Raw genomic sequence first — 57671 nt, 5'->3', positions numbered from 1 at the left:
TCTGCTCCAAGGTGCTCGGCGGAGCGCAGTTCTCCGTATCTACCGTATTGCCATGCGCTGAGACTGTCTCCATTCAGATCGAATCGGATTGGCCGCTGCCAGTGATCGTAATCCAGCGTCCACTCTCGCTCGCCGCGCCGAATCGAAGTCAGCTGCCCCTGGCTATCCCATTGCAGGTCGATACTGCCGTTTTCTGGATCCGAGAGCCTGTTTAGTTGGCCCCGTTCGTTGTATTGAAACAACCATTGGCCGCCGCAAGGGTCGATGATTTTCCCCGGCAGTCCCCGCTCGTCGTGGGTAAAGTGCCAGATACTAATACCCCGACATTGCGCGGCGACGAGGAATCCCCGTTTGTCATAGATAAACTGATCGCTGATACCGTTGCTGGTCTTGCGTAGCGGGCGGCCCAGTTCATCGTGACGGAAAAATGTGCACTGTCCATCCGCGGCAGTTTCCTGGCAGAGATTGCCGTAATAATCATATAAGTAGCTTACCGTGCGATCGTGCTGCTGTTCCCGGAGCAAGAGGCCGCGCGAATCAAATGTCCAGCATTGCGGATGCCGGCCACCGCCACTCTGAATACATTGTCTGTTTCCATTGCGCCAGCGCAGGGAAAGCTGCAGTTGATTGACCTGTACACCACTACAGCGCTGCTGATCGTCATGCGTGAAATGCAACGAGCCGACAACCACACCGTTAATGGAAGAGAGCCGTCCATCGCGGTATGTGTAGCGCTCCTGATGTAAACCTGCATGCGCGCTGGTCATCAAATCGCTTTGCTGGGCCTGTTCAAAACCATAATGGCAGAGGCTCTGCTGTTGATCTGGTGCCAGGCGATCACGTAGTTCCTGGATATTTCCGTCGCAATGGATGAACTCTACTACGCGTCCCCATGAACTCACAAATTTGGCCGGCAATCCGTCCCGGTAATCCACCGCGATCGCGTTGCCACAGTGGTCACGAATCTCCATCAACGGCACAGCACTGCCGGTACCGTCCGCGCGAAAAATGCGGTCGGCCTGGTCAAAGCCGCTGAGGCGATAGCTGTGCAGGCTCTGACGATGAAGTAGCAGGCGTTCAAAACGATTGAAGCAGCTGTGTCCAATGGCGGGCATGGCAAAGCGAATATGTCGACCATCGGCAGAGTGCAGCTCTACTTCGTCTTCAAGAATGTGCAGCTGTTCGCTCAGGCTGTGGCGCCAGCCGGCGCCCAGGCCGCAGTCCTCGCAATTGCCTTGACGATAGAAACGTTGCCATCGAAAAGGCAGGGGGCCGGGCAGGGTAAAGTCAGTGCGGCAAAAAGCGATCTCTCCGGTGTTGGCAATCACGTGGCCAGCGACACTCTGGCAGCGCTCAATTGCGGGAACCTGCTGACCCTGGACGTTGACTCCCGGCCGGTGTGCAAACTCTATCGGCCCGGAATCATGGCAGTTCAAGTGTGGAATTTTTGGTGCGCTAGCCAGAATATATTGATTGGCGTTTATGCTTGGCAAAGTCGGCCAGTGGGGACCCAGCGGCGTGTCGGGTTGAACAGAGCAACCGTAAGTTGTGTAGCGATTGATCCACTCACACAGCTTTACCGGATTGCCCGGCCGCGGATCAATCGCCGGAGGTTGCAGGGCCTGCAATGTAAATGGAATTAATTCGACCAGACGATCCGGTGTCATGGCAGAGATCTCAGTTATTTGGGGTTAGCGCTATTCCTTGCGCACGGTGATATCTTCGTTTTTCTTCGGCTGCAGGGTAATTGAATCAGCGGATATATAGACGTCCTGCTCGGGCTGAAAGGAAAATTCGAGAATGCCCGCGCTAATATTGTCGCGCCCGCCCAGACGGTTGGCGTCATCGATGAATTTATAGACACATTCCAGGGCCGGACGGTGTGTCGCCAGTACACGCTCGATCATGTGGTCATCGAGATATTCGGTCAGTCCATCGCTACACAATAGCAGCAAGGCATCTTCGGTGAGCGTCCAGCTATTGATAACTGGGTCCACATGCTCGGTGACACCCAGTGCCCGGGTGATGTGATTGCGAATATTCGATTCTTTAGCCTGCTCCGGCGTCAGCTGGCCACCATCAATCATCTCCTGTACCACGCTGTGATCGCGTGTAAGCCGCTGTAATCCATAGTGATTCCATAGGTACGCCCTGGAATCGCCGATATGGGCGACCATCAAGAAATCGTTCCAGATTACTGCGGTTACCAGTGTTGTGCCCATCTGGGCAAACTGCGGATGGAAATCTTTGGTGGTGAGTATTTCACGATTGGCACTGGCGATGGAATCGATCAGTGCAGCACGTAGCATCAACTGTTGTTGCTCAGGAGAGCAGGATAGAAAAGTGCTATTAAGCAGGCCGTTCAGGTGACTTTGCAGTGTCTCGGCCGCAATATTGCTCGCGGTCGAGCCGCCGCTGTAACCGCCCATGCCATCGGCTACTACTACATACGCGAAAGGTTGATTGGTATCTGCGTACCAACGAATGCTATCTTCGTTTTCATCGCGAATGAGGCCAATGTCCGTGCGGCCATTTACTGCCAGACTGATTGCATCCATGTCAGTCGGGGCTCCCTTCTAATATTAATTTAAAGCGGATCCGGCTCGGTCCTGTCATATTATTCATTGCCGAGATCATTTAATGGTAACTTGCATGCACAGGTTGTTTGAAATTTTTTTCAATATCTTGCGATAATGCTGCACCAATTTAGGATGGAAGCGCCGGCGGTACGCCAGTGCTAGAAAAGGATTTTCAGGCAAGATGCCCCGTCTACCCAGGCTAAATTTGATTGATGTCCCACAGCATATTGTTCAAGTGGGCCATAACAATCTGCCTTGCTTCTTCGATGACGAAGATTATCAATTTTATTTGATTAGTCTCCGCAACGCGGCCGATCAGTATAAGGTCGAGATTCACGCCTATGTGCTGTTGCCAAATATGGCGCAGATTATTGCAACGCCGCGAGCACCCGACGCCGTTTCATCCATGATGCAATCGCTCGGTCGCCGCTATGTGCAGTACGTCAACCATCGGTACAAAAGGTCCGGGACCTTGTGGGCCGGGCGTTATAAGTCCAGCCTGATTGATTCTGACGCCTATCTACTTACCTGTTACCGCTACGTGGAATTGCGTCCGCTGTATCTCGGCCTGGCAGATTCCCTCGGTGACTATCGCTGGTCTAGCTTCAATCACCATGCCAGTGTCTGTGAGAGTGATGTCATTACCGATCATCGTCTGTATTTGGCTCTGGGGAATACCCCGCAAGCACGGGCGCAGGAATACCGGAAACTATTTCGTTACAGCTTTGACCGGCGCCTGCTGGAATATATCGCCGAAACCATCAAGCTCGGACATGTTCTCGGTGGGGATGCCTTCAAGGACAAGATTGAACAGATCGCGAACCAGCGGGTGCGGCCTCTTAAGCGCGGCCGCCCCCGCAAGATTAAAAAAGCGGCCATCGAAAAGCATGACGCCATTCCAGCAAAGAAAACCGGTAAGGTCGGCCCTGTCGAAAAGTGCCAGAGCGAATTCACCAATATCGCGGCGATGGAGAGCTGACTATGAGCCGAATTACACTGAACAGCGGCGCGTCATTCGGGCAGTCTTCTAATGATAGTGGAGGGAGTGCGGCCTTACCTGATGACCAGGTGCCAGTCGCAGCTACATCTGGCAATGAACTAAAGGTTGCAATACTCGGGGATTTCAGCGGCAGGGCGAGCAAGGGCCTGTGTGAACCGGAATCGTTGGGGCATTGTCGCGCCCACCGTTTGACCAAAGATAATTTTGAGGCGCTGTTTGAGCGGCTAGGTGTAAGCCTGCAATTGCCGGTTATGGAGGCGCCCCTATCGCTACTCGAGTTCGACGATCTGCACCCGGATTACCTCTACAGCCGAGTGCCACTATTTAGACAGTTTATCGAGCTGGAAAAAAAGCTTTTACGTCCTGAGCAGTTCTCTCAAGCCGCCGAAGAGATTCAGCAGTGGCGCCCGGAACTGCGAGAAGCAGGAGTGCGAGACGCAAAGGCAGCGGAAAATCTGGCAGGTATGTCTCTGCTCGACAGTATTCTGTCTTCCAGAGATGCCCCGGAGTTTAACGCGGCTGCTCCAGAGGGGCAGATTGACAAATTGATCAAGGACATCGTGGCACCCTATGTCCAGGGAAGACCAGACAGGCGCCAGGAAACCTACTTGCAGGCGGTGCGAGAAGCTGCGTCCGAAGCCATGCGAAAGATCATGCATAACAGCGATTTCCGTCAACTGGAAGCCAGTTGGCGCAGCCTCCATTTTCTTTTGCGGCGTGTGGAAGATCATCCCGGCCTGCAACTGCACCTGATCGATGTCAGTAAGGATGAATTGCTGGCGGACCTGGCTCTGGCAGACGGCGACCTGGAACAGTCACAGCTGTTCAAATGCCTGGTCCAGCGAGAAACCGTGGCCGGCAACCGGCCCTACAACGTTATTCTCGGAGACTTTTTTATTGCAGATGAAGCGCGCGATCTCCACCTTCTTGTCGATTTGGCCACGATTGCGGAAGCAGCAGGCAGCACCCTGCTGTTGGGGGGGGATTCGCGCCTGGCCGGCTGTCCGTCCCTGGCCGGATCTCTCGATCCGGAGGACTGGCATTATCCGCTGGCGGAAGAGTTTGTCGATGGCTGGCAGGCAGTGAGGGACTATCCCGCCAGTGAATTTGTAGCGCTCGCTGCTCCGCGGTTTATGTTGCGACTGCCGTATGGCGAGGAAGCTGCGACGACCGACTGTTTCGACTTTGAAGAGCTGACCGCGGAGCACGGTCACCAGTACTACCTGTGGGGCAACAGTGCCTATCTGCTGGCACTATCGATTATTTCCGAGTACACGCAATCGGGGACTCCATCTCCGGTGACGGTCGCCTGTTTTACGGATCTGCCGCTGCACTTGCGCAACCTTCCCCAGGGGCGCTGGATGACGCCCTGCGCAGAGGCGCTGCTCACCGACCGTGCGGCTGCGCATTTTACCGGCGCAGGTATCAGTACTCTGCGCTCCGTGCAAGGACGAGACGAAATTCTACTTCCCAGCCTGCAATCGCTCGCAGGTACTTCGCTCAGGGGGCCGTGGGGCTGATTTTTTAAGGCTGCAGGACGCAAGCGTGACTTTCCGACTAGTCGGAAACCAATAAATTTACAGCGCGAGTCAAACTGAAATGGACTTAGTTCTCTCCATCGTGGCGGACCCCGAGGGCGCCAACATGCTCAAGCACACCAAGTTGTTTACCGCGGCGGGCGGCAGCCTCGGGCGCGCTGACAGCAATGACTGGGTGCTGCCGGATCCGAACCGGGTCGTTTCGTCGAGACACGCCACGATTAGTTTTGGAGAAAACCAGTATTTTGTCGAAGACCAGAGTACCAACGGCACTTATTACAATGGTGCCGCTGATCCGCTGGGCAAGGGGAACCGGGTTGCGTTAAAAGATGGCGATATGATCGCCATCGGTGACTATCAGTTAAGGGTGAGCGTGCGTCGCCCGGCCGCAGATCCCGGACTCCCGAAGGGGCTCGGCAGTGCTGATTTCCTCGACGGCTCAGACCGAACCACATTCAGCTCTGCGACCGCAGAAAAAATGCAGCACCAGGCGGAAGCCCAGGAACTGGATAGCTGGCTCGAGCCGGGTTCGCTCGGGCAAGGCTCCGGCACCGGCGAATGGGGCTATGTCGGCAGCCAGCCCGCTGACACGGACGATAAATTGCTGTCCCCAGAAAGTGAGCCGCTCGATCCGCTCGCCGGCCTGGGCAGTGGAGGGAATCGAGTATCTACCGCTCAATGGCAGGACGACGATGACTGGTGGAAAGATGGCAGCTCCCAGGATCACGCTCCTGCCGATCGCCACGCGATGCAGTACAGTGCCCGGGAAGCTGTTGTCGCAGAAGCGCCCCGTCCACCTGCCGAGGCACCGCTAGCACCGGAACCGGTCTCTGCGTCGCAGCCCCCGGGTCCGGCGCCAATGGACAACCCTTTTGCGGACTCCCTGGCAGTCATGCAGAGCCAGCAGATTGCGGGTGCCCCCGGTTTTGATTTGCCCCCTACCGGCGCTGGCGCGGCAGGCCATGGGCATGCGCAACAGCAAACGCCACCGCCGCAGCCAGGTGCTGCGGTATCCCCGCCGCAACAGCCTCCAATTTCGCAGGCGCCACCGACAGCGCAGGTACCACCTCCTCGGCCAGCACCGGCAAGCGATGCCCGCCAAGTACCGGGATCGACGGCGGACGCTGGCAGACTCGCAGCCGCACTGGGTTTGAACCTGAGCCCGGCACAGCAGGCGGAGTTGGACCACGAGGCCGCGGGCATCGTGCAGGAAACAGTAAATCGCCTGATCGACCTGTTACGCGCGCGGACTTCCATCAAAAACGAATTGCGCGTGCAGCGTACGATGATCCAGACAGAAGCCAATAATCCGCTCAAATTCAGTGCGACTGCCAATGATGCGCTAGCGGCAATGTTTGCCGGCAATGGCGCCTTTATGGCGCCGCAGCAGGCAGTCAGGGATAGCTTTGACGATCTGTCCGATCACCAGGTGGCGGTCCTCGCCGGTATGCGGGCTGGCTACGATGCCATGCTCAAATTTTTCAGCCCGGAAAATATTGAGCGACGGGTTAACAGTCAGGGAGGCGTTTTTACCAATAAAAATGCCAAGAATTGGGAAGGCTTCGTGGCGCTTTACCGGGAACAGGTAGCAGATCCGGAAGCGGCCTATCGTCGCCTGTTTGGAGATGAATTCGCCTCCACTTATGAGCACCAGTTATCCGAGTTGAAGAATGCCCGCTCTCTCAGTGAATAAATAACGCCAACAGCGAATGCCAGGAGTCCATCGTGACCTTTCAATCACTGCTTAAATTGCTACTCGTCGGTGTGCTTGCACTATTGGTAAGCAGTTGCCAGACCACGCGCCGAACACTGAACCTTGATACCAGTGTTGCCCTTGCCGTGGATATAAAAAACGACGTAAACCCCGATAGTGATGGCCGGGCATCGCCAGTTGTCGTGCGGGTCTTTATGCTTGCCGACGATCGTCAGTTTGCCCGGGAAGATTTCCTGAATTTATATGAAAACGCCCAGTCAAGACTTGGCAAAGATCTGATCAACACCGTGGTACTGAAGGAATTCGCTCCCGGGGAACAACGTGTCGAGACTCTGGATCTGACCCCGGAGGTGAAGTACATCGGCCTGCTCGCAGAATTTGTGCGCTACCAGGAGGCTGACGCGCTGATGGTGTTGCCCATTACCGATCACAAAGAGAACGAGTATCAGGTGGCACTTTCCGGCACGCGGATCGGAACACCGAAAGAAATTGCCATGCACAGGAAATCCTCCGATACACAGCGCAGCGGGGATCGCAAAGAGGGACAAAAGACCGTAACAATTTCCAGTGCTGAGTATGAGCGCATGCGCGCCCAACTGGAGAACATGGAAGAAACCGGACAGTAACAGGCATTCCAGTAAGACTTCGGCGCTGCAATTTGAAAGGAGCGCTGCGTTCCAGGAAGGAAAAACTATGTCAGCGAATAACAAGGTGATCTGGAACGAGGGAATGTTCCTGCGTCCACAACATTTCCAGCAGCAGGACCGCTATCTTGAGCAGTTGCTGGAGGCACGTACAAATGCACTGGGCCCGTATACCTGGGGGCTGGTGGAGTTGGCCATCGACAGTGAGCCGCTGGCCATGGGTAAAATTTCCGTCTCCAGGGTCAATGTAATTTTCCCCGATGGGACACCGATGCTGGCGCCGGAGAACGAACACCTTCCGGACGTACTCGAAGTCCCGGTCAATACCCGCGATGAAGTAGTATTCCTGTGTATCCCGATGCGCCGCCCGGGTAATCAGGAATCGGTGCGAGATCAGGAAGATTTCCCTCAGGCGCGCTATCAGACCAGCAATTTTGATGCGCGGAATAGTGCGTCGTCATCCGGCGAGTCCGCACGTATCCAGATAGGAAAACTGCGTGCCTGCCTGAAGCTCGGTAGCGAAGATCTGAGCGGCTATGCGGCCATTGGCATCGCCAGGATTCGCGAACGTCAGCCGGAAAAGCCGGTTGAGCTCGATGCGGACTATATTCCGCCGCTGCTAAATGCTGAGGCTTCATCTGTCATAAAGGCATATGTCGAGGAGATCAAAGGCCTGTTGGATCATCGAGGCGCTGCACTGGGGCACCGGCTGAGCGACAGCGGGCGTAGCGGTTCGGCCGAAATTGCCGACTACCTATTACTGCAGGTGATTAATCGCTTCGAGCCACTGTTGAGGCAATTGACGGCCCAGCCGCGACTGCACCCGCACAGCTTCTATCTGGAATTGCTGCAATTGGCCGGTGAGCTCTCGACATTCACGGCGCAAAACAAGCGGCCACCGGAAATTCCCATCTATGCACATGAAAACCTGCAACAGAGTTACGCGGGACTATTTTCGGCTCTCCGTCAATCGCTGTCGACGGTACTGGAACAGACGGCCATAGCGATGGAGCTCGTCCAGCGCAAGTACGGCATCTTTGTCGCCCCGGTGACAGATCCATCGTTGATCAGCTCCGCGAGTTTCATTATGGCCGCGAAAGCGGACATGCCCGGAGACCTATTGCGAAGCCGTTTCCCGGGTCAGGCGAAAATCGCTCCGGTCGAGGCTATTCGCGAACTCATCTCGGCGCAATTACCCGGTCTGTCGCTGCGGGCATTGCCGGTGGCACCGCGGCAGATACCCTACCATGCAGGATTTACCTATTTCGAATTGGAGCGCAGTGGCGAATTGTGGCAGGCCATGAAGCGCTCCGGAGGTTTTGCCGTTCACCTGGGGGCTGAATTCCCCGGGTTGACCATGGAACTCTGGGCGATTAGGAACAACTGAAAATGAGCAATGATAGCTTCACTCCGCCCCGCGCACCGAGTGCGGGAGACCGCACGGTGCTGGTTCCTACCCCCGGGGCGGCGTCAGTAAATCGTGCGGGTGCCGCACAGCAAGCCAACGCATTGACCGGTATCGACAATTCTCACGAAATCAGCGTGCGCAATAGTCTCAATCCATTGGTTGCGTCAGCTTCCAAGTTGCTGGCCGCGGTCATCAAACTGCGCAATACGATGAAGCACGATAATGCACCGGATCTGCACAAGCGCCTGACGAGGGAAATTCAGAGTTTCGAGCAGGAAGCGAAGCAACTCTCGCTCGCACCGGAGACGGTGCTTACTGCGCGCTATCTCCTGTGTACGGTTGTAGACGAAGTGGTCCTGTCCACGCCCTGGGGTACCGCCAGTGGCTGGAGTCAGCACTCGCTGCTGAGCCTGTTTCACAAGGAGACATTTGGCGGCGAGAAATGCTTTGCGATTTTGCAGCGGCTACTGGAGACGCCCGGATCGCATCTCGAGTTGCTGGAGCTGTTCTATCTCTGTTTAAGCCTCGGCTTTCAAGGAAAATATCGCCTGGTTCAGCGGGGCCACGAGCAGCTGGAGCAGATCCGCGACAATCTCTATCAGACCATTGAGCGGCACCGCCCATCTATGGAGCGAGATCTGGCCCCGCACTGGCAGGGCTGTGTCGAGCGCAAATCGCGTCTGATTCATTACATCCCCCTGTGGGTCATCGCCAGTGTGGTTTTCGGTGTACTGGTCCTCACCTACACCGGATTTCGCTGGTGGCTTTACCAGGGCGCGACACCGGTCGCAGAGCGTATTGTGACGTTGGCCGGCGTAGATAAATCGGAACCGGTTGAGACTGCGCCGAACCGGTAATCAAGGACAAAGACCGCCAGTGCCTTCCCAGCCTGGTCAATGGAGCAATGCATGAAACGCCTGCGCGATTTTTTTACCAATAAATGGGTAGTGGGGTTGATCGGCCTTTTGGCTCTTTCGTTACTAATCTGGTATGGCGCGGATTACATCAAATTTGGCAGCGACAATGCGACCCTGTCGCACAAGACGCGGTTGACGATTATTGTTTTCCTGTTCGCGGTCTGGATCGTCTGGCACCTGAGTCAGTGGCTCGTCGAACGTCGGCAGAATCGCGCGCTGATTGATGAAATCGAAGAATCGCAGGACGAGGCTGTTGATCCGGACGAGGCGCGCAGTCGTGAAGAGCTGGGCGCGCTGTCAAACCGTTTTCGCGAGGCGATGGAAGTGCTGCGCAAAGCCCGGTTCAAGTCCGAGCGCGGCAATGTTTCCCTCTACCAGCTTCCCTGGTACATCATTATCGGTCCGCCCGGTTCCGGGAAGACGACCGCGCTGGTCAACTCGGGTCTGGAATTTCCACTGGCCAACTCTCACGGCAAGGAGGCGCTAGGTGGAGTCGGTGGAACGCGAAACTGCGACTGGTGGTTTACCAATGATGCGGTCCTCATCGATACCGCAGGACGGTATACGACGCAGGACAGCCACCGCGTGCACGATAACAGTGCCTGGCAGGCCTTTCTCGGATTGTTGAAACGCTATCGTCGTCGCCGTCCGATCAACGGTGCGCTCGTTGCCATCAGTCTGCAGGATCTCATGGTCCAGACAGCAGAGCAGCGATTGCACCAGGCCAAGACCATTCGCCAGCGCATCGACGAGCTCCAGCGCGAGTTGGGCATTCGATTTCCTATCTACCTGACATTTACCAAGTGTGACTTGGTCGCGGGGTTTAGTGAGTTCTTTGATAACCTGTCCCAGGCCGAACGTGAACAGGTCTGGGGAGTCAGCTTTCCCGCAGAGACCAGTACGACAACCGGTGCGCCCCTGGATACTTTTGCAGAAGAGTTCGCGCAGTTGATAGAACGACTCAACCAGCGCGTACTGTGGCGGGTACACCAGGAACGCAATATCGAGAAACGGGCGTTGTTGCAGGGATTTCCCGCGCGGATGGAAAACCTACAGGGAGTACTCGCTGATTTCATCAAGCAGACTTTCGGTGCCAATCGGTACGATACGGTTCCGATGGTCCGGGGTATCTATTTTACCAGTGGTACCCAGGAAGGCAGTCCTATCGACCGTATGATGGCTTCAATCAGTGCGGACTTTGGACTCGAACGCGATATGGGCCAGAAATTCCAGGGCAGCGGTAAAAGCTTTTTCCTGCATCGACTGCTTAAGGACGTGGTTTTCCCCGAAGCAGAGCTGGTTGGTGTCAATCGCAAGATTGAGGCGGCCACACAGTGGTTGCGCCGCGGCGTCTACGTCTCCCTCGCAGTAGTGTTTGCTGGCGCACTCTTTCTGTGGACGGGGAGTGTCGCACGAAACAAGGTCTATATGGGGGAAGTCGACCGCCATATTGCCGAGTATCAGAAAGCCCAAGCAAGTGTCGGCGATAAATTCACTCCCATTGCAAGTCTTAAAGTACTGGAGCCATTGCGGCATGCCGCGTCTGTATACGAACGCGAGGACCACCCGTGGCTCAGCAACCTTGGTTTATACGATGATCGAGTGGATCAGGCTGCCGATCGGCTGTATCGCCAGCAGCTGACGCAGACATTTCTACCCGCGCTCATGCGTGATATAGAGCGGGATCTCACGCAGCTGGGCAGCGATGACCCGGCACTCGCCGGAACGCTAAAAGATTATCTGATGTTCTTTAATCCGGATAAGTTCGATACTGCTGAGCTGGAAAATTACTATACGACTAATTGGGAGCGCCAGTTAAGTGGTAAAGCCGACCAGCTGGCGCAGTTTAATGACCATCTGCAAGCCCTGCTGGCCGAACCCTTGCCGGCGACCCTCCAGCCGAATGAGCGCGTAGTCGCTCGAGCGCGCCAGCAGCTTCGCCGTGTCCCGGTACCCCAGCGGCTCTATGCGCAATTACAGCGTAGTGATCTTGGAGTGACACCGGTCGATCTGTACGGGGAGATCGGAGGTGATACCGAGCAGCTATTCGGCGTGGCGGCATCGGATCCGAAGTTTTCCATCCCTTATCTCTATACCAAGGCCGGTTATAAAGAACTGGATTTCGGCGCGGATTCTCCGCTACTAACACAGCTCTCGGATGAGCGCTGGATATACGGTGGCGAAATCAGTGGTGAGGAGTTCACCGAAGCGGATCGCAAGCAGCTGGGCGAAGACGTAAAACGTATCTACCTCAGTGAGTACCAGCAGCGATGGGACCAGTTCCTGCGCGGCTTCGCGATACAGCGCTTTCGTTCGACCAGCCAGGCACTGGACACATTGGCAAAGCTGGCTGACCCGGTCTACTCGCCACTCCTGGCGGTGGCAGAAATCACCGCCGACAATACCCGGCTGACACCGCGGCCGGAGCTGCCCTCCGGCGCCTCGGGTGTCGCGATGCCGGTATCAAGCACTACCAGAAAGCTGGGATCGGCGGCCGTCAGCGGCGCAGCCGGTGCACTGCAAGGACGCTTTCAACCCACTAGTGTCGATTTACGTTTTGAAGAGCTCCAGCGGCTCACGCAGAGTGAAAAGGGACGTCCGGCGCGGATACAGGAATACCTCGCTGCGATTACCAAGGTTCAGGAATATCTGACCGAAATTGATAGTGCCGCAGATGCCAATGAAGCGGCATTTGCGAGTGCAAAGGCCCGGTTCAGTGGCGGAGGGGGAGATGCCATCAAGCAATTGCGGATTAAGGCCGCAAACGCACCGGTGCCGTTTGATGGCTGGCTGAACGCAATTGCCGACAGCACTTGGGCGTTGGTAATGGCAAAAGCCAAACTCCATGCGGATCGAATTTGGCGTGATCAGGTGTACAGTAATTATGCGCGCAGCCTTGCCAATCGCTATCCGTTGCGCAGTGATCGCGACCAGGAAGTACCGGTGATGGAATTCAACAAATTTTTCAAGCCCGGCGGTACTGAGCAGGCATTTGTCAGCGAATACCTGAAACCTTTTATCGACACGCGCAACTGGAAAGTGAAATCCCTTGAGGGGCAGGGCTTGGGACTCTCCCAGACGGCTCTATCACAACTGAGACGCGCAGAGCGCATTCGCGATACCTTCTTTAGCGCTGGCGAGCAGGCGAGCTATTCGTTCCGGATTGAACCCACCAAACTGGATTCCAGTGTGCGACTGTTTGAGTTGGAAATCGGCGGGCAGCGTGTCCCATACTCCCACGGTCCAAGGACGCCTAAAAAACTGACCTGGCGTGGTGGGGAAAGTAATCGAGTACGGATTATTTTTGAAGATCTCAACGAAACTGTACACCGTCAGCATTTCGAGGGAGATTGGGCCTGGTATCGGTTGCTCGGCAGTTCAGATTTGGAATCCGGCCGCAGCAGCACTGAATATTTCGTGACCTTTGAGGAAGAGGGGCGCAAGGCGCAATTTCGTTTACTGGCCTCCGCTGCCAGCAATCCGTTTGACAGTACTTTACTGGGCGGCTATCGCTGTCCGGAAACCTTGTGATACAGAAGTCCAAAGTGCAGATTACTGGCGGATTGTACGGAAAACTCCCCGGCCACGGTGACTTTATACAGCGTCAGTTGCCGGGGAGTTTCGTCACTCCCTGGGATGAATGGCTGCAACGCGCCGTCTATGGGTCCAGAGAATTAATCGGGGAAAACTGGCTGGACTACTACCTGACCAGTCCGATCTGGCGTTTTGCCTTCACTGCTGGGGTGTTGGATGAGCGTTCGTGGGCCGGTGTATTGGTGCCGAGCGTAGACAGTGTGGGCCGTTACTTTCCATTAACTATGGCATCCCCGATTGGTGATGGTGCGGATCCGTTTTCCATACAAGCCAGGCTCGCTGACTGGTTTGTGATCCTTGCCGGACTGGCGCTGGAAGCATTGCAGAACACGCTACAGGCGGACCAGTTGATCGAAAGGTTTCCTGTGCAGTGCGTTAGCGATTTTTCCGCGGCAGCTGTCGCAAATAACCGAGGGGCGATTTTAGCTTCTGGTGAAGATGGATCAGAGATCTCCTGCCTTTATCCGACACTCCTACATCGGCTTTACGGCAGAGAGAATTCCAGTTACAGCCTTTGGTGGTGCCCAGGCTCACCCCAGTTGGCGCCTACGACATTGTTGAGTCCATCCCTGCCAGATCCAGCTCTTTATTGCACTATGCTGGGCGCTCCGGCCATACAAATGTAGTGGTGGGAGGAGGTTGGAAAGCTAAGTAAGAATGCCAGAATATAGAAAGGACTTTTGCAGGTGTACTAAAAGCATGGCTGTTGAAGTTGTACGATTGTAATGCTTTGTAATGAGGTTTTCTCCGGGATTGCAGGAGAAATTAAATTAAATAATTTAAAATTGCATCGCGAATACCGTCTATATAGGTAGGCGTATTAGGTGGTCCGTAAAAATAACATGACTTATGTGGTACTACTGTTTTGAATCATTGGTGGCTAAAGGTTAGCTAAATAGTTTTGGCAGCTAAATTCATTTGTAGTGCATCGTTGTTATTTTGTATCCAGCGGCCATTAACATTTAGTAGAATCACTTCAGTTAAGACTCGTGTTGAGCTAATTAAAATATTTTTGTGTAAGTCGCGCCTTAGATGATTTGTGATCGGATCGGAAAATATTCCGGTGCGAACAGGTGCAACCATAGAGAGAGCCCAGATTTTGCGAGAGATTCCAGAAATGGGACAGGGGTGCTGAATTTGGTGTCATTGTATTAAATATAAAGTGCAATCCGGCTCTGGATGCTGCTGGATTTTTCCCGGGATTTTTCCCGGGATTTTTTGCCGTTCCCGGGTTATCAAGGAAAAATTTGAATAAAAAGGACTTTTCATGGCATTCCCGTACGTGATCAATATTGACGATCTGGCGGCAGAAATTTCTCCTGATCAGCCCTCTGGCTGTGATATCCGCGAGGACCGCTCGCCAACCTCCGACTATTACACCATCAAGGATGCACGCAATAGTGCCCGAGCCGCTGAGCGCTCGGCCATGTTCGATGAGAGCGATGCGGACTTGCTGGCCCCCTGGCGCGATGTTTCCAAAACAGCCGAAAAAATCCTCAAAGGACAGAGCAAAGACCTGGAAGTTGCCAGTTGGTATACCGAGGCCCTGATAAGGCTGCACGGCTTTACCGGGTTGCGCGATGGCTTCGCGCTGATCGACCGGCTGGTAGCGGAATATTGGGAGGGGCTCTATCCGGAACCGGATGAAGATGGACTGGAGACCAAAGTAGCACCACTGTCGGGGTTAAATGGTGATGGCGGTGACGGTACGTTGATGCTGCCAATTCGCAGTGCCGACATAACCCCTGAAGGCGACTATGGGGCCTATTCCTTCTTCCAGTACCAGCAGGCAAGAGACGCCGATCGTATCGCGGATGACGATGCGAAGGCCGCGCGACTGGAGACGCTGGGCTACAGCCTCTCTGATATAGAGCAATGCGTAATCACTGCTAGCAGTGATTGGGCCGCCAGCCTGGTGGCTACGATTGAAGAAGCTGCCACTCATTTCAAGAATATCAGCGATACCCTCAGGAAAAGCTGTGGTCACGACGCCCCGCCGACGAGCAATATCACCGCATTACTCGACGAAGTTTTGCGTACCGCTCGCTTTATCTATAAAGACCAGCTGGAAGCGATCGCCGACTCGATGGAGGTGGACGATTCAGTAAACAGTGGAGATCTGTCAATGACTAATGCCACTGCAACGGCCCCGGGAGCCTCCGCTAGTGCTGGTCCGGTTTCATCCCGCGAGACTGCACTGGGGTTACTTGAAGAGGTGGCACGCTATTTTCGCACTTATGAACCGCATACGCCGCTGGCGCCCGGCCTGGAGCGCCTGATTAGCTGGGGGCGGATGACGGTATCTGAACTGATGACGGAATTGTTGCCAGATGACCAGTCGCGCGCTGTTTACTCACAGTTGACCGGTGTCATGTTGGACGGTTCCGACACCAGGCGCTATGTGGCGCCGCCGGCGGCGTCGCACACGCCGGCATCGACCCCGGCAGTCTCCGGGGCCGCCAAGCCCGCAGAGTCGACACCCGCTCAGACAGACTGGTCTGAAGAGCCGCAAACTGAGACCGGCGTGAGCTGGTAGATATTTCAATAGTTCCCAATTGAGGAAAGGAGATCCGAGATGTCCGAGAGCATTCACAGCAAGTTGAAGCGCGTGCGTAAGCCGCGTGTCCATATTACTTACGATGTCGAAACGAACGGTGCTGAAGTCAAGAAAGAGTTGCCATTTGTCGTCGGTGTGATGGGTGACTATTCCGGTGACAATACTGAGAACCGCAAAGCGCTCAAAGAGCGAAAGTTCGTGCAAATTGATCGCGACAACTTTAACGATGTCATGGCAAAGGTAAACCCCAAGCTCGGCCTGCAGGTGGAGAATACCCTGGCCGGCGATGGCAGCAAAATGGCGGTGGACCTGGACTTCAACCACATGGACGACTTCTCCCCGGAACAGATCGTCGAGCAGGTCGAGCCGCTGAAGCAGTTACTGGAAGCGCGCAGCAAACTGCGTGATCTCCTGAGTAAAGCGGATCGTTCCGAAGAACTGGAAAAAGTCCTGGAGGACATCCTCAAGAGCACCGATAACGTCGGCGCCATCAAGGAGCAGCTGGGTCTCGGCGAAGAACAGGGAGAGGACGCAGAATGAGCACCGAAGTCGAAAATGTAGCGGAAAGTGAAGCGGAAGAGCAGTCGGTAAGTCTCCTGGAGCAGGCGATTTCCGCAACCAAGCAGACGGCACCGGAAGAGGCGCAGGACCTGCTGGCCAATCTCACCCAGCAGGTTCTGAAAGGTACGGTTACCTGGGACCGGAACCTGACCCAGACGATCAACAAGGCTGTTAAGGCTATTGATGAAGCCATGTCCAAACAGCTTTCGGCGATTCTGCACGATGAAAAACTGCAGAAGCTGGAGGGCTCCTGGCGCGGCCTCAACCACCTGGTCATGAACAGCGAAACCGGTGCAACACTCAAGATCCGCATGATGAACCTGAGCAAGCGTGAATTGTTCCGCGACCTCGACAAGGCGGTTGAGTTTGACCAGAGTCAGACTTTCAAAAAGATTTACGAAGAGGAATTCGGCACCGCCGGTGGTGAGCCCTACGGCTGCATGATTGGTGATTATGAATTCACCAGCCACCCGGAGGACATCGAACTGCTGAGTAAAATGTCCAACGTGGCCGCAGCAGGTTTCTGCCCATTCATCTCGGCGGCGGGAGCCGGAATGTTTGGATTCAGTGACTTCACCGAATTGTCGAAGCCCCGTGATCTGGGTGGCATTTTCGAATCCGGGGAGTACATCAAGTGGCGGAGCTTCCGCGACAGCGATGATTCACGTTTTGTCACCCTTGTGATGCCGAGAAGCCTGGCGCGTACACCATACGGTTCCAATACCAAACCCATCGAATCTTTTAATTTTGAAGAGTTTGAGGTGGATGAGTCCGGCGTCTCTCGTCCGGCGGAGCATAACCAATACTGCTGGATGAATGCAGCCTATGTTATGGGCACCACCATGACCAAAGCCTTCGCGGAGAATTCCTGGTGTACAGCAATCCGCGGTGCAGAGGGCGGTGGTAAAGTCGAGGGACTGCCGACGCATCTCTTCAAGAGTGACGACGGGGATCTCGACCAGAAATGCCCGACGGAGATCGGTATTACCGATCGTCGCGAAGCCGAACTCAGTGCCCAGGGTTTTCTCCCTCTTTGCCACTACAAAAACACTGATTACTCAGTATTTTTTGGTTCTCAAAGCGCGCAGAAGCCGAAAGTATTTGACGACCCCGATGCAACGTCCAACTCGGCAATTTCCGCCAGGCTGCCTTACCTGATGGCCACTTCACGTATCGCGCACTACCTCAAGGTCATGGCGCGCGACAAGGTGGGATCCTTTATGGAGGCTGGTGATTGTGAGCGCTGGCTGAACAAATGGATCATCCAGTACACCAACTCCAACCCCGATGCCAGTCCCGAGATGAAAGCCAAATACCCGCTCGCGGACGCGCGGGTAGAGGTGAAAGAAATCCCGGGTCAGCCGGGATGTTATAGCGCTGTGGCTTATCTCAAACCGTGGTTGCAGATGGAAGAATTGACAACTTCCATGCGTATGGTTGCGAATATTCCTACTGCCGGTTAAGCGCACAGGCGGTCCGCCCATCTGGCGGGCCGCTTCTCCTTATGATGACTCATATTAAGTGGCAGAGGGTACGAATTTGTCCTGTCTGTCTATTCTCTGGGGGCACCCGCCGTGACCGTTGCATACGCTGAAGCTGAAATGCGCGAATCCGAGCGTTTATTGCCGCCGCAATTCGTCGCTCAGCGGAGTGATGTGCTGCAGAAATTTCTGCGCGAGCCTGATGATTTGTTTGCGTTCGAATACTGGCTTATCGAAATCTGTCCCTGTGCCCATGGCGACCGGTTTTCAGTAACAGACTGGTTGAGCCGCCTGGTAGCCGAACTTGACGAGCTCATTTGCGACCAGGTCAATAGCATACTCCACCATCCGCAATTCCAGCGGCTCGAAGCCAGCTGGTGTGGACTATCCTTGCTGGTGTGCAACGCGCCGCACGCGGATTCCGTAAAGATAAAATTGCTGGACGCGAGCTGGAAGGACCTTTCCAAAGATATCGAAAGAGCACCGGATTTCGACCAGTCCGGGCTATTTCACTTGCTTTACAACGAAGAATTCGGAACCCCGGGCGGAGAGCCATTCGGTTTGATCCTGGGTGACTACTATGTTTCCCACCGTCCTTCTCTGGGTCACCCTTTCGATGATGTCTTTACCCTGCAAGGTATTGCCCACACCGCTGCAGCGGCTTTTGCTCCTTTTGTCTGTGCGGCCACACCGCAATTATTTGGTGTGGACCAATTCGATGACCTGGCCAAACCGGTCGACTTTGGTGAAATTTTTAGACAGAAGGAATATATTCGCTGGAATGGCCTGCGCGACCTGGAGGACAGTCGCTTTGTCGCGGTGACACTGCCACAGGTCCTTGTGCGTCAGCCTTACAATACAGAATTTTCCCGCTATCGCGGTCTGCGTTTTGCGGAGGACGTCGCTGCCTCGCACAGCCATAAATACCTCTGGGGTAATGCCTGTTTCGCGCTGGGTGTGGTTCTGATTCGCGAGTTCAGCGAAGTAGGCTGGTTTTCCCATATTCGCGGCGTTGCCCGCGACCACCTTGGTGGCGGGCTCGTCACCCAGTTGCCAGCGCTGCCCTACAAGCCCGACAGCACGGGGCAACGGGTGCGGATGTCTACCTCGATCCTCATCACCGACTTTGTTGAGCGAGAACTGAGTGACCTGGGTTTTACCTGCCTCAGTCACTGTTATGACACGCCGTACAGCGCATTCAACAGTGTCCCGTCTCTTCAGCGACCGCGTCAGTACACCACCAAAGCAGCCAGCGCCAACGCGCGGATCAGCGCCATGTTGCAGCAGATTCTATGTGCTTCGCGGTTTGCGCACTACATCAAAGTCATGATCCGGGACAAAGTAGGCGCTTATATGAATGCCAAAGACTGTGAACGTCAATTACAGCAATGGCTGGAACGCTATACCACTGGCCGCGAAGACCTGTCATGGGAGATGTTGGCCAGATATCCGCTGCGTGAAGCGCGTGTACAAGTGGTAGACGAACCGGGGAAGGTGGGCAGTTACCAGAGTGTCATTCACCTGAAGAGTCACTATACCGTCGATCATTTGGTATCTGAACTCAAACTGACCACGGCATTGGCCCAGGTCGGTATCGGCACGGTGCGCTAGACATGCAGAAAGAAAAGCGCCTTCTGGCGCCAGTGCTTGACCGCTTGCTGGAGTCGTCCCGGAATATGGACGTCCACCAGCCACATCAGGTTTTGAAGCAATTGCGCGAGGGCGTGCGACGTGATCTAGAGCACCTGTTCAATACCCGCTACTGCTGCATCTCTGCCCCAGAGAGTCACACCCACTTGCAATCATCCAATATGAATTTCGGTCTGCCGGACCTATCGACGGTAAATCTCTCATCACTGGATAGCCGCAAGCGATTCTGTCGGGATATCGAAAGATCGATTCTCAGTTTTGAGCCCCGTATCCGCACGGTCAAGGTCTCGACGCCAGATAATGTTGACGCGGAGGATCCCAGTATCCGCTTTCGTGTGGAAGCAGTGCTCCACGTCAATCCCGCGGCCGAAGTAATTGTATTTGACTCAACACTAAACCCGGTGACACAAACCGTGGATGTGTCGGAGATTATGTAATGAGTGAAAAGCTGATCGATCTCTACGAGCGGGAAATGGCCTTCGTCCAGCAGACCGCTGGCGAGTTCGCACGTATGCACCCGGCCGCAGCCTCCCGGCTGCAACTGGATGCCGATACTGTCGACGATCCACTGGTAGGACGGCTTTTATCCGGCTTTGCCTATATGAATGCCAGAGTTCAGCAGAAGCTGAGCGATGATTTCCCCGAGCTCACCGATGCCATGCTGGAGACCTTGTATCCCCACTATCTTCGGCCAATTCCATCCTGCGCAATTGTACAGTTTGAACCCGAGCCCGACCTGGATGCCATTACCCCGGTTGAAGTCGACACGCTTCTGGAAAGCGACAGTTTCCAGGGCCAGACCTGTCGTTTTACAACCCGCTATCCGGTAGATGTCTGCCCCTTTCAGGTGGAAAGTGCCAGCCTGATGCCGCGTCCGTTTATTGCGCCCGGTTGTAATGAAATTCAGGGTGCTAATGCGGTCCTGAAACTGTCACTGAAAACCCTCAGCCAGGATCTGAGCTTTGCCGAACTGAAACCGGAAGCGCTCCGGTTTTTTCTGCGGGGCCAGCCAAGTCATATCTATGTTCTCTATGATCTTTTGCTCAGCAAATGTGTGAAGCTGGTCGTTGCCAGTGGGGAAGCAGATCCGAGACCGAGCATTCTGGAGCCTGATACGATTCAGCAGGTCGGACTGGAGCCCGAACAGGGCCTGCTGCCATATCCGGATACCGCATTTCTGGGCTATCGACTACTGACAGAGTACTTCGCCTTTCCGGAGAAGTTCCACTTTATCGATATTTCCCATTTAGATCGCGCTTTGAATGACAGCTACGGCGATACGCTGAACCTGTATTTCTACCTGTCGGAGTCCAACGACGAACTCGAAAAGCAGATTGCCGCGAGTATGTTCGCATTGGGCTGTACGCCGGTGGTCAACCTATTTCCGCAAATTGCGGACCCAATTCCGCTGAGCCACACTCAATACAGCTATCACGTAGTCCCGGATGCCCGGCGCAGTGATGGTTTGGAGGTCTATTCTGTTGACCACGTCGGGGCCACCGATGGCAGTGGGCAGACCACGCCCTACCGCCCGTTTTATGGCATCGGCCACAGCCAGAGTGCCGCTTCTCAGTCAGCTTTCTGGTTTATCCGTCGTCGCGATATCGTGGAAGGCGAACACCGTAATGAGCAGGCTACAGAAGTCGATATTTCGCTTGTCGACCTGGATTTTACTCCTCACCGTATCAGCGACCAGACGCTCTCGGTCAAGCTCACCTGTTGTAATCGCAATCTCCCCAAAAAACTGCCAACTGGAAACGCTCAACCCTATCTGGAGGTGGTAGACGGGGATGCACCGGCCAGCCGGATTGGTTGTGTGGTTGCGCCCACGGGGACGTTGCGCCCGCCGCGCAGGGAACGCGGTTATTGGCGGCTGATATCCCACCTGAACCTCAATCACCTGTCACTATCTGGCACCGGTGGTTGCGAAGCGCTGAAAGAAATCCTGCGACTGTACGATTTCCGCGATTCAGCCAGTACCAGAAACCTGATCGAATCCCTGTTGAAACTTCAAACCAGGCCGATCACCGCGCCAATTCAGATCGATGACAGTGTGGTGCTGTGTCGCGGTACAGAGGTAGAGATAGAGCTGGACTCGATGATGTTGGCGGGCGCCAGCCCACTGTTGTTTGCCAGCATTCTTGAGCGCTTTCTCGGGCTCTATTGTTCTCTGAATTCCTTCACCCGCCTGATTGCCACGCTGAGTGGCAGAGATGGAGAGCTGAAAAGATGGCCACCTCGCGCCGGCGACAAAGCGTTACTGTAATAGAGCGACTGCGTCGCGAGCCCTACCGCTTTGAATTTTTTCAGGCGGTCAGGCTACTTGAGCGTGCGGCGAACTACGCTGGCGAAGGTAATGCGCTTGAGCCAGTGGCGAGTTCGGCACCGCCGTGGCGTGAGATGGTGAGGTTCAGTGCGCAATCCAGCCTGTCATTCGTTGGCTCAGATATTCTTCGTCTTGAACAGCGCACCAAAAAGGATGCCGAGAATTCCGATAAGGGATTGAACCAGTGGCATATGGAAGTGGGCTTTACAGGTCTAATGGGTAGCCAGGGCGTAATGCCTTACTATCTGACAGAGGTGATACAGCAGGAGTTACGCGAGAAGAGCACAGCGCTGCGTGATTTCCTGGATATCTTTAACCACCGCCATATTTCTTTGCTCTACCGGGCATGGCACAAGTACCAGCTGCCGGCCAATTACGAACGTCACCACCTGCGTCGAGAGAGGGAGCCGGATCTGTTCAGCCATGCACTGGCATCGATCGCTGGTCTCGGTACCACCGAAATGCGCTACCGGATGTCGGTACCTGATGAGGCATTACTGGGGATGGCTGGACATCTCGGCCGGCAACAATGCTCCGCCGCAGCACTGACCAGTATGATCCGCCATCACTTTGACCTGGATGTGAAAGTTGAACAATTCCGCGGGCAATGGGATGAGTTGCCCGAAGACGTCCTCTGCCGCCTGCCCGGTCCGGGTTATCCTCAGGGCATCAATAACTGCCTTGGAATCAATACCATACTTGGCACCCACTGCTTCCAGGCACAGAACAAATTCCGTGTTGTGGTAGAGCCGTTGGCGTACGAGCAATTCATGACGATTGCCCCCGGCAGCCAGAAACTGGAAGCGCTTAAATCATTTATCCAGTTTAGTGCCGGCATTGAAATGGACTTTGAGATATCCGTGACCTTGAACACCGCGCAGGTTATGCCGGTGCAGTTAACGGAAAAGCCTGAATGCGAACCGTTACTCGGGTGGAATACACACATGGTTGGCGAACAGCAGATGGACCAGTGCGTGGAGATTACCCTGAGCGCCGATCAGGTTTCTCCTGACGAAGCGTTGCCGGCGGCCTGAATCAAGATAGATCGAAAGACAAAAGGAAATTTGCACCATGATCAATATCGACCTCAAACGACTCGTGGATACCATGACGCCCCATATGCGCGATTCTCTCGAGGGCGCGGCGGGACTCTGCATGGCACAGAGTCAATACAATGTCGAACTGGAGCACTGGCTCCTGAAACTGCTCGACCAGTCCGATACGGACTTCTACCACTTGCTGGAGAAACACGACGTCAATCCATCCAGCCTTGCAAAGCAGTTGGCCGGTACTATCGCCGCCTTTAAGTCCGGTAGCAGTCGCCCGGCCGCATTGGCACCCAGTATCGTCGAGGGTGCAAAGAATGCCTGGATGCTCGCCTCTATCGATTACGGACATCGAGCGATCAGTTCGGGCCATCTGTTGGCAGCCCTCCTGCTGGAAGAGACCTCTCGCCGCCAGTTGCTGGAAAGTTGTCCTGAATTGAAAGCCATTGCGCCGGAATCCATTCGCGAAACTGCCCGTGCCATGTTTGGCCACAGTGGTGAATCTAGCCACATCAGCAGCGCTGCCGCGGGCGATGAAGGGACGGCGGCTGTGGCGGCGGCAGCCAGCAAGGCACCGGCGCTGGACAAATACACCGTAAACCTGACCGAGCGGGCGGCAAAAGGCGAGATTGACCCGGTACTGGGGCGCGATGAAGAAATCCGCCAGTGCATCGATATACTCACCCGCCGCAGACAGAACAATCCGATTCTGACCGGTGAAGCCGGCGTGGGTAAGACCGCTGTGGTCGAGGGTTTCGCACTGCGTATCGCCAGTGGGGACGTGCCAGAACCATTGCGTAATGTGGCCTTGCGGACATTGGATCTCGGTCTGCTACAGGCGGGCGCCAGCGTTAAAGGCGAGTTCGAAAGCCGACTGAAGTCCGTCATTGAGGAAGTCCGTGCCTCGGCCACCCCAATCATCCTGTTTATCGATGAAGCTCATACAATGATCGGCGCAGGTGGCAAGGAGGGCCAGGGAGATGCGGCCAATCTGCTGAAGCCGGCATTGGCCCGCGGTGAATTGCGTACTATTGCTGCAACCACCTGGGCGGAGTACAAGAAATATTTCGAGCGGGATCCGGCACTCACGCGACGTTTTCAGGTGGTCAAGGTCGAAGAGCCCGGCGAAGAGAAAGCTATCGATATGATGCGCGGCATCGCAACCTCGCTGGAAGAGCACCATCGGGTGCGGATCCTCGATGAGGCTATCATTGCATCAGTAACGCTGTCGCACCGTTATATCCCCGGACGCCAGCTTCCAGACAAATCCGTCAGCCTGCTGGACACCGCCTGCGCCCGTGTGGCTTTGGCTCAATCTGCCACGCCCGGCCCGATAGAGGATGCCCAACGCATCATTGCCCGTACCACCACAACAATAGAAAAATTACAGCGGGAAAACGCTGCAACTGGTGTCCACGAAGAGCAGTTGGCGTTATTGGCCGCACAAAAAGCGGAAGCTGAATTGCGCCTGGAGCGACTGGAAGGTCAGCGGCGGCAGGAAGTGGAGCTGGTTGAGCAGATTCATCTGCTCAGGGACCAGATAGACGAGCAATTCCAGAGCAAACTCTCCGGTGAAGAGTTTCAGGATGGGGCTGCTATGGCCGACCTCAAACAGCAGCTGGCGGCACTGCACAGCCAGCTGCAGGAAGTTCAGGGTGATACACCACTGATGCAGCCCGCGGTCGATGAGCAGGCCATCGCCGAGGTTATCGCCAATTGGACGGGTATCCCGGTGGGCAAGATGGTCTCGGATGAAATCGTCGCCGTGCAGACGCTAGCCGAGCGCCTCAATGCTCGCGTCATAGGCCAGCCTCACGCGACCGAAGCGGTCGCGCAGGCAATCCGCACCTCCCGTGCCGGACTTACTGATCCTCGTAAGCCGGTGGGCGTGTTTATGTTCTGCGGCACCAGTGGTGTCGGCAAGACCGAAACAGCACTCGCTCTGGCCGACGAACTATTTGGCGGCGAGCAGAATATAACGACCATCAATATGTCGGAGTTCAAGGAAGAGCACAAGGTATCCATGCTCTTGGGCTCACCCCCGGGATACGTTGGCTATGGAGAGGGTGGTGTCTTGACTGAGGCAGCGCGTCGCAAGCCCTATTCGGTCATTCTCCTCGATGAAATGGAAAAAGCGCATCCGGGCGTCCAGGATATTTTCTACAATCTCTTTGATAAAGGTTCGATTAAGGATGGTGAGGGCCGCGACATTGATTTCAAAAATACCGTGATTATCATGACCTCAAACGCCGGTGAAGATGCGATCCGTGCGATTTTCGAGCAAGTTGAACAGAAGCCGGAGCCAGATGTGCTGCTGGACAATATTCGCCCGGAACTGCTGAAGAAATTCAAACCGGCATTTCTGGGGCGGGCGAATGTCATCGCCTACTATCCGCTGGATGACGAAAACCTGGTGGAGATCTGCAAAATCAATATGCGCCGAATCGAGAAGCGGATCAGGGAGCATTACGGCGCTGAGTTTACCTACGATGATGATGTGTTGATCAATATTGTTGCACGCTGTCAGGAATCGGATACCGGCGCGCGAAACATAGAAGTGATATTAAACAGGACGTTACTGCCGGCCCTGGCTGGTGAATGTTTAAATCGCATGGCAAATTCTGAAGAAATAAAGGCGATCCGTGTGAAGGCGACAGAGACTGGAGAGTTCGGTTACAAAGTTGAATAGATACAAGTATCTATATTTGAGGCCCTCAATGATGAGGGCCTTTAGGCATTGGGATAGTAATTTTAACTTCGGTGAGTTGATATCTTCACGACAAAAATCTGGTTTATCTTGCTGTTACGGATTCATATGATCCCGTTGGGTTAAGTTTCTATCCATTAAATATTGATCGAGTGGCAAATTGCACCAGGCTGTCAACTCTTTCCTTTAGTATGCGAAATATATGCCGGATAAAAATAACGCTTATGTTTATATCTTTTGCTACCTTAAGCCCTAAAGCAGACATTATTCTCGAAATCAGCCTGTAAACCCATATGGATAGCTTGGTTGAAAAATCTATCCCTTTTTTCAGTACATACGCGAGCATATCAAGAAGCGTTACTCCAGAAGCTAAGCCAAACTGTAAGCTAACTCCGGCAATTTTTAATATCATTAGTAATGACATACCCAATCGCCTCGTTAATCATGTTCATTGTATTCATGCAAAGGCTGAGCGGACCACTGGATGACAGCCATTGTTCAATGGCGGTTGTTGATATCTCAGGCTCTAAAATATACATTGTTTCCCAAGGCGATGACTTACTAATAGTGGCGATGTAATTTTTCATCTTGTGATATTCTCCAGATGGCATGCTTCCTGGACTGTTTAAACAGTAAGCATCACTTTTTCCTGGCACGTGAAAAAAGGCCATATCGGCACCATGGGTACGACGTCAGTTTTGTGGTAAACACGGCATATATCTGTACCTTTCAACATCTCTCGTGTGAGTGACTTCACGAAACTAGATGCGCCAACTCTAGGGCTTCCAAACGTATATAGCTTTATGTCTGATGTCTTTGCATACTTTGAATTCTTTAACCACTCAGCAGTTAAGGTCGCCAGTGCCCCGCCAAGGCTGTGACCTATACAGTGAACTGTATCTATTGGTTGCTTGTGCTCAGATAAACATTTTTTAATTTCTGGTAAAATTGACTGAAAGCATTTGTTAAACCCTGTGTGAACAAAGCTTCCATTTTCTGAGGGCGAAAACCCAATAGTCGCGTCGGTAGCCAAGTCGAACTTATTGTCTGTTCCCCACAATAGAATGAGTATATCACCACTGAAGTTTCCTTTCCCTTCGGCCACGACGCCAAATCCAGTTTGTTTTTTATGATCCAGAGCGTGCCTGAATAGCCATTTACGACATCATTTTTATCTGATAGATCCCAGGTGTTCTTAAACCGATCAATCTTAGCTGGTGTAAAAGAGTCACATTGTATTTCATATACGGCGCTAGCTAGATTCGCTGAATCCTTGTTGCTTATAACGCTGGCCATTCCGGCAACCTCTTAGTTGCTCCAGGTGCAGTTTGTTCCGATAGAGTGAAGCATCAAATGGAAAAATTTAGTTTCTCCAGTAATTTCACATTTCAAATCAAGCTTCCTTCCTTCAAGCTCTGAGTTTTCTTCTTCGCTACGTTTTACAGTTTCCCATACCAAATACAGTTTTCCTTTGTATTCAGCTACCAGCTTTTGATGGGATACAAATTCTTTCGGTAAGATTGAGAACTCTTTTTTGGATAGTGGCGGGAAAGAAAAAAAACCGTTTTCATTTGTCTTGATCGTATCTTCAAATTTTTCTCCTTCGTATTGGACTATGCGGTGTACAGGGATATTTGAAGCGGTCTTACCTTCATAGGTTAGGTGGGCGCTAACTTTAGAGAAAAGAAAGACCTCTTTACCGCCGATTATAGACATGGCTACTCCAGTATTAGTTATTAGAAATAAGGTTAAAAAGATTACTTTCCGCACATTTTGTCCTCCTGTCAGTACAGTGGGGAATCCGCCAAAAATTACTCTACCGTGAGTGGTTGAATCGCCCATGCGTGCCGCAGGTCTTTTGGATGGGAACAGTGGCGCTGCCGATAAGGATGGTGTTGGGTGGCCCGACACGGTTCATGTGCTGGTTGCCGTGGGAGATGTCAATCCGCCAATTATTACTGTGGGTCCACGGGGGCTGACGATAAGTCCGCCCACGTGAGGCACCGTGCCAGTAACCATAGGGCAGACATGCATATCGGTAATGTGAGCTGCGGGCTTTCCCATGCGTTAATCCTCTATACGGGCGTTGCCACCACGGGTCAGATCCAGGCCCAGGTAGCGAACAAATGCCTTGCATGTCCTTGCTAGTGAGCGCCTAAACCGTATGGAAATTGCTGAAGAGATAACGGCCTTTCAATAATCCTTTAGTAACAGCAATTGCAAGTGATGGAGGATCGGCGGATATCAGTTAGTCAATTAATCTGCCTGCTCGCATTACCAAGTCTGAAACTGCACGGTGTACCCGTAGAAAAATTGCACGGATAAAAGCGACCGTCATATTGAAGTCATTTTTGATTTTTATGCCGATTAATTGGGCTAAGCGTTTAATTAGCCGCAATATCCAGAATGAAACCTCCTTGCTGAATTGATAAGCCTCGTGCATAAATATTGCAAGTCGATCCAGGAGCGTAAATGCAGTACCTCCGGTAATAACAAGCGCTATTCCTGAAAGCTGACCCACTTTTTTCAGTACCCAAACTAAAGCCTCACTTGCCATCCGGGCAGTATTGAGAGACAGAGATAAGATGGAGTCGGACTTTAGCCATGCTTCAATGCTTTTTCGCATTTCACTTTTGGGCCGGTATTTGCGTATCGTATCCCAGTCCAAGCTAGTACCATTTGGAGCAACTGATGACACATAATTGCCCATCTTGTGATGCTGAATCGGATTCATAGAATTAGGTGAAGGGATTTGGAAGTCTCCGATTCCGCCATCAGGAACGTGAATAAAAGGCCACGTTGGGACCATGGGCACCGGATCGTGCTGGTGGTAAGTACGAAAAATATTTTCTTCTCTTAGTCTTTTCCTGCATGCGGTAGCGAAGAAGTCGAGTCCTACCCTCGGACTGCCGAATGTATACAGTTTTGCTGTTTTACCAGTTCTGGAGGCAAGCCAGTCTGCGGCAAGGGTGGCGAGCGCGCCGCCCAGGCTATGTCCTATACAGTGAATACTGTGTACTTCTGTTGGAAGGTTGTCTGCAAATTTAGTTAGCTGAGGGAGAAAAGAGGAAAACGTATAATAGAATCCCTGATGAACGGCGCCACCTGTATAGAAGCTTTTCAAGCCCGCATTCAAGTCCGTAAGTGCATCGTAGCCACTTGCGGTGCCTTTAAGAACTACAATCGCATGGCCTTTGAAGTTGTTGATCCCATAGGCTGCAACACCCATTGTGTGCTCGGACTTTAGAAAAACAAGAGCTCCAGTTTTTCCAACTATTTTGGCAGATCTTTTATCATTGTTGATTTCCTTGACTTCATTTACGAGGAAATCATTCTGATATGTTTCAAGGAATAGTTCGCGTGTTCCTGGATTTTTTATCAGGTAGATATCATCTGCTAGCCTAGCGCTATATTCCGGAGTAAGCATAGTTATTCCCACCTGCAAGATGTTTTAACGATTGAGTCAAAGGCCCGTTCTAATTTCGGTTCTTGGGTTAATTCACAGGTAAGGATGAAAGGCTTTCCGTTCATTTCAGAGTTTTCTGAGGGGTCTCTCTTTGCGTAGACCCATATCTTATAACTTTTATCATTATATTCGACTTGGATAACTTGGGATGATACGAATTCGATAGGCATTATCTGGGTAACGGAAGCAGCGTACATTGCCGGAAGTAGTACATTTCCTGACTCATCGGTGGTAAATGTATCTACCATCTCTTCTTTCCAGTTTACTGATCGTATAACCTTTGCACCATGTGCAGGTTCTCCATCAAGCGTTAATTTGATCTTCATTTCAGAGAAGATGCAGGCTTTTAGTGAATTGAGAAAGGCCATCGCGTTACTCTTGATTGGAATGGTAAGAAGTAGAATTATGAAGGTTCTTAATATCATGTTTTGTATAAATAGATGCCCAAAATTACAAAAATATGATGATTGGTTGTTGTTATAAATCATAAATATTTGATACTTAAAGAGTGTCTGGATGAAAATAGAAGTCACAATGCGCCGAAGATTAAGCTTATTTATTTGCTGTTATTGCCAGTGTATTGAGGGTTCCATTTACCCTTATTCATAAATATATTTAGAATGCTAGCCTTTTCTGATATATATTCATTGTCATCTGAGCAGAATATTTATGTATCATATTTTTTCACCGGTCTTCCATCTGCATCTTGTATATAAGTCAGAGCCGCCAATCCGGTAAGTCTTTTCCTTCTCGTTAATGTCGCAATTTAAAATCAACGGCTGGCCATCTAGCTCAGAGTTTTTTGCCGGACTCATTTTGGCGTTTTCCCACAAAATCTCTTCATCGCCATTTATAACGATGGCCAATTGCTGAGCAACAAAAAACTGAATGGGTAAAATTTGACTGATACCTGGGTCTCTGATGCCGTCAAATTCAACAAATCCGTGCTCGTCTGTGTAGGACGAATCCTCTTCAAGTCCATCCTTCCATTCCCAGCGGCGGATCACTTTCAAATTTTTAAATGTCTCTCCATTTTGAGTTATTTTTATTTTTGACGGTGAGAACAGGAATGCATTTCTCGTATCGAAAATTGACATAGAAAGAACCTGACTCGAAAAAATAAAACTGCTAGAAAGAATTTTATTAATGATCTTGAATTCATAGATGGATTTTATCTCTGATACAAGTCATCAATAAGATCAATACCTATCTGGTCAACCACCAATCAAAACCGTAGGACATCCTCCCACAATAGTGCCGCCATGGCTGGTAGAGTCTCCCATACGTGCCGCAGGCTTCTTTTGGATAAGCACAGTGGCACTACCCATTAGGATGGTGTCGGGTGGCCCGACACAGGTACATGTGCTGGTTGCCGTGGCAGATGGCAATCCGCCAATTATGACTGTGGGCCCACCGGGGCTGACGATAGGGCCGCCCACGTGAGGCACCGTGCCGGTAACCATAGGGCAGACATGCATATCGGTAATGCGAGCAGCGGGCTTTCCCATGCTTTAATCCTCTATACGGCCGTTGCCACCACGGGCCAGATCCAGACCCTGGTTCAGGTAGCGAACAAATGCCTTGCTGGGATTAACTGGATCGGAAAGTACTGCGGCCAGTGTGACACTTCCGGCCACCGCATGCGCGTAAAGGTGCGCTGGCGGCTCAATGACCGGTTCGCCTTCGGCCGCCAAACTACCGTGGCACCAACTGGCAGCGGTAGCCGCCCAGCTTGCCGGCGTCTTGTGCTTGGTTTTCTCGCCCAGCAGTTTACAGCGCAGGCGGGCCTCCTCCGCTGGCTTCTTGACCCAGCTTTCCGCAGCGATCAAAGCATTCACATTGTCCTCATCGGTTTGCGGGTTCTGGATATCCCGTGCCGAAAGGCAGGCCCACCACACAGCTTCTCGCTTGGGTAGACCGTGGGCGAGTATTTTTATCGCATCCGGGTACAAGCCTGCATCCATCAACCGGTTAATACTCACTTCCGGCGCTGTCTCGGGCACCAGGTGCCCTTCCGCCTCTTCACTCACTTCAAAATTTTTGAGCAGTTCGGCCGCCGTCAGCGCTTGGACTTTAACCAGGTCAGTCATTGCTCACTCCGTCAGTTGATCATGGTGACGCCGCCTTTCAGCGTCAACATGGCACCGGCTTTGACTTCAGTAGTGGCACCGCCTTTGACTTCGACAGTGGCATCCCCTTTACATGACAACGCGACCCCCTTGATGGTGACACCCGTCGGTGTCAACTTGATGCTGCTACTGCCTACTTTCAGTTCAATCGAGGTTTTGGAGGTGATCTTGATTGCGCCCATGGCGTCCGTGGTCTGCTTTCCCTGACTGATCTTCAGCGTGTGATCACCGGATCCCAGTGTGGTTTTCTGGTTCCCTTTATCGATATCGATGGTCTGATCGCCTTTTGCGATGGTGACTGTCTCGCTGCCTTCGCTTACGGTAATGCTGCGATCCTGCTTCACTTCCAGTGTTTGCTTGTTCTCAATTTTACCTGTCTGGTCGTTATGAATCACATAGTTGTGATCCTTTCCTGCCTCCATATAGATTTCTTCGCTTCCTCCCTTATCATCAAAGCGAAGCTCGTTGTATTTGCTGCCTTCAAACTCGGTTTTCCACCCGCTCTGGGTTGCGGTGTAGTTGGGGCCCGGGTTATCACCGTTATAGACGGCGCCGGTGACAATTGGACGGTCGGGATCTCCATTGAGATAGGTCACCACAACCTCCTGACCGACTCTCGGTACAAAGTTTGTACCCCAATTCTTTCCGGCGAAAGACTGCATTACACGCACCCAGCAGCTGTTCTGCGCCGAATTCCAGGGAAATTTGACTTTGACCTGGGTATACGGGTCCTTGGAACTGGACGCGGCAGTGGCCTTGACTTCCAGCACCTGGGCTACCTGGGGCGAGTGAATTTTATTTGCGCTGATAAGAGGGTCTGGGCGCGGCATTGCCGATGATGGTATGCAACTGAATGTGTTGTGGAACTTGGAACCCTGGCTGTTACCGTCAGTCGCGGAGATCTGTAGTGAAGTGAGCAGATACTTACCTTTCTCGGTCGCCAGCGGGTGATCGAAGTTGAATCTTCCGCCAGCGCTGAAGCTCGGGCAATCGCTGGTGCCGTTTCCCAGGTCAAACAGCGCTTCCTGGGCCTCCATGGCTCTATCAGCAAGCGCCTTATGGTAGCTGTCCTTGAATTTTCGCTTATGCTCCCCGTCAGCCTCGAAGTGATTCATGCCATAGAGACTGCGCACATAACTGGATACGTCATTCAGTCCGCTGGTGGTTTTGACTTGCTGCTTATTATCCTTGTTCGCGGTGAACTCGCTGTAGTCTTTTAGCTCAAACCCTCCGCCGTGGTAGTTGAAACTTCGACGCCAGCTACTGACCGTATGCTGGGTAGGGTGAGATCCGCCACCGTCATACTCGACCTTCTCTGAATGGCAATCGTAAAAATCCTGGGGATCGTCACAGAGTACCAGTTCATGATCACTACTACTGTGCCGGAAATAGTAAGCGATACCTTCCTCCGCCATCAGGCGGGTAACGAATTGGAAATCGCTCTCGTCAAACTGCACACAATATTCCCTGGGTATATATTCGCCGCTGAGTTTAACTGAAAGCTTGATAACCTTGCTGTACTCGCCGAGCACCTCTTCGAGAATCTGTTTGGCAGATTTTTTTTCAAAAATCCTGTTCTTCCCACCGAGATTGGTAAACCACAACCCTGGTTGAATGACTGCACTATAACTTCGCAAACCCTCGGCATTGACATCGTGCATTGAAAAGTGCGTTACAAAACCACTGATATACCGGGGTGCCTTGGCATGGTGTATTGTTGCTGTAAGCACTTTACCCACAACATCTTTCTGGGTGACCGCGTGATCGTCGGAAAGTAATTCGAGCTGATAGCGAAAGGGCTTCGAAATATGTTCTTCACCATGAATAGAGGTCGCAATCATTGCATCAGTGCCGACCGGGCTGTCGACGTGAATCATGCGCTTGTCTTGATTGAGCGTAGACATAACCAGACCCATTTCCCTTTCAGGTGCTTAGGATTTGTGCATCATGCGGTTGGTATTGCAGAATCTTTAGCGAAATGCTCACAAAGAACACTTGGCTAAAATTGCCGGGCCAGTTTCATGTCAGGTGGCGCCATGAGAAGGGCCCGGCGGTGTAAGCGTGATTTAGCTTACATAACAGCGGCAGTGGTGAGGTCGTAGCCAACACGCATGTTTTTCGGATTCTTGTTGGTCTTGTCTGCGTGGTTGAGCTCTGCCTCGATCTTGGCGAAGCTCAGGGAGATGGATTCCATCGGGGCCCCGCCGCTCGTGGCGCTGATGCTGTAGGAAGAAATAATCGCATCTTCCAGCTTGTAAACCGCGTATTTCTCTACTGCGTTGGCACCAGTCTGAACAATGTGAATCTCTGCGACAACACCTTCGTCACCGGATACTGAGGCTTTGAACAGTCCACCAGATGCAGCGTCAATGTGCTTACTGAGAGTGACCTCGCTGATGCTTGGGCGTGTTGCCTCACGATTTGCCATTGCACCCGCTTCCATGCTGATAGCACGACCGACACCGAAGCTGAAGCTGTCGATTGCAATCCAGTCTTCGTAGCCCTTTGCCGTAACGTTGCCAGCCGGTGAGCCGTTGTTGAAGTTCAGGTAGATAGCCATAAGTAATCCCTCATATGTGTATGGACGGTTTCTTGGGTGGTGCTTCCTTTACCACCGCACAGTGGCAGCAGCGCAGGGCTTGCCTTCTTGGCAATTGAAGGCATTTAAGCAGAGCGACCCCACAAAAAAAACAGACTTTGACAACTATTTAATCGACTCTGGCACACATTTATTGTGTGTCGAATTTGGAATGGTACGGATGTGTGAAATTTCCACTCAGGCACCATTTATGTATTTGCCGAGAATACATACCTGCGATTAATGTGTGCTGTGTGTCAGCTACCTGTGAACATCTAATCTCGCAATTTTCACTCCGGAACTATTTTTTAATCAAATAATTTAAAAGATTGGCGCAAAATGGCTTTAATCATATTTCTCATTATTACATCCGGTTGATTGTTGTCGCATGAAGGAGTATCAATCGCGAAGAGAGAAATAGTGGATTTAAGATTCTTTCGTCTGTTCCGGAGTTGGAACGCATAAGTGGAATATTGAATTGTTGAGGCTATATCGCCTCAGGTATACTGCGCCCGCAATTTTTGTCGTCGCCCTTTATAGCGATTGACCACGCAAAAATGATATCGGCAAAGGACATGCCGAGGAAATCTTCCAGGGAGGTTGATTTGAGTGACAAGACGCGCATAGTCAGGCCGTCTGAAAAAACTGATTTGTCATCTTCCAGAGGATGCGAAGATGATGGTGATACTACAGTTTTTATCGGCGGTGATAATACCGGTGCAAATGATCACCCTCCCGTCGGTTCCAATCCGGGACTGATTCCGACTGGTTCTGCCAAGCAAGCCGCTGATTCGACCGTATATCAACCTCGGGGCAGAGGTGCGAAAAGGTCAGCTGGTACAGGTGTACAAGCCGGCATTCACGAAGCGGTACATTTTGAGCCGTCTACATCCCGCTCGGGAGCCGTCACCAAAACAATTATAAAAGGCCGCTTCGAGCTGGATAAATTGCTTGGTGTTGGTGGTATGGGCGCTGTCTACAAAGCGCTTGACCGCAGAAAGCTGGAGGCCAGCGATAGCGAGCCCTACGTCGCTATCAAGCTTTTAAACGAGGATTTCCAACAGCACCCGGATGCTTTTATCTCGTTGCAGCGTGAAGCGCGGAAGTCGCAGACCCTTGCCCACCCAAATATCGTTACGGTATATGATTTCGATCGCGAGGGTGATCGGGTCTTCATGACCATGGAGTTTCTCGAGGGGGCGCCACTCGACAAATTGTTGCGGGAGCACGTCGATGTTGGTCTTGACACCGAGCAGGCGTGCAGAATTTTGCACGATATTGCGCAGGCGCTGATATATGCCCACTCACATCATATCGTCCACTCCGACTTCAAACCGGGCAATATCTTTGTCACGGCCAAGAAAGGCGCGAAAGTTTTCGACTTCGGAATCGCACGTGCGGTATCTGAGGGGGGGATTGGTAATAAAGCCGGCGAAAAAACGGTATTTGATGCGAGTACCCTCGGAGCGCTGACTCCCGCCTATGCGAGCATGGAGATGCTGCAGGGCGCTGAACCGGCGCCAAGCGACGATGTGTTTGCCTTGGGCTGCGTTGCCTATGAACTCTTCTGCGGGCGTCACCCTTACGGGAAGGTTCCCGCCGACAAGGCCTTCGAGCAAAGCCTGAAACCGAAGAGAATCCGCGGTCTGAGCCGGAGGCAATGGCGCGCGCTGGAAATGGCGCTGGCGCTGAAGCGCGAACATCGCACACCTACCGTCGAAAAATTCGAACAGAATTTCTTCGGCAATAATACCTGGCGTTGGGTTCTGGGGACTGCATTTGCAGCACTGCTGGTCGGAGGTGCCGTTGGTTATGCACATCTCGAGCGGCAGAACGTCGCGGAACAGCAGCGGGTCAAGGTGGAACTTGAGCAGAAGTTGCAGGATGAGCTGCTGCAACGCCGCATCGCCGATAAAAAGGAAGCCGTAGACCGCCTGATCGGGCTGAGTATCCTCACACCTTCCTGGGAGCAGGACCTCGAAGAGGAGCTGCGGGAATACGCGACACTCAACCCCGCAGATAAGGATTATCTGGATTTATCTCGCCAGCGAGTCTCGGAGCTCTTTGTATCAGCAGCTACCGGCCAGCTGAACCTGGGCAATCTGGACGACGCAGAGAATATGCTCGCACGCGCCGCAAGTTGGCATACAACTTCCAATGCTGCAGCTGAAGTCGAGTCTAAAGTGACCGAAGAGCGTCGGGAATTGCAGGAACGCCTTGCGGACGAGCGGCGTGCGGCCGAGCGCGAGGCAGAACGCCTTCGCCAGGAAGAACTTCGCGCGGAGCGCGCACAGCAGGCCCGCGAGAAACAGCGCAAGATCGATGCGGTACTCGACGATATGGAAGTGGCGCTGCGCTGTGATTTCCAAATGAAGATCGCCAGTGTAGGCACACAGCTCTCGCGCCTCAGTGCACTGGATGCCGCAAAAGCACAGCAAATTCGTCCGGTACTCGCAAGTGAATTGAGCAGCTGCTTCACGCGCCTCGCCAGTGAAAACCCTCTGCGGACTGAGCCATTGCTGGTCGCGGCGCGCAGCCTTCTTCCGAATCAGTCGGTCCTTAGCAATTTTAAACTGGATTTCTGTGGCCACTTACGACCCGGCAGTGGCGGCCGTGGCGACCGCTACAGCTGTGCCGACCGACTTGAAAACGGTACCGATGGCCCTGCCATGGTTGTGGTAAAAGGAAGTAAGCGGAAGCCATTGGTCATTGGTAAATACGAAATCACCAACGGCGAATTCAAACACTATTGTAGCGAGACCGGCAGTTGCAAAGCATTGAAGCTCGGCGCGGATAAATTGCCTGTACAGAATATCGGTATTGTCGATGCAAAGGGATACCTGCAGTGGTTGGGCGAGCAAACTGGCTATGACTACCGGCTTCCGACAGAGCGGGAATGGTTTGCGGCGGCCAGTGCCGATGGAGCGCAGGAAGTGGCCGATCGCAATTGCTATCTGAAATACGGCGGCATTGAAAAGGGGGCAGAATTGGTGGCGGCACAGGCCGGCTCAGCCAATGCCTTTGGTCTGGTCAATGCGGTAGGGAACGTGCAGGAGTGGGTATACGGTACGGACGGCAAATTGCTGGCGCTCGGTGGTGACAGGGAAGACCCAATGAGTCGTTGTCTGGCGACAACAAAGCGGCTGCATGATGGCAGTGCCGATGCTGTAACCGGGTTTCGTGTCGCCCGTGATCTCCATTGATTTTCGGAATAATCGAGGTCCGCGCTGCAGTGGGGACCATTTTCGCTTTAGGCGATTGATACAGGGATTCGTAAGGGGGAGCTATGCTCACGCGCTATATGAGCCAATTGACGATCGTAGGCGCCAGCCTGCTGTTGGTGCCGACTTGGGCCTTTTGTCAGGATGGAGAGTCGAGTTTCCGTAGCCGGGCTCGCGCAGCCTTCGACCAGAATGTCCCTACTATTGATGAGAGTGATTTAACCGAGGATTTCAAGAAACGCACACAACAGGCGACGGATCCAAACCTGAATACAGAAATCCCGACGCTCGCGAAGCGCAATCAGGGTCCGAGAATCACAGTAAAAAAGTTCCGTTTCCACCGGCTGGAGGAGTACCCGGAATACGGTATCGACCGAAAATCGGTCGAAGCGCTGACTGAAGAGTTGCGCGTTAAGTATATGAAGGAGGATCAGGTTGTCGCCGATGGGTACACGGTAGACAACCTGAAAGAGCTGGCGAAATTACTGGATAGTATGAATGCCCAGTACACCCCCGAAGATCTCGGTCCAGCTGACCTGCAGAAGCTGGTCCGGGTTATCAAGAAACAGAATGCCGAGCGTGGTCTGACCTACGGCGACCTCGAGGACATTGCGGCAGAGTTGACCAGCTATTATCGCAAGCACGGCCTGTTTCTGGCTCAGGTCCAGATACCGGCTCAGGAGGTGGAAAATGGAGTGGTTACGCTCAGCGTGCAGGAGGGCCTGCTGGGACAGGTAGCCGCCGAGGATAACCGGCACTACTCACTGGAACAGCTATCGGAGCCGTTTGAAGACCAGCGTGGGAAGCTCGTTAGCCATAAAAAGATCGAAGAAGGCCTGTATCTACTCAATGACCTTCCAAGCCTGAATATCACCGGTTACTTTACTGCCGGTGACAATCCCGGTGAAACAAAGCTCAATCTCAAGGTGCGCGATGAGCGCTCCTGGAATGTGGTGACGCGTGTCGACAATCACGGTTCTATCTATACGGGTGACCAGCGCGTATTTACATCTTTTGACTGGCTGAACCCCATGGGGATTGGGGATGCGCTAACCATCGGTTATCTGAGGTCAAGTAACGCGGATAATCTCAATTCAGATTTTGGCTCCGATCTTGGTCAGTTCCACTACAGCTTGCCCATATTTGGGCCGCGCAACCGTTTACACTTTTCCGCAGACTACAACAAATTCAGTCTGCACGATGTCGATAACAAGAATAATGTGATTAACCTGCTAGATATCAGTGGTGTCAATAAAAGTTACGCGTTGAGTGTCGACCACAAATTCAGGAGATCGCGAGACTTCAATCTCACCGGCTCCTTTGGGCTGACGGACAAAGAGTCAGATCTCGACGCAATCATCGAATTGCCAGAGCCGGGCGATCATGTGTTTGGGGGAGAGTTTGGCGTCTACGTGGACAAACTGTCAGATGGCACAGTACCTATGCTGAATGTCCTCAATGCGAAACTCCAATATGGCGAGCACCAGAACGAGGTAGATCCGTTGCGCGGAGCGGATTTTACCAAATTTGCAGCCGATACAAGCTCTCTCTTCTTTCTGCCGCTGCCATTTACCGATGCACGATCGCGATTCATATTGAAGAGTCGCTGGCAGTATAGCGACAGTAATCTGCCGGCATTTGAGCAGTTCTCGCTTGGCGGGGCCAATGGCGTACGTGCATTTGACGTGCGGGATTTTTCTGCGGACCGTGCCGGATTACTCTCCGCCGAGTGGTATTTTGATTTCCCGGAAGCCATCAATCCAACGGTATTTGGCAGTCGACTGAATGACATCTTACAGGTGGCCCTGATAGCCGACGGCGGCTATGGCGTTGTCAATAACTACGAGGATGGCCTGGACGATGACTGGACGACTTTCTCGGGCGCGGGGTTTCTTTTCAAACTGAGCTGGGCTGAGTACTTCGCCAGCCAGATATCGATATCCTGGCCGACCATGTCCAAATCCTCAATCGAGGGCACCGGCGATGATCCTGATAATCCAGCAATTTACGCCGATTTTTCCTTTTTCTTCAATTGATCCACGCGACATATTCCGAATACTGAATTTGAGCAGGATGCTCTTTCCAAGGTGCCGGTATGCAAATTAAACAAGTGACACTCCCGCTAAAGAAACTGGCTTCTGCGATCAGGTTATCCAGACTGGCCTATGCAGGACTTATTGCGGGCCAGATAGCCAGTCCCAGTGCTCATGCCGCTCCAGAAGGCGGTGTCGTGGTTGGCGGAAAAGGCACGATTAATACACAGGATCTGACCACGATCGTGGATCAGAAAACGGACCTGCTGGCGATTGACTGGGATTCCTTCAACCTGACGGAAGAGGAGCTAGTCAAGTTTCTCCAGCCGAATTCCTCGTCGATTGTACTGAACCGAATTCTGGACCAAAGTCCCACAACCATTCGTGGCGCCATCGAGGCGAACGGTCACGTGATTATCGCAAATCCGCGCGGCGTCCTGTTTACCGAGAGTGCGACGATCAATGTAGGTGCGATTACCGCAGCCGGCCTGAACATCAGTCCCGCCGATTTTATGAAAGGTAACCTTTCGTTCAATGCTGAAGAGGGCAGCAGCGGTATCGTGATCAACCGCGGACTGATCAACGCGTCCAGCGCCGTGATGCTTGGTCGGCAGGTGACCAACGCACCCAGCGGATTGATCAGCGCAGAAATGGTCAGCTTGGCGGCCGGCGATGAGGCGGTATTGACGTTCGATGCCGATGGGCTGATTGGCGTAAAGATCACCAAGGAAGTAATGCAAAATGCACTGGGTGTGGACAGTGCGGTGCTCAATGAGGGCCAGATAGACGGCGCACAGGTCTTAATGGACGCGCAGGTCTCTGGCGATCTATTCACCGCGGCAGTCAACAACAAAGGCACCGTTCGGGCCCGCGGTATCGACACCAGTGGCGGGAAGATACGACTGTTCGGCTCAGGCAGTGGCGTGATCAATAGTGGCCAGCTGGATGCTTCCGGCCGAGCCGGTGGCGAAGTTGTCGTCGACGGCGATGGCGCGGAGCACAGTGGTGTGATCACGGTGCGCGGAAATAGGGGCAGCGGTGGCAGCGCACGAGTGCTGGGGGAACATGTAAGGGTCAGCGGTGCCATCGATGCGCGGGGCGCGGCCGGTGGTGGTCAGGTGTTGATCGGCGGCGGTTATCAGGGCAAGGATCCCGATGCGCGAAACGCGACGACTACGGAAGTAACGGCCGAGGCCGACATTGATGTCAGTGGTACGGGAATCGGGGATGGTGGCGAGGTAGTTGTCTGGGCTGACGACACAACATCTTTTTCGGGCACAATTCGTGCGGAGTCGGGAGAGCTGGGCGGAGATGGCGGGCGCGTGGAAACCTCAGGGAAGGTTTCACTCAACCTCGGCCAGGATGATATGTCGGTATCCACGGCGGCCCACGCCGCGGGCCGGACGGGTACCTGGCTGCTGGATCCCGGCTGGCTGGAAATCATGGCCGACGCGGACTGCGCCGAAAACTGTGTATCTGCCGAAAACCTGGTAACTGCACTCGGCAGCAACAATGTAACAATCGCCACTACCGCTGATGATAGTGCCAGTGTTACGGATCCGAGCGCCAATGTAGATATTACTGAAAACAGCCCGGATTACTCTTTCGGGATCCTCGTATCCAGTGACCTGATATGGACATCTGGAAATACATTGACCCTCGACTCCCACGCCGATGTGCAAATTGATAATGGCGTCACCATTGATGCCAGTGGCACCATCGATGATGGCAACCTGGTCGTAAATGCTGGCGGGGATTTTACCAATCTCGGCAGTATTACTGTGGCGGATTTCTCACTTGCACTGGGCGGCAGTTTTATCAATAGCGGCTCGGCTACCGTCAACAGCCTCAATCTGGATCTGGGCAATAGTGGCGGAGATACCGACAACACCCTGGGAAGCCTCTCGGTTGCCGGTAGCGGCATAGTGTCTGGAGGTGGCGGCGCGGACAAGTTCACACTCAGCGCCGCTGACGATGATCTGCTGATTAGCGGCAGCGAGGCGTTTACGCTCAATGGCAATATTGATTTTACCAGTATCGCCAGCGTGGACACCGGCAGTGGTGCCGATTCCGTAACCGGCGCCGATGGCCAGAATTGGATTCTCAATGGCGTTGGTGGCATCGCGAACAGTGGAATTACCTTCACTGAGGCGGAAACGCTGATCGCCACGAATGCCAGCCTCGTGGGTACTTCGAATGATGAAAGCTATACCGTCGAGGACGATAGCGACGTAGTTGTCGGCGGCTTTACCTTACAGTCACTCTCAGGTGTGGATACCGGAGGGGGCACCGATACCGTCGTTCTGGCGTCAAGCGCAGCCGCGGCGCTGAATGGCAATGATGGCGAGGCGACTATCCGCGGCCTCGATTTCACCAATATAGAGGTAGTGAGCAACGGCACGCTACAGGCATCGGATGCAGGCGATCGCTATCGAGTGACCGGTAGCGACAGCGTTGAGGCCAATGCGATCGCTTTCAGCGGTTTGACTAGCATTGCGGCAGGAGGCGGCAGTGATACGGTCGCCGGGTCTGTCGGGGAAGACTGGTTGCTGGATGGTAGCGACGGGGTTGTCAATAACGGTATTACCTTTACCGGTGTCGAAACGGTCATTGCCGACACGGCAGGACTCATCGGCACCAGTAGTGACGAAACTTACACGCTCCAGGACAACAGTGACGTCGTCATCGGTGGCGTCACTTTCCAATCGTTGACGGGGGTTGATGCCGGTGGCGGCTCGGATACGGTTGCGCTAGCCTCCAGCGCAACCGCGACCCTCAATGGCAATGACGGCGAGGCGACTATCCGCGGCCTCGATTTCACTAATATCGAAACCGTGAGTAACGGCACGCTGCAGGCATCGGATGCCGGGGATCGCTATGTCGTGACCGGAGCCACCAGCTTAACGGCCAACCAAATTGCATTTTCCAGCATTACCAGTGTCATAGCCGGCAGTGGCAACGACACGGTTACCTCTGCAGACAATGCCACATCGGTATTGGGTAACGTCAATGGCAGCGTATCGGTAGCTGGGATTGACTTTGCGAATATTGAGCAGGTAGACACTGTCAATACAACTGTCGATGGTACCAGTAATGGCATCAGCGAGAGCTTCACGCAGCAAGGAAGCCTTCTCTCCGTTCTCGGTATCGATTTCACCTCAGCCGGCGCGGCGCTGGCCGGTTCGGAAACAGACGACAGCGTTACCAGCGACGCAACCACCTGGACACTCACTGATACTGACGGCCAATTTACAGCCGGCAATACCACCTTTTCCGGCATAGAGATAAGCCATGCGGTCTCTGCGACACTGAGTGGTACGAGCACTTATCAGACATACATTCTAACCGCGGCCGGCGAACTCGATATTGCGGGAATATTATTTGACGGCCTCAGCCTGGTGAATACCGCCGGTTCAAGTGATCTGCTGCAGGGGACCTCCGACGCCGATACATTCACGCTGGATGGCAGTGGTAATGTCACGATTGCAGGTATGCAATTCAGTGGTCTTGAAACGGTGGATGCCGGTAGTGGCAGTGATACGCTGATTGCCCAGGGTCTAACATTGGCTTTGACTGGTAGCGACTACGAAGTTGATTTTTCCGGGTCACTACTTTTTGCCGGGATTGAAAATGTCACGGTCACTGAGCTACTCGGAACTGAGAGTAATGATCAGTTCTATTTACAGGGCAACAAGGCGCTGAAGGCGGCCGAGATAAGCTTCAGCGGAGTGGATAAAGTTGATGCACTCGGCGAGACTCAGAACTCCGATGGTGACGCCCTCTATGCCGATTCTGCAGATGTACCCAATGGCAACAATATCAATGGAATTCAATTCAAAGATCTGGAGAAAAAATTTGCCACACACCTGAATGCGACGGGCAGCGATGATGAGATTAGTGTGGTCGGTGACGGTCTTGTCTATATCGGCAGTCTCAGCAATGTACCATTTGAAACAGTGGAAACGGTGGATGGCGGGGATGGCACTGATACCGTTATCGGTTTCGATGGTGCCGACTGGACGATTACCGGGGTCAACCAGGCAGAAAACTTCGGAATCCTGTTCAGCAACGTCGAAATATTAGAAGCGATAAACGCCGGATTGATTGCCCCGGCAGGCCTGGACGGCTTTACATTGGTCGCCGGTGATCTGGACACTCCGGATATCAGCATTTCAAGTGCAGGTTTACTGGTAGCAGGCGCAGGAAGTGTGCTGGCAGGTGGCAATGGGTCACTGGATGCCGGGATCCTGGTCTCCGGTGTTTCCCTCACCCCTAATTCAAACGAGGTAGACGCTGACGGTGTCGTTTTTAGCGGTATCGATTCGGTCTCTGCGCAATCCCTCACAGCTACCGATATATCTACCGAATTCCTCGCCGGAGCCAATCCCGGCAGCCTGAATGCGTCCGGAATTGATTTTTCGGATCTGAACCAAGTCTCGGCGGGTTCAGGAACGGCAGATACACTGACAGTCGCGGGGGATGTGACGCTGTTGAATGATGGTGAAACGTTCTCGAGCAACGGCATTAACTATTCCGGAGTCGACATTGTCGATACTGCCACGTTTGCCATAGGCGGCAGTGACAATGACGAAACTTTCAATCTATCGTCGGCTAACACATTTGATATCGATCTAAGTGGCGGATCCCATATCGAATTTTCCAATGTTGCCAGCATTGACGCGGGTGGCGGTTACGACACCATCAGTACCGCGGGCAATGTCGTGCTTAATGGCATTGATGGAGAGGCAAGTGCAGAATCAATTGTGCTCAGCAACATTGAAGGAGTCACAAACGGTACGATGGTTGTGTCCGATAATGGTGACAACTTTGTTGTGACCGGGAGTGATTCAGTCAGAGCCAACGGCATAGATTTTTCTGGGATTAGTAGCGTGACTGCCGGTTCCGGTCAGGATTCGGCAACAGGGCTAGAAGGAGAGAACTGGTCCCTGAACGGTGGGGCCCTGCCAGAGAATAATGGTATCGCCTTCGAGAACGTCGAAGAGTTCTATGCGAATAATGCTGGTCTGGACGGTTCCGACGGTGCAGATACTTTCGAGCTGCAAGGGGATGGTAGCGTCCTCTACGCAGGCTACCTATTCAGTTCGCTCAGTTCAGTAAATGCCGGCGCCGGTAACGACACGCTGGATACCTCGGGATCGGGTTTCGCCGTTACACTCGCTGGCAGTGATTACCAGCTGAACGCGGGCGGTATCGATTTCTTCAGTATTGAAAACGCCATTACCACGGCGCTTGTCGGTAGTGCAGGTGCCGACACCTTTCAGGTGACAGGTGACAAGGCACTGGACGCGTGGAAAGTCCATTTCAGTAATGTCACCAGTGTTACTGCCGCCGATGGAGATATATTGGAAGCCGGTTTCGTGTCATTGACCGGCGGCGATAATGACGTCACTGCAAGCAATATCACCATTAGTGGTATCACAAATGTAACGACCACCAATCTTGAGGGTACCGCGGCGAATGATAACTTTGAGATTCTTGCCGATAGACAGGTCAGCGCCAACCTGATCACATTTTCCGGAGTCGATAGCGTCGATGCCCTGGGTGGTCAGGACACGGTAACCGGTGTCTCCGGATCGGCGTGGCAACTTGGCAATGTGGTAAATAACAACGTCTCTTTTGTTGGTGTGGAAATCGTTGATGCAAACCTCGGCAGCTTACAAGGTACTGCCTCGGACGATACATTTATCCTGGATAGTGCGGGTGCGGTCACATCTGGCTCGGTAACCTTTACCAACCTGGCTTCGGTCAATGGATTCGGTGGCAGTGACACACTGGACGCGAATGCCTATGCAGATGGCCTTGCATTGACGGGTAGCGACAACCAGGTAAGCGCGGGCGATCTGGTTTTTTCCAATATTTCCGACGTAACGGTTGGCACCCTGACGGGCTCAGCTAATGCAGACGAATTCTCAATGGATGCCGCCAACAGCGTTTTTGCCGGAAATATAACGTTCAATGGAATCAGTGCTATTAATGGTGCAGGCGGCGCTGACCTGTTGCAGGTATCAGGTGATGCACGCAGTTTTAGTGTGTCGGCGCCCAATAGCCTGAACTTCGATTTGATCGCGGTGGCAGGTCTCGAGCGGCTGGAATACCTCGGTATTGGCGGTATTGCGACCGGCGCAGCTGGTGCAGACTGGACGCTCGGTAGCGTGGCCGGTGAAGTCGAGAACAGCCAGGTCACGTTTGTGGGTGTGCAAACACTGGTTGCGAATGCAGCGGGCCTGGTGGGTACAGCGGCAGATGAAAGCTACGGCCTCGAAGACGATGGAGATATCGTCATCCATGGTTTGACTTTCCAGTCTGTCTCTGATGTCGACGCCGGCAATGGCGACGACAGTGTGACACTTACAACTTCTGTCGGGGCCATTCTGAATGGTAACGATGGCGAAGCAAGTATTCGCGGCATTGACTTCAGCGGTATAGAGAGTGTTGCCAATGCGACCGTGCAGGCCTCAGCACAGGACGACCACTTCGAGATCACCGGAATTAACCAGTTAAAGGCCAATAACATAGCCTTCGCGGGGATTTCCAATATAGATGCACTTGGCGGCAGCGACAGTGTTATCGGCGATGGTACCGACTGGACGCTTCAAGCCAATGGCAATGAAATTATCAATTCAGGTAGCGGTATTACCTTTAGTAATGCTGAGCAGGTTTCGGTTGGCGGCGCCGGCCTGTATGGGCCCGACACCGCGGAAAGCTTTACGCTCACCAGTAGCGGTGTTGAAGTGGAGGGTGTGACTTTTAGCGGCCTCACGTTCGTGAGTGCCGGTGATGCCAGCGACGACCTGAACGCTGTCAATTACGACGGCACCCTGGCCCTGAATGGCAGTAACGAGGCATTGGATGCGGATGGCTTGCTGTTTCTGGGTCTCGATACCGTAAGTGCCGGGGCGTTACTCGGTTCGGTTGGCGACGACGAATTTGCGGTGGCTGCCGATGGCAAGGTCACGGTAGCAGATATGGTGTTCAGCGGCTTGGCTAGCGTCGATGCATCGGACGGTAATGATGAAGTCCAGGCCGACGGTGCTATCAAAATAGCGGGAAATAGTGGCAAGGCAACGATTTTCGATATCGCGTTCGATAACATCGAGAGCGCTACCGGTACAGCAATCGATGTTATTGCAACAGATGGCGACGACGAGTTCGAAGTCCTGAGTGATGGGCGTATCTTCACTAACGGCATCACAATTGCGGGGGTTACCAGTATCGATGCCCTGGGCGGTGAGGACCTGGTAACCGGCGCCAGCGGTTTCGACTGGATGCTGCAGGGCAGCAAGCAGGCGCGGAACAACGGGGTAAGTTTCAGCAATGTGGAGCAGATCATTGCGGTGAATGCCGCGCTGCTGGGCACCAGTGGTGATGACAGCTTCGCCTTGCTGGCCAATGGTGATATCGACGTGTGGGATATGGTCGTCAGCGGTATGCAGTCAGTCGATGGAGGAACCGGCGTGGACTCCGTTAATGCGTTGGCCTATAGCAATGGCCTCGTCCTGAATGGCACCAACCAGTTGAAAGCGGACGGGTTACTGTTCAGCGGTATTGATAGCGCGGAAACCTCTTCGCTTACAGGAACGTCTGTAGCCGAGAGCTTTGCGATTTCTGATAGCGGTCAGCTATCCGTTTCCGGCATTGACTTCAGTAGCGTGGTGTCACTCGATGGCGGTGGAGGCTCCGATGAGGTTACAAGTGCGGTCGACGACGACTGGGCACTTATCGCGGGTAACGGCCAGGTCGATCACGCCGATATCCTTTTTGCGGGCATCAGCACTTTTACGGGTGGTAATGGCACACTGCGTGGCAATGACGGCGGAGCCGATTTCAGCATTGTTGGAGCAGGTTCTGTGTCCGTGGATGGCACATTGCGTTTCGATGGCGTGGACACGGTTGCTGCCGGAGCAGGAGCTGACGCTCTGACCGCATTGACATCGGTGACCCTGATCAACACCGTCGGCGAGTTCGACAGCAGCGGAATAACTTTTTCAGGCATAGATTCCGTCGCTACCGCGAATCTCGTGGGAACCGACGGTAATGATAGCTTCGAGATGCTGGCGGACAGTACGCTAAGTGTCTATGGGCTGACAATTTCTGGCATCGATGCACTAGATGCCGGTGCCGGTAATGACAGTGTATCGGGCCGAAACGGCCAGGGCTTCGAGGTGAATAATGGCAGTTCGGTCGTTCACGATGGCATCGTCTTTTCAGCAGTGGAAGATTTTAGCGGCCAGGGGGCAACCTTAACGGCAACCGCCGGCGATGATGGCTTTACCATGACCGCTGCAGATGCCGTAGATATTGACTCCACCAATTTGAGCTTCAGCGGCCTGGTGGCCATTGATGCCGGCGCGGGCATCGATAGTCTTGCCGCTCTGGATTTGCTCGGACCTGTTGTCCTGAATGGATCTAATTCCGTCACTGCCGGCTCTATCCACTTTGCCAATATCGATAAGGTCACCGGTACAGGCAGTCTCACTGGCACTGACGCGGCGGATCAATTCTCGATTGTGGCCGCCAATCAACTGGACAGTTACGGAATCCGCTTTGAGGACGTTACTTCGGTAGCAGCCGCGGGTGGCAGCGATGACTTGGTTGGGCTGGATACTGAAGGCTGGCAGCTGAGTGGAAGCGAAAATGCCCTGAGCCACGCTGGTATCGACTTTACCGGTATAGAGACCACCAGTGGTGGCAGCCACGTTCTGACCGGTTCAGCCCTTTCTGACCAGTTTGCGGTAACTGCGAATAATCAGGTTACGGCCAATGGCATAACCTTTACCGGCATTTATGAGGTGGATGGCGGGGGAGACGGTGACCGGGTCAATTCCACTGCCGGTGCATCCTGGGTGTTGGGGCTCGCAGAAGGCAGCGCTACCGCAGCGGGTATCGGCTTCACCAATATCGAATCCGTTGCCGGTTCTGATGTGTCGGTCGACGCGTCTACCAACAGTGCCAGTGACAGCTTCGTGCTGGGTGATTCCGGCCAGTCAGTCCGCGTGCGCGGTATCGATTTTGCGAGTGTTGCCAATATATCCGCCGGTGCGGACGGAGGCGACTCAATAACCGGTAGCGCCAGTAACTGGCAGCTTTCGGGAACCGATGGGGCGCTCAGCGTCAACGGGATCAGCATCACGGGTATGGACAGCGTATTCGCCAACAATGCCCGCCTGACTGGTACCGCCAACAGCGAGACGTTCTTGCTTTCCGGCGAGAATGCGCTGTCAGTGGCGGGCATGGATTTTGAAGGCATTAGCGAAGTGGCGGCCGCGGGTGGCAGTGACCAGCTGCAGGGCACCGCGGGCGATGACCATTTCACATTGACCGATACCGGAAACATCGACGTTGACGGTATCACCTTCAGTAACCTGGAGGCGGTCGCGGCGGGCGCGGGCGTCGACAGTGTCAATTCCAACGGCGCCAGCTGGACTTCGGATAGCAGCGGCGGAGCACTGGTCAACGACCGTGCCGTAGCTACAGTGGATAGCATAACGGCGATCTTCGATGACATTGAGCAGGTTAATGGTGCCGATACCTATGTCGGCCAAGATATAGACAGCGAATATGTCTTCGATAGCCTGACTTCATTCAGTATCGCCGGTATCACCTACTCTGGCCTGGGCGAAATTTTTGCTGGAAGCGGCACGGACACCTTGCGCGGTGCAGATATTGATGCCGAGTGGTCCATCGACGCCAAGCAGGGCACGATTTCTAGCGGCAGTGAGTCGTTGGTATTCAGCGGCATTGAATCGATTGCGGCAGGCAGCGGAGCTGACCGGTTTACGCTATCCGGTGGTGATTTCAATTCCATCGATACGGGGGGGGGCAATGACACTGTAACGCTGGCGGGAACGTCACTCGGTAGCCTGTCCCTGGGCGATGGAAACGATGAACTGCAGGTTCAGGTCGATAGCAGTGCGACGGTAGTGCTTTCCGGCGGCAATGGAGACGACCGATTCCAGTTCAGCGTTGCAGGCAAGACGTGGTCAGTAAAAAATAGCGGTAGCAGCGTCGGCAATTTCCAGTTCAGCGGCTTTGAATGGCTGGACAATACAGCCGGCAACCTGGTCTTGGAGACGAATCAGGGCTTTGATTTCGTCAATGGTGGCGAAAGCGGTGAGCGCTTCAATCTCAATGGCGCGGGCGTTATGTTTGCCAACTCGGGTATGCGATTGGGCTACAGCGGTACCAGCAACGTTACCATCTTCAGCAGCAGCACCAGAACCATTGGTGGGGCCTTGCAGGCAGGTCGGGCGGACCTGGCTATCGCCGGCAACCTTGATATCACCGCAGATGTTCATACCCTTAACGTCCACACTACGGGCCCCGATATCGATATCGCAGTAGTGGCCCAGAAAGACCTGATCATCGACGAGATCAATGCGGGCCGCGGCAACATCACGCTGAACAGCGCCGGGTTTGGCAGTCTGACAGCTGAGACTTATGGCGATACCCACCTGACTGCGGGCACGGTACGGCTGGGTAGCGAGCTGCAGCAGTGGCGTGTTATCGGCAGCGCGATCAATCCGCTGCGTATGGATGCCGCTCAGTCGGTTGACATCGTATCCATCAGCTATTTCGAACCAGATTTTATCGGTCAAATACCGGTGTTCACTGCCAAGGGGGATGAGCTTCAGTCGATAGCCGGTGCGCAGGCGGCACAGGGGCTCAAGTCTGCGGTGCAGAATGCCGTAGAAGACTTCGCCCAGGTCGATCCGGCGATCTTTAATGCGGTGAATCCCTATAGTACCGGAGTCGATGCGGTGAATATGCCGGAGATGCGACTCAATGGCGACATGCTGCTCCCTGCGCTGCCTCCCAGTTCACCGGACGACGAGGATAAATTGCGCGAGAGATCTTCTCAGCGTGATGATCAGCGGGAGCTGCCGGTGCAGGACCGCCAGGGCGAATCGATGGCCTCGGTGAACGCTGGAGGCTGAGCCTGCGGAGACTTAACACACCAGCGCTGGACGATTTTTACTGTTTGGATATTCAAAAATAAGAAAGGCTGGCTTATCAAAGCCAGCCTTTCCTTATTGAGAGACTATGCGGGAAGTTGCGCAATTAAGCGCGGTTAGAAGAAGCTAGTAAAGATAAACCGCACCGCTATCATCATTGCCGTCATCCTGCTGGTTGCCACCAATTCCGGTAGTCGTACTCGCCTCACCGGGAGCGCCGACGGCCATGGTGCCACCATCTTCAGTCAGTGCGATGGAAAGTCCGAAGTTGTCGTTGGCGCCGGTGTTCGGTGCTTTCAGAAAATTTGCCGGTGTCCAAGAATCGCCATTCATATAAAAGGTGTAAACAGCACCAGAAGCCTCTGCTGTCCCGTCGTGAGCGGGATTAACACCGATGCCTGCGCTGCCCTCATACTGGGAGCCGATGGACAGTCGAGCGCCATCTGCTGAAATCGCCGCGGCCTCACCGAAACGGAATTCCTCTCCTGGCTGGAATGCCTTGATATAGGCAACCTGATTCCAGCCTGGCGCGGATTCTTCGAACACATAGGCCGCGCCGGAGTTGGATAATAGGTTATCGTGGACCGGATTGACGCCTGCTCCCGAAGTGTCATCACCGGCCGCGCCCACGACCAACGTCTTTCCATTTCCGGATATAGCAACAGCGATACCAAATTCGTCGTCCCCCTCCTTGGTGTCAGAAGTGACAAGCTGCGCCGTTGAGTAATTGTCGGAAGCGTCATAGATGTAGACATTGTTGCTCTCAGGGCTACCCACGGCAACGGTATTGCCATCATCGGAAACGGCGACGCTGAGCCCACCTCTGGCCTCATCGGTATGGATAGTCTTTCTGCTGGTAACCTGTCTGTTGCTATCGAGCTTGAGGACGTCCACCCTGGCCGACGCACTGGAAAAATAATTGCCTGCAGCGACAACCAATGTGCCGCCATCCGCTGACAAATCGAGGGCTATGCCGTACTGGTTATCGTCTTCCAGGGGATTGATATCGGCGGTCAAGAACTTCCATTTGGCATTCTCTTCGGCGCTTTCATCATAGGCAAAGAAAAAAACCCCGCCGTGATCAGAAGAGACGTCGATAGAGCCTGACTGGGTCTTGCCATATCCGGGGACGCCAGCAGCGAGAAATTTCCCGTCCGCACTGAGGGAAACGGATATTCCAATAAAGTCGCCACTGGCTGTGCCCGGATCTGTCGAGCGCAATACAGGCTCGGAACCGTTCAAATACGAGGTCCATCCAGCAGCTGATTTGTGGAACATATACACTCCACCGCCGGAATTGGGTCCGTATCCTGGGGCACCCACGGCCATCACGGAACCATCTGCGGACAGCGCAACAGAATAGCCCAAGACCAGATAATCGTCTGGAGTAGTATCACCGCTGTCAGGCAAGGTTCTTTTGAAATAGCCAATCATGGAATTTGCATCCACGCTGTCCAGCGAAATTTCATTCGAGCGCTCGATAATCCTCTCGTCCTTATCGAATGCAATCAGCTGTACGCGGGCCTTGTCCCATAGTGTGGTGTGCAGTGGTATTTCGACTTCGGTAGATGTTTGTTCTCCCGGGATATCGTCGTGGTCGGAATCTGAATAGCCGGAACTTCCGTCAGGATTTACTTCGAAGCGATAGTGGTCAACTGGGACATCGATCGACCAGCTCAGCTTGAGCATTTTGGGATTCGTACCATCGCCGCCTGCCTCGGCCGTCGCGGTCAGTTCCACTGTGGGGGTCACCGTGATAGATACTTCCGCTTCGGAAGTGTCTCCATCCGCGTCAGAGACCTCATAGGTAAAACTGTCCGACCCGTTGAAGTCGACGCTGGGAACATAAGTGATGGTGTCATCACTCTTGTCGTCGGGTGTCCCGGCGTCGTTCACCGTAGCGTGGCCGAATTGCGGCGCTGTTTTGAGGATCAAGGAGTTAATACCGTTTTCGCCAAGTTCGTCATTTTCAAAAATGGCGATAACAATATCTGTATCTTCTGCGCCACTTATCGTGTCATCGACTGCCACGGGTTGGGTATCAACCGCTCCCCCCGAGCTGCTACTGCTACCGCCCGAGCTACCGCCGGAACTGCCGCTGCTGGAGCTGCTTTCCCCGGAGCTGCTACTAGAGCTGCTACTGGAACTGCTGCTCCCTGAGTTGGCACTGTCGTTACTATTGCTGCCTCCACTTCCCCCTCCACAAGCGGCCAGTAGCACGGTCAGTGCGATTGCTGATAATGGTCCGGTAACGCTTAACAGCCGTTGATTAATTTGTTTTAGGACTGTGATCATTGCTATTCCTTTCGATCTTTCTATTAGGGTTCCGTTCAATAGTGATGTTGCGGTGAATTTTTCAATTCAATGCTTTTTTATGTTCGAGTTATTATTCGATTATTAATTAAATTTTTTGTCTTATTGTTGATACATCTAATTTATGAAATGGAAATGCGTAGTAATGGGGTCGTAGTCAAGGAAAATAGTTTCCTGACTGAAAATTTGAGGGTTATTAAAGATTTCTTCGAGCTTGGCAGGCATGTCCTAATTCCCTAGGGGGTGCTGTCACTCCTGTGACCTTGAGCCGGGAATTCTAACTAAATGCCAATGGTTGTATCCAGTGAGGCTGCAGAATTGAGTGAACTAAATCCCAATTTTTTCTGTGATTTTTTAAGTTTTGTTTAATCTATTTTCGTCATTTGAAACGTTATTCATCAGGGATATTGATGCGCCTATCATTAATCTAGTTAAACGTTACTTAAATTGTCTGGATAACGATTTGACGCTGATTGCCTATTTGCTTATGTGATCACATGTTTGTATTTGTAGGATAAATAGGTGCGTAGCTTGCTGGCGTTTAAAAAAGAAAATTTCATCTGAAACCTTTTAGTCAATAGGTTCTTCTTCTGAGGACTCGCTTCACCGCATAAATATGCGAGAATGTGCGGTCCGTTCCGCTAGGGAGATGAAGGTGTCTGTGAACCAGGATCAAAACGCCCCGTTGAGGGAAGATGTCCGCCTGCTCGGTGAAGAACTCGGTGCGGTACTGCGAGAGCAGGCCGGTAAGGAATTATTCGATACAGTTGAAACCATTCGCCAGGCGGCGGTGGAAAGTAGTGGCTATAAGGAAGTACTCGTGGGGCGCCTGCGTGAGCTGCTGGACCCACTGGATGACGGCACTTTGCTGGAAGTGGCGCGCGCCTTCAGCCAGTTTCTCAATCTGGCTAACATTGCCGAACAGCGCCATCGCGAGCGGTTGCACCGCCATCACCAGCGCTATCCCGGCGACCCGGACACGGACCAGAGCCTGCGCCAGGTATTGGCGGAACTGAAAAATGCCGATGTCGGCCAGGAAAAGATTCTGGCGACACTGAAAGAATTGTCCGTCGAGCTGGTTCTCACTGCGCACCCCACCGAGGTGACGCGCCGCACACTGATCCGTAAATACGATCAAATCGCCGACCTGCTGACAGACCTGGATCGCCCGGATCTCACCGAAGAAGAAGTTGAAAACCTGCGTCGCCACCTGCGGGAACAGATCCTCTCCGCGTGGAGTACCGATGAAATCCGGCGCGAGCGACCCACACCGGTCGATGAGGCGAAGTGGGGCTTCGCCACGATCGAGCAGTCACTGTGGCAGGCGGTACCCCGCGGAATGCGCGAAATTGAGGCCGAACTGGCGCTGGCCGGTCTCGATCCGCTGCCCGCCGACTGGGTGCCAATCCGCTTTGCCTCCTGGATGGGCGGCGACCGCGACGGCAACCCCAATGTCACCGCCGCGGTGACCCGCGAAGTACTGTTGCTGGCACGCTGGATGGCTGCGGACTTGTACTTGCGCGATGTGGAAAATCTGCTGGCAGACCTTTCCATACACCGGGCCAGTGACGAGCTGCTCGCCCGCACCGGTCCCAGCCACGAACCCTACCGGCTGGTTTTGCGCCAGGTGCGCGATCGCCTGCGTGTTACCCGCGCGCGGATGGAGGCGCGGGTCAATGGGCGCCCGGAGCCGGAAGGGAAGGATTTTTCCAGTGGGCAGGAGCTGTTTGACGAACTGAGCCTGCTGGATCGCTCGCTGCGCGCGGTGGGTCTGTCGGCCATTGCCGATGCGCAACTGAAGGATACCCTGCGCCGCCTGAACTGTTTTGGCATCACGCTGTTGTGCCTGGATATCCGCCAGGAATCCACGCGTCACACCGAAGCGTTGGACGCGATTACCCGCTACCTTGGACTCGGCAGTTATGCGGAGTGGGATGAGCAGCAGAAGCAGGCGTTCCTGCTCGCCGAACTGGAGAGCCGCCGCCCGCTGGTAGACGAGGCCTTTTATAGTAGTGACCTCTGTGGTGATGATGTCCGCGAGGTTCTGGAAACCTGCAAGGTCATTGCAGAGCAGGGCTCGGAAGGGCTTGGCGCCTATGTGATTTCCATGGCAAAAACGTCTTCCGATGTACTCGCCGTCATGTTGTTGCAGAAAATTGCCGGTGTTCACGAGCCGATGCGTGTGGTGCCACTGTTTGAAACCCTCGATGATCTCAATAACGCCTGCGATGCCATGGGCGCGCTGCTCGAAATCCCACTGTACAAACAGCGCGTGATTGACGGCCAGGAAGTCATGATCGGCTATTCCGATTCCGCCAAGGATGCGGGTTTCCTCGGCGCTGCCTGGGCGCAGTTCTGCGCACAGGAAAAACTTACCGCGATCTTCCGCGAGCACGGCATTCCACTGACCCTTTTCCACGGTCGTGGCGGTTCCATTTCCCGGGGCGGCTCCCCTACGCGTATGGCGCTGATGTCGCAGCCGCCGGGATCGGTGGCCGGGCGTATCCGCGTTACCGAGCAGGGTGAGATGATTCGCTTCAAGTACGGCCGGCCGTCAGTGGCGGCAAACAACCTGGAGCAATATGTGGCGGCCACACTGGAGGCCACCCTGATGCCGCCGGCGGAACCACGCCCGGAGTGGCGCGCGGAAATGGACCGGCTGACCGCTGTTTCCGTGGATGGTTACCGCGCAGTAGTGCGCGACGACCCGGCGCTGGTGTCCTACCTGCGCACGGTCACCCCGGAAACTGAACTCAGCCGCCTTGCCCTCGGCAGCCGTCCGGCGCGCCGCAAGCCCGGCGGCGGTGTGGAAACCCTGCGCGCCATTCCCTGGGTGTTTGCCTGGACACAGATCCGGCTGATGCTGCCGGCCTGGCTCGGTACTGGTGAGGCGCTGGAAAGCGCACTGGGAAGCCGCGATGAAACCGGTATCCTGCACGCGATGAACGAGCAGTGGCCATTCTTCCAGGGCGTTGTGGATATGCTCGAAATGGTGCTCGCGAAAACCGATACCCGCGTCGCCTACTGGTACGAGGAGCGGCTGACCGAGGATGCGGAATTGATTCGTCTGGGCGATACGCTGCGCCAGCGCCTGGCGCAAACGGTCGACGCGCTGCAGCGCCTCACCGGGCGCGAAAGCCTGCTCGACAACAACCCGGTCATGCGCTGGTCGATTCGCGTGCGTGACCCCTATACCGATCCGCTGCACCTGCTGCAGGCAGAACTGATGGCGCGCCTGCGCGACCGTGATTCCGACCCGGTGCTGGAGAGCGCGTTGATGGTGACCATTGCGGGCATCGCCGCGGGGATGCGCAATACCGGCTGACGCCACAGCGTTGATTTAAATAAGGCGCCAATTAAAAAGGCCGGCTCTTTGGAGTCGGCCTTTTTTTGTGCTGCGATTCTGCCAAAGGCATAAAATTCCACGATGATTAAAAATTATTTTGTGAAGCTGGTGATAAAAATAACGCGGGCGCCAAAGTGTTGCCCTGCCGCCAGCGGAGTCGCAATAGCTGGCGCTAGTATTTCAAATTTTTCAATATTTCCTGCCGCGGCACTGAAATTTCTTTGATTCGATGAATTTCCCGTTAATAACGCACTCAGCGCCTTTATTCCGACGATAGCCTTCACAAAAATGCTGCCACCGATACACTCAAATTTGATCGATTTTTATCCAGCGCGGAAGCGGGTACTTCCATTGTGTCGGGAAAGTCAGAAACGGATCGCCGGAAGTCAGTAGTCGGTAGTTTTTCATTTGCAGTATTTCTTCCCGGTATTTAGGTGCCACCTTGCGTGCGGTGATGCGTCGATCACCAGCCATGTTGGCTCGCCACCTCCAAGAGTTAAGTTTGTAAAGGAGCAATTAACTGATGAAGAAGCTTTTCACAGTCGGCGCTGCCGCCGCGCTATTGGTCATAGGCAACGCCTATGCAGACACTAGCGTTCCGATCCCCCTGTCCGGAACCCTGGCGAAGGCTTGCAATGTAACGGCTTTTGTCAACGGTCCCTTTGACGACCTGGACATGACCACGACCTCGACACAGGGTTCTGAATCACTCAGCCCCATATGTAACTACGGCGGCACGCTCACGGTCACATTCACATCCCTCAATGCGGGCTTTCTGCAGAGTGGCCCCAACAGTGTCGGGTATACGTTGCAAGTCAGCGGAGGTCTTTTGGCTCCCACACAACTCACGGTTCCGGCTGTCGTTAACAACTGGCCGGCAGTAGCGAACGCAGTGCAGACGCGTAGTCTCAGTGTGGCCCTGCTTGCGGTTGCGACGGTGGCCGGCACCTATACCGACACGATTACGGCATCGGTGACGCCGAATTAATCTACCGGGCAGGGCGCTGGGCACCTGCTTAGAGCCCTGCTTACATAATGAGGAACATTTTCATGCTGCGGAATATGTTCGGCCTGGCTGCCGGACTTCTCATGCTAGCGCTGTTTGCACAAGGCGCACTGTGTTTTACGTTAGAGCCAACCGTGACGGTGTTGCGACTGCCAGCCGATATCACGGGCCAAACTCTGGTGCTCAAGAATCCCCGCGAAGTCGATTTGCCGGTAGTGTTCGAAATATTCGAACGACAAATCAATGAAGACGGCAGCGAAGTAACCACACCCGCCGACGACGATTTTGTAATTTTCCCTCCTCAGGCAGTGGTGCCTGCCGGGAAGGCACAGGCTGTGCGTATCCAGTGGGTGGGTGGTGCCTTGTCTCAGTCGCGCTCTTTCACGTTGTATGCGAGCGAACAGCCCCTGAATCTCTCTGGCCAGGCGCAATCCGGCGTCCAAACCATTCTCCGTATGGGGGCCTCGGTTCATGTGACCAACCAGGGCTTTATGCCAACGCCGAAGTTGATTCGCTACCATCCAGTACCAGATGGTGTGGTCGTATCGATAAAAAATAACGGTAACGAGTTCCTCTATATAGATATGCTAAAGATGAAATTTGGCAGGGAAGAGGTCGGAGCATTCGAACTGGCTAATGACGCTGGTCGAACGCTGATAACTCCTGGGGCAACCCGAACCTTCAAGGTGGATGGTGTGCAGGGAGTGCCAGAGCTTCATTTTGGAGTCAGGTGATAATGCTCGAAAGGTTTTTCTCACGTTTCTCTATGGTGTGATTTTCCGCTGAATTCCCGCATTAAAGCATTCAGACGCTGGCTCTATCAGCATGGTTGAAAATTCATATTGATGGATCTCTTTGGTCCATCATGTTGGTGCCAATATTCT

The 57671-nt window shown here is 53.6% G+C and carries 37 protein-coding genes (1 of these 37 running past the window's edge); 22 read left to right on the top strand and 15 right to left on the bottom strand.

Annotated elements, in window-relative coordinates; genetic code table 11:
* On the bottom strand, positions 1 to 1667 hold the 5' portion of the coding sequence (locus IG168_RS16970; protein ID WP_193165787.1) for a DUF6531 domain-containing protein. It extends 1441 nt beyond the left edge of the window; the window shows 1667 of its 3108 coding nt (coding positions 1-1667); it begins with the start codon at positions 1665 to 1667; its stop codon lies beyond the left edge, outside the window.
* Between the two features lie 30 nt (positions 1668 to 1697).
* Positions 1698 to 2558 carry a PP2C family protein-serine/threonine phosphatase gene (locus IG168_RS16965; RefSeq protein WP_193165786.1) on the bottom strand — a complete coding sequence of 287 codons (861 nt, stop codon included), beginning with the start codon at positions 2556 to 2558 and terminating at the stop codon, positions 1698 to 1700.
* 202 nt (positions 2559 to 2760) lie between these two features.
* On the opposite strand from IG168_RS16965, the gene IG168_RS16960 reads away from it, so the two are divergent.
* The 16 genes from IG168_RS16960 (at position 2761) to tssH (ending at position 25704) form a co-directional block, all read left to right on the top strand.
* Positions 2761 to 3558 carry a transposase gene (locus tag IG168_RS16960; RefSeq protein WP_226877086.1) on the top strand — a complete coding sequence of 266 codons (798 nt, stop codon included), beginning with the start codon at positions 2761 to 2763 and terminating at the stop codon, positions 3556 to 3558.
* A gap of 209 nt (positions 3559 to 3767) precedes the next feature.
* Positions 3768 to 5099 carry a type VI secretion system contractile sheath domain-containing protein gene (locus tag IG168_RS16955; RefSeq protein WP_193165785.1) on the top strand — a complete coding sequence of 444 codons (1332 nt, stop codon included), beginning with the start codon at positions 3768 to 3770 and terminating at the stop codon, positions 5097 to 5099.
* Positions 5100 to 5178: 79 nt separating this feature from the next.
* Positions 5179 to 6810: a type VI secretion system-associated FHA domain protein TagH gene (gene tagH, locus IG168_RS16950; RefSeq protein WP_193165784.1), complete on the top strand. Its 1632-nt coding sequence runs from the start codon at positions 5179 to 5181 to the stop codon at positions 6808 to 6810.
* A 32-nt stretch (positions 6811 to 6842) separates the two neighbouring features.
* On the top strand, positions 6843 to 7457 hold the full coding sequence (gene tssJ, locus IG168_RS16945) for a type VI secretion system lipoprotein TssJ (protein WP_319024744.1): 615 nt from the start codon (positions 6843 to 6845) through the stop codon (positions 7455 to 7457).
* A gap of 67 nt (positions 7458 to 7524) precedes the next feature.
* Positions 7525 to 8862: a type VI secretion system baseplate subunit TssK gene (gene tssK / locus IG168_RS16940; protein ID WP_193165783.1), complete on the top strand. Its 1338-nt coding sequence runs from the start codon at positions 7525 to 7527 to the stop codon at positions 8860 to 8862.
* Between the two features lie 2 nt (positions 8863 to 8864).
* The gene (gene icmH, locus IG168_RS16935; protein WP_193165782.1) at positions 8865 to 9740 is read left to right on the top strand and encodes a type IVB secretion system protein IcmH/DotU; all 876 of its coding nucleotides are present in this window, start codon (positions 8865 to 8867) and stop codon (positions 9738 to 9740) included.
* Positions 9741 to 9791: 51 nt separating this feature from the next.
* Positions 9792 to 13331: a type VI secretion system membrane subunit TssM gene (tssM, locus tag IG168_RS16930; RefSeq protein WP_193165781.1), complete on the top strand. Its 3540-nt coding sequence runs from the start codon at positions 9792 to 9794 to the stop codon at positions 13329 to 13331.
* Positions 13328 to 14020, top strand: a complete 693-nt coding sequence (gene tagF / locus IG168_RS16925) for a type VI secretion system-associated protein TagF (RefSeq protein WP_193165780.1) — start codon at positions 13328 to 13330, stop codon at positions 14018 to 14020. The genes tssM and tagF overlap by 4 nt, the downstream gene beginning before the upstream one ends.
* A gap of 641 nt (positions 14021 to 14661) precedes the next feature.
* Complete coding sequence (gene tssA, locus IG168_RS16920) at positions 14662 to 15930, top strand: type VI secretion system protein TssA (protein ID WP_193165779.1); 1269 nt, start codon at positions 14662 to 14664, stop codon at positions 15928 to 15930.
* Between the two features lie 39 nt (positions 15931 to 15969).
* Entirely contained in the window at positions 15970 to 16491 is a 522-nt protein-coding gene (tssB, locus tag IG168_RS16915) for a type VI secretion system contractile sheath small subunit (protein ID WP_193165778.1), read from the top strand.
* Positions 16488 to 17975 (top strand): type VI secretion system contractile sheath large subunit, encoded by a 1488-nt coding sequence (tssC, locus tag IG168_RS16910; RefSeq protein WP_193165776.1) that lies wholly within the window; start codon positions 16488 to 16490, stop codon positions 17973 to 17975. Before tssB ends, tssC (IG168_RS16910) begins: the two co-directional genes overlap by 4 nt.
* A 111-nt stretch (positions 17976 to 18086) precedes the next feature.
* Positions 18087 to 19604: a type VI secretion system contractile sheath large subunit gene (gene tssC / locus IG168_RS16905; protein ID WP_319024743.1), complete on the top strand. Its 1518-nt coding sequence runs from the start codon at positions 18087 to 18089 to the stop codon at positions 19602 to 19604.
* A 2-nt stretch (positions 19605 to 19606) separates the two neighbouring features.
* Positions 19607 to 20080, top strand: coding sequence for a type VI secretion system baseplate subunit TssE (gene tssE / locus IG168_RS16900; protein ID WP_193165774.1), 474 nt, complete (start codon positions 19607 to 19609; stop codon positions 20078 to 20080).
* Positions 20080 to 21909, top strand: coding sequence for a type VI secretion system baseplate subunit TssF (tssF, locus tag IG168_RS16895; protein WP_193165772.1), 1830 nt, complete (start codon positions 20080 to 20082; stop codon positions 21907 to 21909). The genes tssE and tssF overlap by 1 nt, the downstream gene beginning before the upstream one ends.
* Complete coding sequence (gene tssG / locus IG168_RS16890) at positions 21873 to 23003, top strand: type VI secretion system baseplate subunit TssG (RefSeq protein ID WP_193165770.1); 1131 nt, start codon at positions 21873 to 21875, stop codon at positions 23001 to 23003. The genes tssF and tssG overlap by 37 nt, the downstream gene beginning before the upstream one ends.
* Positions 23004 to 23040: 37 nt before the next feature.
* On the top strand, positions 23041 to 25704 hold the full coding sequence (gene tssH / locus IG168_RS16885) for a type VI secretion system ATPase TssH (RefSeq protein ID WP_193165768.1): 2664 nt from the start codon (positions 23041 to 23043) through the stop codon (positions 25702 to 25704).
* 404 nt (positions 25705 to 26108) lie between these two features.
* On the opposite strand, the gene IG168_RS16880 is transcribed toward tssH, so the two are convergent.
* The 10 genes from IG168_RS16880 to IG168_RS16835 form a co-directional block, all read right to left on the bottom strand.
* Positions 26109 to 26393: a hypothetical protein gene (locus IG168_RS16880; RefSeq protein ID WP_193165805.1), complete on the bottom strand. Its 285-nt coding sequence runs from the start codon at positions 26391 to 26393 to the stop codon at positions 26109 to 26111.
* Complete coding sequence (locus tag IG168_RS21025) at positions 26348 to 26827, bottom strand: lipase family protein (protein WP_193165767.1); 480 nt, start codon at positions 26825 to 26827, stop codon at positions 26348 to 26350. The genes IG168_RS16880 and IG168_RS21025 overlap by 46 nt, the downstream gene beginning before the upstream one ends.
* A 203-nt stretch (positions 26828 to 27030) precedes the next feature.
* Positions 27031 to 27564: a DUF6795 domain-containing protein gene (locus tag IG168_RS20710; RefSeq protein ID WP_226877085.1), complete on the bottom strand. Its 534-nt coding sequence runs from the start codon at positions 27562 to 27564 to the stop codon at positions 27031 to 27033.
* 406 nt (positions 27565 to 27970) lie between these two features.
* Positions 27971 to 29149, bottom strand: coding sequence for a lipase family protein (locus IG168_RS16865; protein ID WP_193165766.1), 1179 nt, complete (start codon positions 29147 to 29149; stop codon positions 27971 to 27973).
* 2 nt (positions 29150 to 29151) lie between these two features.
* Positions 29152 to 29556 carry a DUF6795 domain-containing protein gene (locus IG168_RS16860; RefSeq protein WP_193165765.1) on the bottom strand — a complete coding sequence of 135 codons (405 nt, stop codon included), beginning with the start codon at positions 29554 to 29556 and terminating at the stop codon, positions 29152 to 29154.
* 306 nt (positions 29557 to 29862) lie between these two features.
* Entirely contained in the window at positions 29863 to 30285 is a 423-nt protein-coding gene (locus IG168_RS16855) for a DUF6795 domain-containing protein (RefSeq protein ID WP_193165764.1), read from the bottom strand.
* Between the two features lie 117 nt (positions 30286 to 30402).
* Positions 30403 to 30651 carry a PAAR domain-containing protein gene (locus IG168_RS16850; RefSeq protein ID WP_226877088.1) on the bottom strand — a complete coding sequence of 83 codons (249 nt, stop codon included), beginning with the start codon at positions 30649 to 30651 and terminating at the stop codon, positions 30403 to 30405.
* A gap of 48 nt (positions 30652 to 30699) precedes the next feature.
* Positions 30700 to 31278 (bottom strand): DUF6931 family protein, encoded by a 579-nt coding sequence (locus IG168_RS16845; protein ID WP_193165762.1) that lies wholly within the window; start codon positions 31276 to 31278, stop codon positions 30700 to 30702.
* Positions 31279 to 31289: 11 nt separating this feature from the next.
* Positions 31290 to 33221 carry a type VI secretion system Vgr family protein gene (locus IG168_RS16840; RefSeq protein ID WP_193165761.1) on the bottom strand — a complete coding sequence of 644 codons (1932 nt, stop codon included), beginning with the start codon at positions 33219 to 33221 and terminating at the stop codon, positions 31290 to 31292.
* A gap of 167 nt (positions 33222 to 33388) precedes the next feature.
* Positions 33389 to 33877, bottom strand: a complete 489-nt coding sequence (locus tag IG168_RS16835; RefSeq protein WP_193165760.1) for an Hcp family type VI secretion system effector — start codon at positions 33875 to 33877, stop codon at positions 33389 to 33391.
* A 623-nt stretch (positions 33878 to 34500) separates the two neighbouring features.
* Between IG168_RS16835 and IG168_RS16830 the strand changes: the two genes are divergently transcribed.
* The 3 genes from IG168_RS16830 (at position 34501) to IG168_RS16820 (ending at position 50104) form a co-directional block, all read left to right on the top strand.
* Positions 34501 to 37098 carry a bifunctional serine/threonine-protein kinase/formylglycine-generating enzyme family protein gene (locus IG168_RS16830; protein WP_193165759.1) on the top strand — a complete coding sequence of 866 codons (2598 nt, stop codon included), beginning with the start codon at positions 34501 to 34503 and terminating at the stop codon, positions 37096 to 37098.
* Between the two features lie 83 nt (positions 37099 to 37181).
* Positions 37182 to 39152: a ShlB/FhaC/HecB family hemolysin secretion/activation protein gene (locus tag IG168_RS16825; RefSeq protein ID WP_193165758.1), complete on the top strand. Its 1971-nt coding sequence runs from the start codon at positions 37182 to 37184 to the stop codon at positions 39150 to 39152.
* Between the two features lie 242 nt (positions 39153 to 39394).
* Positions 39395 to 50104 (top strand): filamentous hemagglutinin N-terminal domain-containing protein, encoded by a 10710-nt coding sequence (locus IG168_RS16820; RefSeq protein ID WP_404932007.1) that lies wholly within the window; start codon positions 39395 to 39397, stop codon positions 50102 to 50104.
* Positions 50105 to 50248: 144 nt separating this feature from the next.
* Here IG168_RS16820 and IG168_RS16815 read toward each other — a convergent pair whose 3' ends face one another.
* Positions 50249 to 52417, bottom strand: a complete 2169-nt coding sequence (locus IG168_RS16815; RefSeq protein ID WP_193165756.1) for an Ig-like domain-containing protein — start codon at positions 52415 to 52417, stop codon at positions 50249 to 50251.
* Between the two features lie 667 nt (positions 52418 to 53084).
* On the opposite strand from IG168_RS16815, the gene ppc reads away from it, so the two are divergent.
* Positions 53085 to 55760 (top strand): phosphoenolpyruvate carboxylase, encoded by a 2676-nt coding sequence (ppc, locus tag IG168_RS16810; protein ID WP_404932006.1) that lies wholly within the window; start codon positions 53085 to 53087, stop codon positions 55758 to 55760.
* A gap of 113 nt (positions 55761 to 55873) precedes the next feature.
* Here ppc and IG168_RS16805 read toward each other — a convergent pair whose 3' ends face one another.
* Both IG168_RS16805 and IG168_RS16800 read right to left on the bottom strand, forming a co-directional pair.
* Entirely contained in the window at positions 55874 to 56065 is a 192-nt protein-coding gene (locus IG168_RS16805; protein ID WP_193165754.1) for a hypothetical protein, read from the bottom strand.
* Between the two features lie 22 nt (positions 56066 to 56087).
* Positions 56088 to 56255, bottom strand: coding sequence for a hypothetical protein (locus tag IG168_RS16800; protein WP_193165753.1), 168 nt, complete (start codon positions 56253 to 56255; stop codon positions 56088 to 56090).
* A gap of 49 nt (positions 56256 to 56304) precedes the next feature.
* Between IG168_RS16800 and IG168_RS16795 the strand changes: the two genes are divergently transcribed.
* Complete coding sequence (locus tag IG168_RS16795; protein ID WP_193165752.1) at positions 56305 to 56769, top strand: hypothetical protein; 465 nt, start codon at positions 56305 to 56307, stop codon at positions 56767 to 56769.
* A gap of 62 nt (positions 56770 to 56831) precedes the next feature.
* A complete protein-coding gene (locus IG168_RS16790; protein ID WP_193165751.1) occupies positions 56832 to 57521 on the top strand; it encodes a fimbria/pilus periplasmic chaperone in 690 nt (229 codons plus the stop codon).
* Positions 57522 to 57671 lie beyond the last annotated feature (150 nt).

Origin of the sequence: Microbulbifer hainanensis, assembly GCF_014904735.1 — a bacterium.
Classification (GTDB): Bacteria; Pseudomonadota; Gammaproteobacteria; order Pseudomonadales; family Cellvibrionaceae; genus Microbulbifer; species Microbulbifer hainanensis.
This window is presented reverse-complemented; position numbering and strand designations above follow the sequence as displayed.

Coding starts and splice junctions, on each gene's coding strand:
- IG168_RS16845 (WP_193165762.1), bottom strand. CDS start 31,278: ATGACTGACCTGGTTAAAGTCCAAGCGCTGACGGCGGCCGAACTGCTC.
- IG168_RS16835 (WP_193165760.1), bottom strand. CDS start 33,877: ATGGCTATCTACCTGAACTTCAACAACGGCTCACCGGCTGGCAACGTT.
- IG168_RS16965 (WP_193165786.1), bottom strand. CDS start 2,558: ATGGATGCAATCAGTCTGGCAGTAAATGGCCGCACGGACATTGGCCTC.
- tssM (WP_193165781.1), top strand. CDS start 9,792: ATGAAACGCCTGCGCGATTTTTTTACCAATAAATGGGTAGTGGGGTTG.
- IG168_RS16865 (WP_193165766.1), bottom strand. CDS start 29,149: ATGCTTACTCCGGAATATAGCGCTAGGCTAGCAGATGATATCTACCTG.
- tssK (WP_193165783.1), top strand. CDS start 7,525: ATGTCAGCGAATAACAAGGTGATCTGGAACGAGGGAATGTTCCTGCGT.
- IG168_RS16815 (WP_193165756.1), bottom strand. CDS start 52,417: ATGATCACAGTCCTAAAACAAATTAATCAACGGCTGTTAAGCGTTACC.
- IG168_RS16860 (WP_193165765.1), bottom strand. CDS start 29,556: ATGGCCTTTCTCAATTCACTAAAAGCCTGCATCTTCTCTGAAATGAAG.
- tssA (WP_193165779.1), top strand. CDS start 14,662: ATGGCATTCCCGTACGTGATCAATATTGACGATCTGGCGGCAGAAATT.
- IG168_RS16960 (WP_226877086.1), top strand. CDS start 2,761: ATGCCCCGTCTACCCAGGCTAAATTTGATTGATGTCCCACAGCATATT.
- tssB (WP_193165778.1), top strand. CDS start 15,970: ATGTCCGAGAGCATTCACAGCAAGTTGAAGCGCGTGCGTAAGCCGCGT.
- IG168_RS20710 (WP_226877085.1), bottom strand. CDS start 27,564: ATGGGCGATTCAACCACTCACGGTAGAGTAATTTTTGGCGGATTCCCC.
- IG168_RS16800 (WP_193165753.1), bottom strand. CDS start 56,255: ATGGCTGGTGATCGACGCATCACCGCACGCAAGGTGGCACCTAAATAC.
- tssH (WP_193165768.1), top strand. CDS start 23,041: ATGATCAATATCGACCTCAAACGACTCGTGGATACCATGACGCCCCAT.
- tssC (WP_193165776.1), top strand. CDS start 16,488: ATGAGCACCGAAGTCGAAAATGTAGCGGAAAGTGAAGCGGAAGAGCAG.
- IG168_RS16825 (WP_193165758.1), top strand. CDS start 37,182: ATGCTCACGCGCTATATGAGCCAATTGACGATCGTAGGCGCCAGCCTG.
- IG168_RS16790 (WP_193165751.1), top strand. CDS start 56,832: ATGCTGCGGAATATGTTCGGCCTGGCTGCCGGACTTCTCATGCTAGCG.
- ppc (WP_404932006.1), top strand. CDS start 53,085: ATGAAGGTGTCTGTGAACCAGGATCAAAACGCCCCGTTGAGGGAAGAT.
- IG168_RS16850 (WP_226877088.1), bottom strand. CDS start 30,651: ATGGTTACCGGCACGGTGCCTCACGTGGGCGGCCCTATCGTCAGCCCC.
- tssF (WP_193165772.1), top strand. CDS start 20,080: ATGAGTGAAAAGCTGATCGATCTCTACGAGCGGGAAATGGCCTTCGTC.
- tssG (WP_193165770.1), top strand. CDS start 21,873: ATGGCCACCTCGCGCCGGCGACAAAGCGTTACTGTAATAGAGCGACTG.
- IG168_RS16840 (WP_193165761.1), bottom strand. CDS start 33,221: ATGTCTACGCTCAATCAAGACAAGCGCATGATTCACGTCGACAGCCCG.
- tssE (WP_193165774.1), top strand. CDS start 19,607: ATGCAGAAAGAAAAGCGCCTTCTGGCGCCAGTGCTTGACCGCTTGCTG.
- IG168_RS16880 (WP_193165805.1), bottom strand. CDS start 26,393: ATGGCCTTTTTTCACGTGCCAGGAAAAAGTGATGCTTACTGTTTAAAC.
- tagH (WP_193165784.1), top strand. CDS start 5,179: ATGGACTTAGTTCTCTCCATCGTGGCGGACCCCGAGGGCGCCAACATG.
- IG168_RS16855 (WP_193165764.1), bottom strand. CDS start 30,285: ATGTCAATTTTCGATACGAGAAATGCATTCCTGTTCTCACCGTCAAAA.
- icmH (WP_193165782.1), top strand. CDS start 8,865: ATGAGCAATGATAGCTTCACTCCGCCCCGCGCACCGAGTGCGGGAGAC.
- IG168_RS16795 (WP_193165752.1), top strand. CDS start 56,305: ATGAAGAAGCTTTTCACAGTCGGCGCTGCCGCCGCGCTATTGGTCATA.